The 57,671-nt window shown below is 42.9% G+C and carries 35 protein-coding genes (2 of these 35 running past the window's edge); 12 read left to right on the forward strand and 23 right to left on the reverse strand.

The annotated features are described in order from the left end of the window. The 6 genes from ABTV71_RS21040 to ABTV71_RS21065 all read right to left on the reverse strand — a co-directional run. A protein-coding gene (locus ABTV71_RS21040) for an SGNH/GDSL hydrolase family protein (RefSeq protein WP_433900937.1) crosses the window boundary here: on the reverse strand, window positions 1-520 show its 5' portion. The gene continues 446 nt to the left of window position 1, outside the view; 520 of the gene's 966 nt are visible here — the first part of the coding sequence; its start codon is at window positions 518-520; its stop codon lies beyond the left edge, outside the window. 29 nt (window positions 521-549) lie between these two features. Next, window positions 550-3,192 (reverse strand): alpha-L-fucosidase, encoded by a 2,643-nt coding sequence (locus ABTV71_RS21045; RefSeq protein ID WP_433900938.1) that lies wholly within the window; start codon window positions 3,190-3,192, stop codon window positions 550-552. Window positions 3,193-3,264: 72 nt separating this feature from the next. Beyond that, window positions 3,265-5,022 (reverse strand): RagB/SusD family nutrient uptake outer membrane protein, encoded by a 1,758-nt coding sequence (locus ABTV71_RS21050; RefSeq protein WP_433900939.1) that lies wholly within the window; start codon window positions 5,020-5,022, stop codon window positions 3,265-3,267. A gap of 23 nt (window positions 5,023-5,045) precedes the next feature. Further along, window positions 5,046-8,582, reverse strand: a complete 3,537-nt coding sequence (locus ABTV71_RS21055; protein ID WP_433900940.1) for a SusC/RagA family TonB-linked outer membrane protein — start codon at window positions 8,580-8,582, stop codon at window positions 5,046-5,048. Window positions 8,583-8,830: 248 nt separating this feature from the next. Next, window positions 8,831-10,105 (reverse strand): FecR family protein, encoded by a 1,275-nt coding sequence (locus tag ABTV71_RS21060; RefSeq protein ID WP_433900941.1) that lies wholly within the window; start codon window positions 10,103-10,105, stop codon window positions 8,831-8,833. A gap of 67 nt (window positions 10,106-10,172) precedes the next feature. Then, window positions 10,173-10,772: an RNA polymerase sigma-70 factor gene (locus ABTV71_RS21065; protein WP_121122397.1), complete on the reverse strand. Its 600-nt coding sequence runs from the start codon at window positions 10,770-10,772 to the stop codon at window positions 10,173-10,175. Window positions 10,773-10,929: 157 nt separating this feature from the next. On the opposite strand from ABTV71_RS21065, the gene ABTV71_RS21070 reads away from it, so the two are divergent. After that, entirely contained in the window at window positions 10,930-12,078 is a 1,149-nt protein-coding gene (locus tag ABTV71_RS21070) for an alginate lyase family protein (protein ID WP_433900942.1), read from the forward strand. 62 nt (window positions 12,079-12,140) lie between these two features. On the opposite strand, the gene ABTV71_RS21075 is transcribed toward ABTV71_RS21070, so the two are convergent. The 6 genes from ABTV71_RS21075 to ABTV71_RS21100 form a co-directional block, all read right to left on the reverse strand. Next, window positions 12,141-13,646, reverse strand: a complete 1,506-nt coding sequence (locus ABTV71_RS21075; RefSeq protein WP_433900943.1) for a glycoside hydrolase family 32 protein — start codon at window positions 13,644-13,646, stop codon at window positions 12,141-12,143. Window positions 13,647-13,707: 61 nt separating this feature from the next. Beyond that, complete coding sequence (locus ABTV71_RS21080; protein WP_433900944.1) at window positions 13,708-15,312, reverse strand: glycoside hydrolase domain-containing protein; 1,605 nt, start codon at window positions 15,310-15,312, stop codon at window positions 13,708-13,710. A 54-nt stretch (window positions 15,313-15,366) separates the two neighbouring features. Then, complete coding sequence (locus tag ABTV71_RS21085; RefSeq protein WP_433900945.1) at window positions 15,367-17,052, reverse strand: RagB/SusD family nutrient uptake outer membrane protein; 1,686 nt, start codon at window positions 17,050-17,052, stop codon at window positions 15,367-15,369. An 89-nt stretch (window positions 17,053-17,141) separates the two neighbouring features. Then, the gene (locus tag ABTV71_RS21090; RefSeq protein ID WP_433900946.1) at window positions 17,142-20,267 is read right to left on the reverse strand and encodes a SusC/RagA family TonB-linked outer membrane protein; all 3,126 of its coding nucleotides are present in this window, start codon (window positions 20,265-20,267) and stop codon (window positions 17,142-17,144) included. 74 nt (window positions 20,268-20,341) lie between these two features. Beyond that, window positions 20,342-21,298, reverse strand: a complete 957-nt coding sequence (locus tag ABTV71_RS21095; protein WP_121122407.1) for a carbohydrate kinase family protein — start codon at window positions 21,296-21,298, stop codon at window positions 20,342-20,344. Between the two features lie 85 nt (window positions 21,299-21,383). Next, window positions 21,384-22,706 (reverse strand): sugar porter family MFS transporter, encoded by a 1,323-nt coding sequence (locus tag ABTV71_RS21100; RefSeq protein WP_433900947.1) that lies wholly within the window; start codon window positions 22,704-22,706, stop codon window positions 21,384-21,386. Window positions 22,707-22,997: 291 nt separating this feature from the next. Here ABTV71_RS21100 and ABTV71_RS21105 point away from each other — a divergent pair, with 291 nt between their 5' ends. Further along, window positions 22,998-25,748, forward strand: a complete 2,751-nt coding sequence (locus ABTV71_RS21105) for a substrate-binding domain-containing protein (RefSeq protein WP_433900948.1) — start codon at window positions 22,998-23,000, stop codon at window positions 25,746-25,748. Between the two features lie 110 nt (window positions 25,749-25,858). Here the strand turns inward: ABTV71_RS21105 and ABTV71_RS21110 are convergent, their stop codons facing one another. The 3 genes from ABTV71_RS21110 to ABTV71_RS21120 all read right to left on the reverse strand — a co-directional run bounded on the left by ABTV71_RS21110 (window position 25,859) and on the right by ABTV71_RS21120 (window position 33,274). Further along, window positions 25,859-27,475, reverse strand: a complete 1,617-nt coding sequence (locus tag ABTV71_RS21110) for a RagB/SusD family nutrient uptake outer membrane protein (RefSeq protein ID WP_433900949.1) — start codon at window positions 27,473-27,475, stop codon at window positions 25,859-25,861. 9 nt (window positions 27,476-27,484) lie between these two features. Next, on the reverse strand, window positions 27,485-30,601 hold the full coding sequence (locus ABTV71_RS21115) for a SusC/RagA family TonB-linked outer membrane protein (protein ID WP_433900950.1): 3,117 nt from the start codon (window positions 30,599-30,601) through the stop codon (window positions 27,485-27,487). A 417-nt stretch (window positions 30,602-31,018) separates the two neighbouring features. After that, window positions 31,019-33,274 carry a GH92 family glycosyl hydrolase gene (locus ABTV71_RS21120; protein WP_433900951.1) on the reverse strand — a complete coding sequence of 752 codons (2,256 nt, stop codon included), beginning with the start codon at window positions 33,272-33,274 and terminating at the stop codon, window positions 31,019-31,021. Window positions 33,275-33,490: 216 nt separating this feature from the next. Between ABTV71_RS21120 and ABTV71_RS21125 the strand changes: the two genes are divergently transcribed. Continuing rightward, window positions 33,491-34,636: an MBL fold metallo-hydrolase gene (locus ABTV71_RS21125; protein WP_433900952.1), complete on the forward strand. Its 1,146-nt coding sequence runs from the start codon at window positions 33,491-33,493 to the stop codon at window positions 34,634-34,636. Here ABTV71_RS21125 and ABTV71_RS21130 read toward each other — a convergent pair. The 4 genes from ABTV71_RS21130 to ABTV71_RS21145 all read right to left on the reverse strand — a co-directional run bounded on the left by ABTV71_RS21130 (window position 34,620) and on the right by ABTV71_RS21145 (window position 38,288). Then, a complete protein-coding gene (locus tag ABTV71_RS21130; RefSeq protein WP_433900953.1) occupies window positions 34,620-35,429 on the reverse strand; it encodes a helix-turn-helix domain-containing protein in 810 nt (269 codons plus the stop codon). The genes ABTV71_RS21125 and ABTV71_RS21130 overlap by 17 nt on opposite strands. A 154-nt stretch (window positions 35,430-35,583) precedes the next feature. Further along, window positions 35,584-36,198, reverse strand: a complete 615-nt coding sequence (locus ABTV71_RS21135; protein ID WP_245971270.1) for a Crp/Fnr family transcriptional regulator — start codon at window positions 36,196-36,198, stop codon at window positions 35,584-35,586. Then, window positions 36,185-36,901 carry a response regulator transcription factor gene (locus ABTV71_RS21140; RefSeq protein ID WP_121122444.1) on the reverse strand — a complete coding sequence of 239 codons (717 nt, stop codon included), beginning with the start codon at window positions 36,899-36,901 and terminating at the stop codon, window positions 36,185-36,187. The genes ABTV71_RS21135 and ABTV71_RS21140 overlap by 14 nt, the downstream gene beginning before the upstream one ends. Further along, window positions 36,870-38,288, reverse strand: coding sequence for a sensor histidine kinase (locus ABTV71_RS21145; RefSeq protein WP_433900954.1), 1,419 nt, complete (start codon window positions 38,286-38,288; stop codon window positions 36,870-36,872). The genes ABTV71_RS21140 and ABTV71_RS21145 overlap by 32 nt, the downstream gene beginning before the upstream one ends. Before the next feature lie 130 nt (window positions 38,289-38,418). Between ABTV71_RS21145 and ABTV71_RS21150 the strand changes: the two genes are divergently transcribed. After that, window positions 38,419-39,828, forward strand: coding sequence for an alpha-L-fucosidase (locus ABTV71_RS21150; protein ID WP_121122448.1), 1,410 nt, complete (start codon window positions 38,419-38,421; stop codon window positions 39,826-39,828). Between the two features lie 90 nt (window positions 39,829-39,918). Here ABTV71_RS21150 and ABTV71_RS21155 read toward each other — a convergent pair whose 3' ends face one another. From ABTV71_RS21155 to ABTV71_RS21170, 4 genes are all read right to left on the reverse strand, one after another. Continuing rightward, the gene (locus ABTV71_RS21155; protein ID WP_433900955.1) at window positions 39,919-41,529 is read right to left on the reverse strand and encodes a RagB/SusD family nutrient uptake outer membrane protein; all 1,611 of its coding nucleotides are present in this window, start codon (window positions 41,527-41,529) and stop codon (window positions 39,919-39,921) included. Window positions 41,530-41,575: 46 nt separating this feature from the next. Continuing rightward, entirely contained in the window at window positions 41,576-44,689 is a 3,114-nt protein-coding gene (locus tag ABTV71_RS21160; RefSeq protein WP_433900956.1) for a SusC/RagA family TonB-linked outer membrane protein, read from the reverse strand. A 242-nt stretch (window positions 44,690-44,931) separates the two neighbouring features. Further along, on the reverse strand, window positions 44,932-46,695 hold the full coding sequence (locus tag ABTV71_RS21165) for a RagB/SusD family nutrient uptake outer membrane protein (protein ID WP_121122454.1): 1,764 nt from the start codon (window positions 46,693-46,695) through the stop codon (window positions 44,932-44,934). 11 nt (window positions 46,696-46,706) lie between these two features. Next, on the reverse strand, window positions 46,707-49,943 hold the full coding sequence (locus tag ABTV71_RS21170; protein WP_433900957.1) for a SusC/RagA family TonB-linked outer membrane protein: 3,237 nt from the start codon (window positions 49,941-49,943) through the stop codon (window positions 46,707-46,709). 559 nt (window positions 49,944-50,502) lie between these two features. Between ABTV71_RS21170 and ABTV71_RS21175 the strand changes: the two genes are divergently transcribed. From ABTV71_RS21175 to ABTV71_RS21210, 8 genes are all read left to right on the forward strand, one after another. Continuing rightward, window positions 50,503-51,138: a hydrolase gene (locus ABTV71_RS21175; RefSeq protein WP_121122458.1), complete on the forward strand. Its 636-nt coding sequence runs from the start codon at window positions 50,503-50,505 to the stop codon at window positions 51,136-51,138. A gap of 37 nt (window positions 51,139-51,175) precedes the next feature. Then, window positions 51,176-52,570 carry an alginate export family protein gene (locus ABTV71_RS21180; protein WP_433900958.1) on the forward strand — a complete coding sequence of 465 codons (1,395 nt, stop codon included), beginning with the start codon at window positions 51,176-51,178 and terminating at the stop codon, window positions 52,568-52,570. A gap of 4 nt (window positions 52,571-52,574) precedes the next feature. Continuing rightward, window positions 52,575-53,336 (forward strand): M17 family peptidase N-terminal domain-containing protein, encoded by a 762-nt coding sequence (locus tag ABTV71_RS21185; RefSeq protein ID WP_433900959.1) that lies wholly within the window; start codon window positions 52,575-52,577, stop codon window positions 53,334-53,336. 11 nt (window positions 53,337-53,347) lie between these two features. Continuing rightward, a complete protein-coding gene (locus ABTV71_RS21190; protein WP_433900960.1) occupies window positions 53,348-55,231 on the forward strand; it encodes an amidohydrolase in 1,884 nt (627 codons plus the stop codon). Window positions 55,232-55,242: 11 nt separating this feature from the next. Next, complete coding sequence (locus tag ABTV71_RS21195) at window positions 55,243-55,686, forward strand: DoxX family protein (protein WP_121122772.1); 444 nt, start codon at window positions 55,243-55,245, stop codon at window positions 55,684-55,686. Between the two features lie 4 nt (window positions 55,687-55,690). Continuing rightward, the gene (locus ABTV71_RS21200) at window positions 55,691-56,164 is read left to right on the forward strand and encodes a Dps family protein (protein WP_121122467.1); all 474 of its coding nucleotides are present in this window, start codon (window positions 55,691-55,693) and stop codon (window positions 56,162-56,164) included. Between the two features lie 4 nt (window positions 56,165-56,168). Beyond that, window positions 56,169-56,834, forward strand: coding sequence for a YoaK family protein (locus ABTV71_RS21205; protein WP_121122469.1), 666 nt, complete (start codon window positions 56,169-56,171; stop codon window positions 56,832-56,834). 77 nt (window positions 56,835-56,911) lie between these two features. Next, window positions 56,912-57,671, forward strand: partial view of a tetratricopeptide repeat-containing sensor histidine kinase gene (locus ABTV71_RS21210; protein WP_121122471.1) — the beginning only. Its footprint extends 1,466 nt past the window's final position; the window shows 760 of its 2,226 coding nt (coding positions 1-760); its start codon is at window positions 56,912-56,914; its stop codon lies beyond the right edge, outside the window.

A 57,671-nucleotide genomic window follows, 5' to 3' on the forward strand; every position in this document is an offset into this window, starting at 1 on the left:
GCTGCGGATCATCATGTACTGGGGGTGTCATCCATATCATGCGTTTGACGCCCTGATCAACCAAGCATTTGTGCAAACGAATAATTCCATCTTTATAAGCTTCAAAACGGGCGGAATCAAAAGGAAGATAAATGCCGTCATTCATACCATAACAGACGAAAACAACATCAGGCTTGATTTTATCAATCACGTTGTCCAAACGATCAAATAGACAGGGGCGTGGAAATTTTCCATCAGCATGATTCGGTTCGCTGAGTCCAGAAACGGTCTCACTTGGTAGGCCCGAATTAATAAACTGAGGTTTCCCTTTCGGGCGACTGCTCAGCAGCAGACTTTCGGTCATAGCGACGTATTGCCCAGCGTAGGTAATGCTATTGCCCAAAAAGAGCACTTTTTGCCCATCGTCCCAGCTAAAAATATCCGTTTTTTTCTGCCCAATAGCTTGCCCATACCATATACTAAAGCAGAGCAAAAATGGCAAAAAGCGTATTTTTTTTGTTTTTAATAATAAATTCAACATCGTTATAATTGATAAAGCTAATAGCTGGATTAGCCTAGTTTTATTTTTAGTGCATAGCCCAAGCTGCTGTTTTGTATCTTCTTGGGTAATTTCAATTGCAGTCCATGGTTATCCTGTTGGAAATCGATTCGACCAAACCCTAAAATTTCCACGGATTTCACTTTAGCCTTATTTTGGTTCAGGGACTGTACCTTGACGATTCCATCTTTGGGTACTACAAGAGCCATGGCATAGACAAAATCTTTCTTTTGTGTAAACCAAAAATCCGAGGCAGTAAATGCTGCTTTAAATCCCTCTTTTTCCCGTTGTTCGGTGTCTGTTATCCGAATTATTGTCGGTCCCTCGTGTGCGATGGTCCAAGGCGATGTCCCATAAACAGCTTCAGCATTGAGCCGCAACCATTTCCCTAAGATAGCAAGATTTTTCTTTACTGGTGTGGCTACATTTCCTTGTGCGTCGGGACCAATATTGAGCATATAATTACCCCCTTTGCTGACAATTTCCAAGAGCCAATACCGTAATTCATCCACATCTTTCCAATCATGATCATAAGATTTATAGCCCCAGGAATGGTTGAATGTCCCGATTGCTTCCCAAGGTTTGGTAAAACGTTCCGAAGGATCGGGAATCCGATTATCGCCCGGAATGGCATAATCGCCCATCCCATTACCGATCCGTTCGGAGACAATGATATTCGGATTGAGGTCATACACTGTTTTGTAAAAGCGAAAGCTCTGTTCGGCAGTCATCAATCCGGGCATGTCGAACCAGATATATTTTAATTTTTTGAAACGCTGTAAGATTTCCTTCACCTGCGGAATTGCTTTTTTATTCAGATAGGAAGCAAAGGAATTGGTACTGGGGTCCCAAAGGTTTGCCCCAAAGGCATCAGTTTTTTTGTTGAGCATATCATGCTGTGCTTTCGTAACGGCATATTGCGCGTCACTGCCGTCTTTCCAATCAATATTATGGGAGTAATAAACACCAAAATCAAGTTTATGCCGAAGACAAGCATCATAAAGTTCCTGAATGATATCGCGTTTAAAGGGCGTAGCCTGCTCACTATTGAATGAACTAACCATTGAACCATAGAGGGCAAATCCGTCGTGATGTTTGCTCGTCACAACAAGATACTTCATCCCTGCATCCTTAGCCATTTTAACAATTTTATCGGCATCAAAAGATTGCGGGGAGAATTGATCCGCTAATTTGGCATAGGTAGACCGAGGAATTTTTGCAACCAGTTGAATCCATTCGGCAACGCTCGGGCTACCCAAATCTTCCATTTTTTGCCCATTCCATATCCCTGCCGGAATAGCATACAGCCCCCAATGGATAAATAGGCCAAATTTCTGCTGCTGAAAATCTTTTAATGCTCTTGTCTTCTGTCTATTCATCTCCTGCCATTCCTTCATCAATTGCGTAAGCCGGTGGCTTCGCTTGTTCCAACGCATCAATGCTTCTAAATAATAATAGTCTGCATATACCAAGGGTACATCGATCTCCCCTTTATGCGGAATACTGCCCACACTATGCTTCAAGACAAATAGGCCATTTGCTCCAACCTCACTGGAGTACTTTGGCGAACCCAATGAGCGCAAGATTATCTTGGCCACATCCAAATATTCCTGCTGTTGTCCAGTTTCGATATAGTCAACCAGTTCCAGCAATGCCGAAGCAGTGACCGCCGCTGCCGACGCATCCCGTGGAATAGTCTCAAAATCTGCTTTGCGATAATTCCAGTTTGGGACAAATCCAGCTTGATTTACATCGAAATCCCATTGTGGCACCTTATCTTGAGGCAGGCGCGGATGCTTTATATAAAACTCAGCCATTTTTTGTGCAGCCTGTAAAAACTTAGGATCCTTCGTTTCACGGTACATCACAACAAACCCATACAATCCCCAGGCTTGCCCTCTAGCCCAAGCGGAATTGTCCGAAAAACCTTGCGCGGTCTCTTTGCTCAATACAGCGCCTGTGTTGGGGTCATAGGCAACGACATGATAAGAGCTAAAATCTGGACGATATTGGTTTTTTAGCGTTGTCTCCGCATGCCGAATGGCAGCATTACGGTAAATGGGATCCCCGGACAATTTGGAGGCCAGAAAAAGAAGCTCCAGGTTCATCATATTGTCAATAATGACAGGAAACTCATAGGTATGTTTACCGTCCCAGGAAGGAAATACATCCCATGATTTAATAGCACCTACCTTGGGGTTAAAACGTGTCAGCAGCGATTTAGCACTCTGAATTAAAATCGCTTTGAAAGTTGTATCTCCAGTAAGCCGATAAGCATTTCCATAACTACAATTCATGACAAAACCAATATCGTGGTGATTGGTATTGAATTGATTTTGACGTAATGAATTCGTCCATTTTAATGCTACGTCCCGCCATTTATCGTCACCGGTATAGTCAAAAACATACCAGAGACAGCCCGGCCAAAAACCGCCGGTCCAATCTCGGATATCCGTAAAAGTTGTTTTCCCGTTGCGATCTGCCGAACGTGGATACTTACTCATGTCCTTATGATCTTGATACAGTAATGCATACTGTCGTTCGGCTAAATCGAATCCTTTTTTTACGATATCACTTGTATCTGCATGCAGAAGAAAAGGATAAAAAAAGGTCAAAAAATAAATAACGTATAGGTTATATTTAAAAACAATCATATTTAGGTTTATTTTACATGAAACCGGGGATAGCTCCAAATAGCCCCACTCCCCGGTTTTATTTTACAAAAACTAGTCGATCCACCCCGGATTCTGCACCAAGTTCACGTTCATCTGTATTTCGGAGGTAGGAATAGGCCATACAGGCAAGAAATCACCCTTATAGCTGTAATTCCCAACATTTGTTCCCCAAACCTGCTTACGTCCATTCCCTGCTTGAAACACCTTCTCTTTCCAGGTTCCCCAGCGCAGTTCGTCGAAGTAATTGATTCCTTCATTCGGGAACTCCACACGACGTTCATTGCGAATACGCAGCCGTAAGTCATCCTTCCCCCCAACAGCCGTTGCAGTATTTGAATTTAACAGCGCGACACCAGCCCGTTGCCGTACTTCGTTGACTTTTGCAATAGCCTCATTCAATTTCCCATCTTCATTTAATGCTTCAGCCCACATCAGCAATACGTCGGCATAGCGAAAAATCGGAAAATCAATGGGGCCATAGTTACGATCCACGATCTCATTGACTCCTTCCGCAACAAATTTTCGGTAGAAATAAAAGAAATTGATCTGTGTATCACTCTGAATATCGCCATCTGCCTGTGCCTGTCCACGAAACGGCCAGCGCATAAACTGAAGGCTTTCCACATTGGTAAAATTATAGGCGCCCCTAAAAGTCGAATAGGGTGTCACCACATTGGCCTGCAAACGAGGATCACGATTTTCATAAGCTTTTTTGATACGCTCCTCGTTACCTTGTGGCAGGTATAGGCTCATCTTTGCTCCTCTCAACGCCGCTGCAGCCTTCTCAGCCTCCGTGAGGTTGTTGCGTAGAAAAAAAACTTCCCGTTCATTTTCAGTTAAACTACTGTATCCGGGAATGATTTTATCCCATTCAAATTTAGAACCGTCAGTATTTTCATAGAGATCGACCAAATGTGGTGAAGGCATGTAATAATTCCAGCCCCTTGAATAGACTGAGGGCCAACCGCAAAACAATTGCATATTATTTCCATAGCCTGACTCACTCCGATGCTGAATGGAAAAAATCATCTCAGGACATTGCTCATTGGCTTCCTTAAACAAAGCTTTATAATCGCCGAAGAGTGTATGGCCAGCATCTTTTACTTTTTGAAAATCAGCGGCAGCCTTTGCCCAATCTTTTCGATAGAGATAAACTTTACCCCGCAAGGCATAAGCCGCTGCCTTTGTTGCATGTCCGTAATTCGCATTGCCCGCGGGATAACGATCCGGAAAATTAGTTTCCGCAATACAATCGTTCAAGTCAGCCAATATTTGATTCCAGACCTCTTCTTCAGAACTACGCCCTTTGATGGCCTCGGCCGCCGTAAAAGGCTCAAGATAAATAGGTACTCCTTTATAGAGTTGATTGAGTCGAAAGTAAAAGTAAGCGCGTAGAAATTTAGCTTCGGCTATATATTTCGCTTTTTTTTCTGCTGTTGAAGGCGACTTTATGGGAATATTTTTCAAAGCATCGTTTGCCCGCTGAATACCTTCGTATTGGATCTTCCAGACATTCATAAATAAGGGATCGCCAGCAGTGATGGTACCCGTTAATAGGGGTTCATCAAAACGTGCTTGCCCAGTATAGGAGAAACGGTCAAACTGATAGAGTTCATAAGGTGAGATCAGTCCGCTATGCCCCATTAAGAGTCGAAAGGAACTATAGATCCCCGCAACGCCCAAATCTGTTAAATTATCGGTTGTCCACATCGTTGCAGTGGAGACCGATGAATATGGAGAGGTATCCAAAAGATCTTTTTTACACCCCACTATACTTGTTAGCAATACAATCGCCAGAATTTTTTTCATCTTTTTCATTGTTCTCATTCGGATTAAAAGGTAAGATTTAGACCAAGTGAATATTGGCGCATCGTTGGGTAGTTTACAACAGAAGAGTTGATCAACGATGGATCGTTGCTTGCCGGCCCAATTTCCGGATCCAGTCCCGGGAACTTGGTCCATGTCAGCAAGTTTTCGCCAGCTAAATAAATCCGGAGTTTAGCGATCGAGAAACGGCTCGCTAAGCTTTCAGGAAGGGTGTAGCCCAACTGAAGATTTCTCAGTTTCACAAAAGAAGCATTATACAGGTAATAATCGCTGGTACGTCCATTCTGTGCGTCAGTCACGCCTTTTAAGCGTGGGTAATAACCATCTATCCGATTGTTGGGATCCGAGGGATTCGCGGCATTATAATAATAATGGTCGTTAGCGACCAATGCCGGTACGGACTTACCTTGGGCGACGATGGATGAATTGAGATAAAGTTCATTCCAATAATACGACATGCCTGAAGAAGCCGACCAGATCATTGACGCATCAAATCCTTTATAGGCCATATTGATACTAAGGCCATAATTGAATGCCGGTGTTGCCCTTTTGCCCATAAACTTTTGGTCATACACATTCCCATAAATACCATCTCCGTTCATATCGGAATAAATCAAATCACCATACCAAATCTTGGTAGGATCTATACCATCGGCAGGCTGGAATGAATAACCCGCGGCCACCATGGCCTTTAACCAGGCCATATCCTGTTCGGTACGGATCATACCATCGCGCGGTCCGCCATTTTTATCAACGGAACCATCCGTTAGAAAATGGTTTCCTGATCCTCTGTACACATTATACAAGTAGAATTCATTGATTTCGTGCCCTTCCAGAATCCGTTGGTTTACACCATTGGAAACCATGCCGATATTTGACTGATAAACCCGATTACCGGCGGCATCAGTTACATAACCCTCCGACAATGCTCCTTTATATTTTTCTACCCGATTGGTATTATAGGCAAAGTTGGCTGATACGCCATATTTAAAATCGTTAATTTTATCTTGGTATCCCAGGGTCAATTCAATTCCCCGTTTGCTGACTTCAGCAATATTCATCGTTGCTGCTGTAGCAGTCCCTGTTGTCGCTGGAATGGTCGGGACATATAAAATTCCATCCGTGTAAGCGCGATAGGCGTCAAACTCGACTGTCAATTTATTTTTCAATGCTGTCGCTGTAAAGCCAACATTTGTCGTGGTGGTCGTTTCCCAGTGTAACAGATCATTTCCTAATTTGGTCTGCGCCAAACCACGGACGGCCTGATTATTGAATGAGTAATTTACAGCACCATACGACGGAAGATGATCGTAATTACCCGGAGATGCATTATTTCCGGTTTTCCCCCAGGAGGCCCTTATCCGCAAATCATTCAGAAAAGACTTAAGTGGACGCATAAACGATTCCTCCGAAATACGCCATCCTGCGGAGAAGGCCGGAAAGAAGCCCCAGCGCTTGGCGGTTCCGAAGCGTGATGATCCATCGTACCGTAACACCGCTTCGGCCAGGTATTTATTATCGTAAGCATAATTGGCGCGACCAAAAAAGGAACGTAAACCGTAGTCTAGCTCATCACCTGTGATAGAACTCATTGTTGTTGCCGAATTAAATGTCGTCAAGTCGGGATGTACAAGTCCCAGTTTAGCCGCTCCTATATTATATTGGTTAAAATACTGTTCGTTATAGCCCAAGATACCGCCAACGTCGTGTTTACCAAAAGATCCTGAATAACGTAATACATTATCAATAATCACATTGTAGCTCTTGGTAAGGCCATATTGGGTTGTAATTTGTCCCGACGAAAGCGCTGCTGTACTCAATTTGTTGGTTGCAAAATTCCATTTTTCATAAGGCACCTGATGGGAGTTGGTTTCGGTATACGCATAATTGTAATTTACCTTAGATTCAAACTCCAACCCCTTCATTAAATTTAACTTTGCAAATATTGTGGTGTTGAATCGGTTGACCTGGTTCTTCCCTCCCATTCCATTTAGAAAAGCTAGGGCATTGTTTGCGGTTGCCGATTCTTCGGCGGCAGCCGGAAAACCATAAGCGCCATTGTAATAAGGATAAACTCCGGGCACCGTTTGGGTCAGGTAGGAATATGCAGTGACCACATCAGCCACACTCAAATTCTGCATATCGCCAAAGGTCTGGGTGCCTACAGTCAAAAACTTGGCAACTTTCGACTGTAAGTTTATACGCATCCGGATCTTGTCCGCACCAGTTTCGGGCATCGTCCCGGGATTGTTGAAATAGCCTACTGAAAAGAGGTATTGTGTATGCTCATTGCCACCATTTAAGGAAAGATTGTGGTTTTGTAAAAGTTTGCGTTGTCCAAAAAGCACATCGCCCCAATTGGTATTCGGATAAGCAACTTCATTGGGAATACCAAATTCGGTTAACCCCGTCGGATTTCTCTTCGCTTCTTCCCAGAGATTGATCGTTGCATCGGTATAAACAGCAGCCTGTCCCAAATTCTTGAAACCTTCATTGACAAGGCGCATATGCTGCGCATAATCGGTAATAAATTCGGGCACATTATTGGGTCGAAGCATCGAAATCATGCCCGTATAGGACACATTATTTTTCCCTTTGGCACCTTTTTTTGTCGTAATTAAAATAACGCCATTCGAACCCAAGGATCCATAAATTGCTGCCGTCGCCGCGTCTTTTAAAATCGAAATCGATTCCACATCGTTGGGATTGACAGCATCCATGGAACCTACGATACCATCGATCACCACCAAGGGTGACGTATTGTTTAGTGTTCCCTTTCCACGAATAAGGATATTAGCGCCGTCTGCCCCCGGTTTTCCTGTTGTGGTCTGTACATTCACGCCGGCCGCGAGTCCAGCCAAGGAAGACGTGAGCGTGGACGTTGACCGGTTTTCCACTGAACTTCCACTCACGGTTGATACAGCGCCAATCACATTTGCGCGTTTCTGGCTTCCGTACCCCACAACCACAACCTCGTCCAGACCGTTCACCTCCTCCTGAAGCACAATACTTAATTCGTCATTTCCAGTGACACTTTTTTCCAAACGCTGGTAGCCCACATTCGAAAATACTAAGATGTCATTCGTCGCAGGCAACTGAATGGTGAACCTTCCCTCTTGGTCCGTGATCGTGGAAATATTGGTTCCTTTCACCATAATAGTGGCTCCTACGACAGCCTGTCCCTTACCATTCACGACTTTACCGCCAATGCTCCGCTGTAGAATTTCTTTGCGGTCGGTATTTAGTAGCTTTCTTTTGGGTTTTATCACGATTACCTCGTCTTTTTTGACCCACTCTAGATTCAGTGGTGTTACAATGGCATTTAGCGCATCTTCCAATTTGGCATGTTGTATATTGACAGATAAACGAGTCTGGGCCAAGGACTTGCCATTTAAGAAAAAATTAAACCCGCTTTGTTTTTGGATATCGCGCATTACCTGATTTAAGGTCACATGCTTAGCGGTTAAGTTTATGGTCTGCGCATTTCCCTCAGCAAACAGTTGCATGGTGGTCAGCAAGGAAATGAGTACGATCAATTTCATAATCAGTATACTTCGTAAAGTTAAACTCCACGGGTGTAGCCTAACAAATGGATAAAAAATCATATGTTTGTACGGTTTGTATTTATTTATAAATGGTTATCAAAAATTTGCCCTCGGGCAACACTTGTAAGTATATGCATCCAATTTAAGGCAGTGCCCCCCAGCACTGCCCTTTTTGAGTTGCTTATACCTTTCCCCAGCTCAAGAGGAGTCTATAGTCATTTCTTTTTTCATCAATATTTAAGGTTTTATTGCAATGGTGTCACCAATAAGATATTTTTTTCCTGACTTTTGCTCAACTCAAAATGTACCCCACCTTCTTCCAATACTTCGAGTACTTCCCGGAGTGGCTTGCTTCGTTTTATACGACCATAGAAATGCGTTTGCGGCACTTCGGCTTTGTAACTCACTTCTACATTATACCAGCGCCCAATCTGCTGCAATGCATCCGACAGCGGTGTTTCGTCAAAATAAAACAAGCCATCTTTCCAGGCTGTGAACGGCGCCGTATCTACATTTGCAACTTGTATATTTCCACTATTAGTATTAATCGATTGCTGACCGGGTTGAAGGTATATCGCCTGTGAAGCGCGATTATCGTTTGATAATTTGACCTTACCTGTGATTAAGGTTGTTTTAATCGCCGTATTTTCCGGATAAGCATTTACATTAAACGCAGTCCCAAGCACCTCAATTTCCTGTCCTTTACTCAGCACTTTGAAAGGTCGTGAACTATCTTTGGTCACCTCAAAAAAAGCTTCGCCCAGCAGGATAACTCTTCGTTCATTTTTGGCAAAGCTCATCGGGTATTTTAAAGAAGAGGCCGCATTGAGCCACACTTTTGTACCGTCAGGTAAAGTAATCTGGTACATCCCGCCCAGCGGTGTGGTTAACTCCAACATAACCTTGCTCGGATCTACTGTCATCCCCTGTTTACCTAATGTGGCGGCAGCAATAGATTTCCCATTTTCGTAAGTAATACTTTCGCCCATAACAATCCCAGATGCATGTTTATCGAGCTCCAGAAGTGTACCGTCCGCCAAACGAAGTGTTGCACGGTTTCCGCCAGGCTGTACGATATCCTTCCTTGTATCCTGTATCCCAGCCAGGTTGCTATCCACGTGAACAGGACTCGTCTGCTGCCGCTGGAATACCATTGAAAAAACAAAGAGCAGTAGACAAGCCGCAGCAGTCCAGTAGGGCCATCGTATAGAAAATATGGTTTTCTTTTGCATCGGCGACATACTTTCTGCATCCATATCCGATATCTCATCGCTATCTTCGGTCCCCCGCTGAATTTGCTCTTTGATGTTTTCAAGCATTATTTTCTGCCTGGATTGGCTCATTTTCTCTACAGAAGAAGGCTGCAGTAAATTAGCGACTATGGCTTGGTCGATGGCATCCTGATCATGGATATCAGCAGTAGAAAGCGCGTGCTGTAGCCATTCGATCTCCTCAAGCGAACAGTTCCCTTCTTTATATTTTTGAAGTAATTGGTCTATTTTAGATTTATTGGTCTCCACGCTATGTGTATTTTTAAAGTAAATACACACAGCGTGGAATAAAGGTCTGCTCTAGAAAAATTTTTTTTTACTGCGCAGAATGGAGAAGCAGAAGCAGTAACAAAGCTGAGAAACCATTGTCCTGCATTGCACCGCTTCGGATAAACTTATTTGCCTTGACAATATGGTCACGAACAGTAGCAATAGAAATACCCATTTCTTCTGCAATCTCCTGATAGCTTTTACCTTCCAGCTTAGATAGCCTGAATATTTTTTGGCGTTGTTTGGGCAATCTGCTCAACAAGTCTTCTACCAAGGCCATGGCCTCCTTTGAATCCAGCACTTTATCAATGGTATTCTCGGATTCCGATGCCCCATAGGCGAGCTGGATCTCAGATTCCATCTCCAATTTCAGCCTTCGTTTGAAATTAAAAGTAATATTACGCGAACAGGTAAACAGAAATGCTGCGAAAGATTGCTCAGGATCTATCTTTGACCTATTTTCCCAAATACGTAGAAAAACATCCTGAAGTAAATCTTCAGCGCTAGTTTCATCTTTTAGAAACTTAAGAATATTGGCGTAAATAATCTGGCTATAGCGATGATACAAAATATCAAAGGCCTGCATATCTCCATGATGGAGTTGGCACAAGAGTTCCTTCTCAAGCAGATTTTCATCGATGTCCATAATTGATTATTCTAGGCATGAAGTTAATTACTTCGCTGCAATAATTCAAATCAAATTTCTGAATCCCAGTAAACTTGTGGTATTTTTTTCTTAATTTGCAGCAGCTAATCCCCCCCATAGCTGCGTAATCAATCCATAAACGTATCGATTTAAAACCATGCAAAATTTCATCTATTTATTTTCTGGCCTCTATGTCCGAACTGCCCAATTTTTAAAAATGGGATTGACTTTGTTCCTAGCGGGCCTGTTTATCTCACCTTCACATGGGCATGCCCAATCCTTAATGCATCCAATTCCCCAGATCAATGATGTCAAATCCCAAATCAGCAAAAAGTCCGAACCGGTGTATACTGCATACAAGCAGTTGATTATGCTGGCCGACTCCCTTTTATTGACCGACCATCATGCTGTCGAAGATTTTAGCGTACCGGGCTTCTACAGCGATAAAGAAGGCCAGCGTGCCATGGCAAAAAAACTCCATGCGGATGCTTTTGCGGCCTATTGTACCGCCTTAGCCTATACAATAAACGGTGAGCAGAAATATGCATCCAAGGCCCTATATTTCATCAACTCCTGGGCCACAATCAATAAAAAATATTCTGATTTTGACGGACCCGTTGTACTTTCTTATGCTGGTGCCGGATTAATGATCGCGGCTGAATTACTTAAAAACGATCCTCTTTGGACGAAGGACGACCATGATCATTTCAAAACCTGGACTGTCAAGGTCTATCAAAAAGCGACACATTTCTTGCGCGAAAGACCAAATAATATTGCGGATTGGGCAAGATTTGCTAATCTACTTTCGGCAAATTTTCTTGATGACCAAAAAGAGCTTTCTTTTACAGTAGCCTTAATCAAGGCTGATCTTTTTGAAAAGATCGCAGCGGATGGCCATCTTATTGAAGAAGTAAAACGGGGCGAGAAAGGTTTATGGTATACGTACTTTTCTTTGGCTCCATTGACAGCCTCCATGTGGTGCATATACAACGCCACCGGAGAAAACCTTTTTGCAGCAACGAAGGATGGAAAATCAATCAAGCGGGCTATAGACTACTTATTTTATTACAATCAACATCCAACAGCATGGCCCTGGTTTAAGAATCCTGATGTTGACACTCCGGACAGGACAGCAGGAGTCTGGCCTTCCAATCTATTTGAAGCCATGAAGGATATTTATCATACACCTGAATTTGATTCGTACCTCTCGATTTATCGTCCAATGGTCTACAAAAAAAATCATTTTGCGTGGACCTTCCCGACACTAATGCCAGCACACTTGCATCCGGACAATACGATCAAGTAAAGCATGGAATAAAGCGATCCTTGTCATGACAAAGGATCGCTTTAATCGCACAAAACCAGCGCTTATTTTTTAAACTCAGCAATGCTTAACTCTTGAAATTCCAGCTTTTTATCCCCGACGATACGAATCTTCGTTATTGGCTTATTCGGAAAAAATAAGCTGGTCATTACCGTCAGTCCGCCATCTGCAAAAAGCTCCACAGAGCTCACATCAACATACAAGCTAAAAGACAAAGTTCCATTATTCAGTAGGCGTTGCGCCAAAGCCGTTTTAGCGAATTCCGAATTGAAAGACACTTTGCCGGACTTAGCACGATCGATGTAATATGCATTTTGGTCTTCACGATAACCAATGACCACTTCGTCACCAGATTCATTCGATAAGATCACTTTAAAAGCCTGCTGCTTCAAGGTCTTGAGGTCCAAACGATACGCTTGTGGGAGGTGTTCCTCGAATGAAACTTCTTTCGCCCCGACGTCATGGTATTTTTTTAAAGGCCGAAATGCAGTTTCAATTTCTTTGGGCACAGTACTCGCGACGTAGAAAGACTGTCCAACTTTTTCCAAGGATAAAACACGGGGTATGGTTGTTGAGGAACGCCATCCTGTCGTAGGCACCTCATTAGCATATTGCCAATTGCTCATCCAACCAATCATCAGAGGTCTATCGCCTATATTGCTCCAGGTTACACCAGCATAGTTATCCGGTCCCCAGTCTAACCATTTAATTGCTGTATCGTCAGCTTTGAATTGCTTTCCATCAAAATCACCGACAAAATATTGCGTTACCGACCCCCCATTGGGTCCTCCAGGATTTATGCTCACCAATAGAGCCCATTTCGTCTCGCCTTTGTATTTCATTGAGATAAGGTCAGGACATTCCCAGACTCCGCCATGTGCACCCACCTCCTTACCAAATTCGCTTTCCTTATTCCATTCCTTTAAGTTTTTAGATGAATAGAAAGTAATGCAATCCTTGGTTGCTAAAGTCATGATCCAACGCTGACTATGCGCATGCCACATTACTTTTGGATCTCTGAAATCCCATATTCCCGGATTAGGCAGCACTGGATTCCCCTTATACTTTGTCCAGGTAGCACCCTCATCCAGACTATACGCCAAACTTTGATTTTCATGTAATCCTGTTTTCCGATCCTCTTCCTGATGATTATGATGGGTAAAAATAGCGACCATCGCACCTTTTCCAAAACCGGCTGTATTATCCTGATCAATTACAGCACTTCCCGAGAAAATAGTTCCTAAACTATCCGGATATAAGGCAATCTTTTTTTCATCCCAATGAAGCAGATCTTTGCTGGTCGCATGCCCCCAATGCATAGGCCCCCAGACTGGTTTCTCGGGGTTATGCTGAAAAAAGAGGTGATAATTCCCGTTGATATATACCATGCCATTCGGGTCGTTCATCCAGCCCTGCTTGGGCGCAAAATGGTAGATCGGGCGGTATTTTTCCTCTGTATCTTTTATTTCTTTCGAACCAACTTGCGCGAATGCTGTACTCGTTATACCTGCAAGAAGCAGCATAGTTCCATATTTCTTTATTCTATTCATAGCTCATTTAGTTTATATCATTTTAGGTTATTTATGTCTGTCCATAAAATAGTGATAATTCTTATGATTTCTCGACTTTCATCGTATTGACTTTAATGGTACCCTGATCAGCATAAATCGTCCATGGATTATGCTCCATTTTATAAATACGATTGGTAAAAGCGACATTATTATTAACATAGACCACACAGATAGATTTTTCGATGACAATTTTTACGTCAAAACGTTTATCGGCAGGTATGATCAACGGCGTAAAGTTAAGTTCTGTTTTTCCAGCTGTTCCCACAAGACTGAGTTCCCGATGCATAAAGAGCGAAGGCATGCCCCAGCGATTTGCAGAAGTTAGGTCGAAGGCAATACTATACAACTCAGAAGGATTGTCACAAGCACCAAAAGTGAATCCAAAGTGTTCAGATTGCGAAGCATCTATCGTCATTGATATTTTAACAGCGGTTTTGTTCCGGTTGAATTGTGCATAGCTCCTCCGATTGGACTGCGCTGTTATACGATATGTTTTATTATTTTCTGAAACATTTCCAACGGCATTCAGTTTTTCAAACAACAGCTCCTTATTAAACTTATTGTCCACAGCATCGGGAATAACCGGATATAACCTCCCTGTCGGCCCCTGCAGCAGCCTGTGCGTAATTAAACTTCCAGACCAGGGCAGTTCATTATTACTATTGATGGTCTGCCCTGTAGAGCACCAACCCGATAGGTAGCGCGCTGTTCCATCACTGGCTGTCTTGCCAGCATAGAGGTATAAGCCATCAAAAGTTTCATGATGGCCGTTGTCATCTCTACATATTTTCCAGGGGCCATCGGGTGAATCAGCAATGCGGTAAAAAGTCTTGCGATGCGCGTCCCGGTTGATCCGGGAGAATGTTAAATACCATTTGTCACCCATTTTAAATAGATCTGGACACTCCAGTATTTCTGCATCCGTTTCAATCTGATACATCCCTACAGCTTGTGCATCTGTCGCTACAATGGGTGTTATACTAGACCAATTATTCAGATCTGCAGATATATATCGTGCAATAGCACCCTTGCCATCCTTACGCGTCGTCACCAACATCACATAACTGCCGCGAGTTTCGTCCCAATAGACATGAGGATCCCGAAAATTGTTTTGGTCATAACCCGGAGCGGCCTGTATTGTCCAGGCGGACTGCTTTGTCCAGTTCAGTAAATCTGTCGAAGTCGCGATCATCACTTTTTCGGCCGGATTCAGGTTGCCATTATGCCCCGTATAAAAACAAAAATAGGTCTGATCCTTTTTAATAAAGCTGCCTGTTCCTATCCATTCATCCTGACTTCCCATAACCCCAGCAGGCAATACTTCTGTAAAACCATCAAATGTGGCGTAATCGCTGGTTTTGGTCACCTGAATCGGATGGCGATTGGCATTTTCGTAGAGATAAAACAAATAATAATTTTTATCATCGGCATTGTAATACGGCATGGGATCTCCGACAAATCCTTCTTGTGGCTTATAAAAAGTCTGAAACAGACCGGCTTCCTGTACCGAAGTACAGGAAGTAGACCGATCTACTGCTATTGGATCACTCGGCTTATCGAGAGACAAGCTTTGATCAACACTTTTACAATTTGTCAGCAACGCCATCAAGCATAGCACCGGAATTAAATATAATTTTGTTCTCATTTAGGATCTCAATAATACCATTATACATATTGTTCTGCCCATTCCTACAGTGTTTTAATATCCTGGGTTTTGTTTATAGAGGTACTTGCTCAATCTGATCTGTGCTTCGGGAATAGGCAAATACTCATTCTTATCTGCCGTAAAATGAGCTACAGCATAATAAGAACGCCGTGACTTCTCCGTTTCATAATACGCATTCATGGTTTGATCCGCAATTCCCCAGCGTACCAGATCGAAGAATCGGCCATTTTCCATCGCCAATTCCAAACGGCGTTCCCAACGTAAAGCCTTCCGTGCATTTTCCTCATTCCATATGATATTTTCACCATTTTTATACGTTTCGATCAGCATTTTATCTGTAGCATACCCCGTCATTGTGGCACTATTTTTTGCACGCAGACGTACTTGGTTGATCAGAGGTAAGGCTTCGGCCGAACGATGCGATTCTATAAGTGCTTCGGCACGCATTAGCAAGACATCGGCCACACGCAGCACAATACGATTTTTCGTATTCGCAAAAAAGGGAGCCATTGGTACAAAACAATCACAATCAGGATCAACATTCTCTTTCAGCGAAGCATAGACCGAATAGTCCGCCGGATTACGATTCCAGCTCTCTTGATAGGTGCGTTTGGTATTGTATTTATAAGGCAGTCCCGGAATCGCTACGGTGTGAAATAACCTGGGATCATATTTTTCTGAAGCGTTGAACGTATTTAAAGTATTATAGTTATCAAGGGGTACCCCCTTTCCTGTCGTGCGAAATGCATTCACCAAGCTCTGACTAGGTTTATTAAAATCGCAGCAGCCCACACCCATTGGCACAGAGAGCACATCCGAGAAATTCACACGGCCAAACTTAGTTCCATCATCTTTTGAAAATTGAACTGAAAAAATTGCTTCTGTACCGTTCTCATATTTCCCGGGCAAAAAGTTGAAAGCGAAGTCCGCTTCAAGTACATGATTTGAGGAAAGTACAATGTCTGTATTTTCCAACACTTTATTCAGATCGTCCGAACTAATTCCTGTTACGGCGTGTCGCTCGGCATTGTCCTGACGATAAGCTTTATACAAGTATGTTTTCGCAAGATAGGCAGCAGCTGCAATTCGGTTGGCACGACCAATTTCCGTTTGCGCGGTCGGCAAATGATCTACCGCGTACTGAAAGTCATCGACAATTTTTTGCCAGAGTGCATCGTTGCTCAACGCTCGATTTGATACCGTTTCATAATTGTCTATTGGCACATTTTCATCGATATAGGGTACATACTTAAAGAGCGTCTTAAGCATAAAATAGAAGTGCCCCCGCAGGAACCTTGCTTCGGCCAATTTTCCCTCCTTCCCTTCAAAACCATTCATTTCCTGAATCGTTTTGATCGTCGTATTGGCACGTGAAATGGCGACATACAGCTGAAACCATAGTTTATCCAACTCCGCAAAATTGGTCGTAATATTGCTGGATACCTCCAAAAAATGGAACGTTTGAATATCCTGCGGCCCCGAACCACCTTTGTACGCGTCATCAGACCTTACTGTACCATAAGGCCAGAGGCTAAAAGGTACATCATAATGGTCATTGCCCAAAGCGGCATATGTAGCCGTCAGTAATCTTTCAGGTTCCTTTACCTGGTCGGAGCTGAGTACAGCATTGGGGGTCTGCTCCAGAAACTTGGTACATCCGGACAGTAGACCGGTTGACAGCATCATTATTATCGCTAGTTTATTGGTTATTTTTTTCATTGGAATTCTATTTATTAACATGCTCCATATGGATGGATGATTCTTTTGGTTATTTTGTCCATTATTTAAGGATTCCCGGTTTCTTTTTGCTAAAAGCCAATATTTACTCCCGCAGTCCATGTCGTAGGGATAGGATAGCCCCAGCCTACATTCTCCGGATCTACACCTGTAAAATTCTTCGATTTGACAGTAAACAGATTCTGTCCCGTAAGGTAGACGCGTAACCGGTTCATCCGCAAACGAGAAGCGGTTGCTGCGGGTAACGTGTATCCAATAGACAGGTTTCGAAGTTTCATATAGGATCCGTTTTCAATAAAGTAATTGGACAGTCGGCCTTCATCATTATTGTTTGTCGTCTGCAATGCTGGAATTGTCGAAGTTGGATTCTGCGGTGTCCAAGCATTGAGCAGGCGCACGCCCTTGTTGGAATTTACATCATCTACACTCCAAAAATCAGTCTGTTTTTTCAGCCAATTTTCAACATCTATCCCCTGTACCCCCTGAAAATAGGCTGAAAGGTCGAAGCCCTTATATTTCAGTGCGATATTCAAACTATAGGAAAAATCAGGGTGTGGGTTTCCGATCCAAGTACGGTCCATGTCTGTAATTTGCTGATCTGCATCGTATACATTTACGTAGCGCAATCGCCCAATCCCTTTCCCCGTTTGGTTGACATGATTGTCAACATCCATCTGATTTTGAAAGATTCCATCGGTTAAATAACCATAAAACGAACCCAACGGTCTACCAATAATATTATCCCCCTGGCGTCCACCGTAGGAGTTTTCCACGGCTACAGGCAAGTGAGTTACCTTGTTTTTATACGACGATAAGACAGCAGTCACATCATAATCCAAACCAAAAGCGGTCTTATTGCGGTACCCCACAGTAAAATCCAGGCCTTTGTTTTCCATCGAGGCCCCATTGGCCCAGCGATAACCACCCTCACCTACAACACCAATATAGGCGGGATTAATCAGCATATCTTTCGTTGCTTTGACATACCAATCAACCGACCCGTAAAGACTTTGGCCAAACAGCGTGAAGTCCAAACCGATATTGGTTTGTGTCGTAGTTTCCCACTTTAGGTCGTTGTTTTCTGTCTGAATTTTCCGGTATCCCGAAGGTAAGATTCCGGTTCCCGAACCCGAAAGATCATAAGCAGTACCGTCGATGATATTCCATGTTGGGTCACCTATCCCATACTCAGGCACAAAAAGTGCATAAGTCGCTAGATTGCCAATCCCCTGATTACCAGTCTGCCCCCAGCCCACACGTAATTTAAGATCAGAAATGTAATCTTTGGTATTCGCCATAAAACGTTCGGATGAAATCCGCCAGCCCGCTGTTACGGCCGGAAAAGTTGCAAAGCGGTTATTTTTGCCAAAACGGGAAGAGCCGTCATGTCTCACTGTAAAGGAAGCCAAATAACGGTCATCAAAAGAATAGTTTGCCTTTCCGAAATAAGAGAGGAGCGAAAAGCCTGTCGAGGTACCACCGACGGCAGCAATTCCAGTGCTCACGCCAGGCCACATATACTCAGGCGTTTCTATAGAAAAAGCCCCATCGCCACCGGTATATGCGTTAAAACTAATATCATTCTGACGATTCATTTCAACACCAGCCAATAGGTCTATCGTATGATTAGCAATCTCTTTTCGGTAGGTTGCCGTATTCGACCAAGTCCATTTCATTCCATGTGACTGTTCCATATTGACAGCACTTCTATCGCTGTTCATAAAACCCGAACGGTAGGAAACTTGCAGGTTACGTTTATAATAATTACCATAATCTATCCCATAGCTTGTCCGGAGATGCAAGTCTTTAATAAGCCGCAAATCGGCATAGACATTCCCAAATAACCGCCAATAGTTGTATTTATTATTTCTGTTGTCATGCAGCAGGCGTACCGGATTATGGCGATCGTTCATTCCCAGCGCTGGACCGCCCCAACCAATGCCGTCAACAGTATGTACCGGTATGATAGGCAATGCTTTCAGGGATAGATCAAGCACATCTCCGGGTACCTGTACTTCACCTGTATTGTTCACCGTAAAATTCTCCCCAACAACCAGTTTACCATCAAAAAGTTTGTAATCGGCATTCATCCGAGCTGATATGCGCTGGAAATCCGTATAACGAAGAGTACCATCATTCCGCAGATAACCCAAGGAGAAGTATGAACTCGACTTATCCGTCGCCGAACTCAAAGTGGCATTATAGGATTGGAGCAGACCTGGTTTGGAAACTTCATCGAACCAATCGGTATCCGCGGCATACATAGTATGCTCACGGTCGATATATTGTGGTATAACGACCTTGTTCAGCTGTGGCAGACCATTGGCGTCATTGTTCCACTCAAACTGATAGCCAATATTATTGCTGTTTGGATTACCACCGCTATTAATCGTAGCCTGCCATAGCGCCTGTCCATACTGCTGGGCATTAAGGACTTTCATGCGGTTGTTAAAATGTGTGCTGGTTGCATAGACATCAACCGTAAGTTTTGTTGCGCCAGGTTTTCCTCTTTTGGTTGTAATCACGATAACGCCATTTGCTGCGCGTGATCCATAGATACTTGCTGATGAGGCATCTTTCAGGACTTGAATGCTCTCGATGTCGTTAGCATTAAGCTCATGCATTCCACCCTGTGTAGGTACGCCATCGATGACATAGAGTGGATCTTGGCTACTGTTGATCGAACTGATACCGCGCATCCGTACCGTGGCAGCTCCGCTGGGACTACCGTCAGAGGTTACCGTCATACCTGCTACGCGTCCCTGAAGTGCTTTCATTGGATTATTTTCAGGCGCTTTCATCATTTCTGTCACATTGACGACGCTTACCGCCCCAGTCAGGTCCTTCTTGCGCTCGGTCTGGTAGCCTGTAACAACCACTTCGTCAAGTCCCTTTTCGGTGCTGATCAATCGGATATCCAGAAATTTCCGATCACCCAATTGCATAGTCTGAGGTTCATAGCCTACATAGGTTATTTCCAAAGTACCTTTGTTACCCGATACCTGCAACACAAATTCCCCTTTTTCATTCGATTTGGTTGCCTGAGTGGTGCCCTTGACCACTAATGACGCTCCAGCGATAGGAGCTGCTGTTCCGCTGTCCGAAATCCGCCCCCGAATTTCTGTCTGCTGCGCGAAAGCAGCTACCGAAAAGAGCGCCAAAGACGGGAGCAACATCACTTGCTGTCTTGTAAACATAATTGGTTATTATAAGTAGATTATTAATTAGATTATTTGTCTTGTTGTTGGTTATTTTATTTTGTCATAAACAGCTATTGTTTCAGCTTTAGGTCGCTATCGCGAAAGATTGGATTCAGCCAATGGAAGCGGTTGATATCTTCAGGACTGTAGGCGGGGCATGCACCGCTGCTCTGCGTCACAAAACCACTGAGCGTAGCAGCAAATTCCAGTACTTCCTCAAGTTGAACACCATCCTGCATCTGAAACCTCTTGGCCAGAAAAGCTGCCAAAAAGGAATCCCCGCTTCCAATCGTATCTTCTACCTGAACCTTCAATGCCGGAAAATGGTAACTTATATTGTCTCTTTTAAAATGATACACTGCTCCGTCTGCACCATACGTTACTATAGCTTCCTGAATTGCAAAACGTTCCATGATTAGATCTACACGCTGCTGATCAGTAGAGGTAGCTGTAGCACCATTCCAGTCCGAAATAATGTGCAGTTCCTCCGCATTCATTTTCACAAAATCAGCATATTTTAAAAGGCTATGTATTTTTTCGGGACCGAAATATGGAGCGCGCAAATTGACATCCATCACGCGGAAACGTGCTTTTTCCAGTAACAACAACAAGCTTTGAAAACTTACCTCATCCCGACAGGCTAAACTGCCGTATACCAAAAAGTCTACGGCCGCAACCGCTTCCAGCACAACAGTATCCACCGCTATTCTATCCCAAGCAACAGGATAAACGATTTCGTATTGTACATTGCGTTCCGCATCAATCGTAACCTCGACCGTTGAGGTGGGTAAACTGTCGTCAAACTGAAAAAATGTTGTCGGAACTCCCAGTTGCTCACACGCAGAAAGCAGTTCATCTCCATTTTCATCACGCCCTATGCGTGTCAGCATACGCGTCACAACACCTAGTTTATTCAGGTGATACGCTACATTCAAAGGAGCGCCACCCAGTTTTTTGCCTGTAGGTAGATTGTCCCAAAGAACCTCTCCAAAACAAATACCCTGTATTGATTTATCTCCGTTTCTCATATTTACTCTTTTTTATACGCGCTTTGGCTGAGTGCCAGAACGGTGTACCGAATTGATTATTTTAATTTCCCTTACAAATACCTCCTTAATGCAGATTCATAGTATGCCCCATATCTTCTAAAGACCTTCCTTTTGTCTCGGGCATAAATTTCACTACATAAATAAGCTGCAATACCATAAATAGGGCAAACATCAGAAAGGTGCCACCACCGCCAAGAATCTCCGTCAGTGCCGGAAAGCAAAAAGTTATAATTGCTGCCATCACCCAATGCGTCAGGCTACCAAATGTCTGCCCTTTGGCCCGTACATCATTTGGAAAAATTTCGGAAATAAACACCCAGATCACCGCTCCCTGTGAGAAGGCGAAAAAAGCGATAAAACTCATCAGGTAGATGGTGATGGCAAATCCTGTTGTCTGTCCGGTGTAGAAAGCCTGCGAAACCAGTGCTAGCGATACGATCAGCCCTAGAGACCCCACTAGCATCAATTTTTTGCGACCTACCTTATCAATAAAATTGATCGCCACCAAAGTGAAAATAAAATTGATAACACCGATACCGACTGTGGATAGCAGCGAACTCTGCGAGCCGAGGCCAGCCATCTCAAAGACACGCGGCGCATAATAAATAATCGCATTGATACCCGAAAGCTGGTTGAATAACGCAAAACAGAAGGCTAACAGAATCGGTTTGGCATTTTCACGTATAAATAATTTACCTTCGCCCGCCATCTTATCATTGGATTCCTGAATTTTCTCGATTTCAAGCTCGTAATCTTCAGAATTTATTCTTTTCATGATCTTCGTTGCTTCGGACAAATTATTTTTATGCAATAACAGCCACCTCGGACTTTCGGGAATAAAGAAGATCAATATAAAGAACAAGAGCGACGGAAAGCATTGCACACCCAGCATCCAGCGCCAGGATTCTTCTCCCAATTGTCCGATAAAATAGTTGGATAAGTAGGCAATCAGAATTCCCAATACCACATTAAACTGAAAGAGGCCCACCAACTTGCCTCTTGAAGCTGCAGGGGAAATTTCGGAAATGTAAATTGGCGCCGTCACCGAAGACACACCGACCCCGATTCCCCCCAAAAAACGGAATAAAATAAATATAGTCCAGTCATTCGCCAATGCGCTCCCAATGGCGGAAATAAAATAAAGTGCCGCCACAGCAAATAATGTATTCTTCCGACCAAGCTTATCCGAAGGCAACGCCCCCAATGCAGCACCGACAACAGTACCTATTAAGGCAATAGCCATTGTAAGCCCATGCTGAAACTCGCTTAGATGCCAATGCTCCTGTACTGCCTTTTCAGCTCCAGAAATCACTGCTGTATCAAAGCCAAATAAGAATCCGCCTAATGCCACTACAAATGACCAGGCTAATACGGTATTTTTGTTCATGTTTTCCCTATAATTGATTAACTCAAATTTAACCCAGGATTCATGCTAACTTAAATTTGGACACAGCAAAAACATATATTTATGTAACATTTTAAAAAACACAATAAACCTTTATATATCAATAATTTACAATAAAACAATCTTTTAAAACTGTTAGTTTTTAGACATATCCTTTAGAAAATGATACATATTTATCTCAATCCACTTTAGTGTAATGAATACACTAACCATATACTGATTATCTAAAAAAAGCGAAATGATGTATATTCGGATTGTAAAGGGAAAAAAATCATGGGAAGACACACCGTTTATAGCCTATTGATCCTATTCCTTTTTTTGGGTTGTCAATCAGTAAGCCAAAAAAAGAAGCGGATCATCGCTTTTTCGCAATGCATTGGGAACGATGCCTGGAGGCAGACTATGCTCGAGGAAATGAAACGCGAACTCTCTTTTAATCCCGACATTGAATTCTTATACCGGGATGCCCATGGCAACAATGCGATGCAAATTGACCAGATACGCGAACTTGCCAAAGCAGATATAGACTTGTTGATCGTTTCACCCAATGAGGCCGAGCCGCTTACTCCCATCGTTGATTCCATATACCAGCTTCATATCCCTGTGATCGTAACCGACCGCAAAACCTCCTCGGGTCAATATAATGCATACGTAGGGGCAGACAACCTGGCCATTGGTAAACTTGCAGGTCAATATAGTCAAACTGTCCTTCCAGGCAAAGGCAAAGTCGGATTAGTGACCGGACTATCGGGGACATCGGCTTCCATCGAGCGCGAAAAGGGTTTTAAACAAAGTATTTTGGCAGCATCTGGCATGCAAATAAGCAGTATTATCCACGGGGGATGGGAAAAAAATACTGCCTATGCCGAAACGCGAAAGCACATCAGTCAGATGGCGCAATGCGATGTCATTTTTACTTTCAATGACCAAATGGCCATGGGCGTAAAAAAAGCCCTGGACGAAGCGCAGTCCAAAAAAGATATTAAAATCATCGGTGTAGATGCGCTGCCCGGACCAGGCAATGGTTTGGAACAGATTATGCAAGGCCATATGTATGCTTCCATGCTGTACCCCACAGGCGGCACTGAAGCAATCCGAATAGCGCTAGCGATTATCAACAATCAGCCTTATAAACGCGAGAACATCCTTGCTACCTCCGTTATTGACAAAACAAATGCAGAACTACTCGCACTGCAATCCCATAAGATCCAACAGCAACAAATAGATATCGACAAAAGACAGGAATTTATTACCGAACAGAACCGTATTTATCAGAATCAAAAGTCTGTACTCAATGTCCTTGTTGTCAGTCTGGTGCTCGCAGTCGTTTTTGGCGGTGTTTCAGTCATTGTCATCAAAAGCAATTGGGAGAAGAACAAACATCTCGAAATCAAAAATGGCGAAATCTTGTCCCAGCAGCAACAAATCGTTGAGATGAACAGTCAGATTCAGCAGGCAGCGGAAATTAAAAACAATTTTTTTACCAACATCTCCCACGAGTTCAAAACTCCCCTCACCCTTATCCTGGCGCCGATAGAGGATCTCGAAACACGGAAGGATCTTGCCGACGATATCAAAGATCAATTGTCACGTGTCAAACGAAGTGCGAAAAAATTGCAACGCCTGGTAAGCGATCTCATCGATATCCATCGCATCAGCAAAGCAAAGATCAAGCTTCAAGTTTCAGCAGTACAGATTGACCCTTTTATACAACAGGTAATCAACAGCTTCAAGCCGCTGCTCAAAAAAAACAGAATATCCGTCAGCTACGTTAACAAAAGTATATTAAAAGAAGTATGGATTGACGAATACCTGATGGAACAGGTGCTATCCAACCTCCTTTCCAATGCCATAAAACATACCGCAGCCAGTGGAAGAATTGAAATTTCATTGGAAGAAAATAGCTTCAAAGATTACTTCTACTTACGCGTATTGGATAATGGATTAGGAATCGCGCCTATCGATATAGAGCATATTTTTGATCCTTTCTATCAAGGGACCGGTAGCAGGAATGGCTCTGGGATTGGTCTTGCTTACGCCAAACAGATTGTCGAGCTACATCATGGCCAGATCACAGCCAGCAGCAAATTAGGCCATGGTTCGATCTTTACACTACGGATGCCCATCGGCAATGCTCATTACGAGCAGGAAGAGCTCCTGAAAGATGAATCTGGCATAAAGCCCGTATTCAAGCAGCAAGAACATCTGGAGCCTGAGGTCAAGTCCCCCCAAAAGAATCTTTCCTTTCATTCTGATAAATCAAAAAGCATTCTGATTGTCGAAGATAATGATGAAATCAGAGACTACCTCAGATCTATCTTAGAAAGCGACTACAATTTATTGTTGGCCAGAGATTCGCGTCAAGCCAATAATTTTATGAAAACGCACTTCCCGGATTTGGTACTCACCGATATAATGCTGCCTGACGGCAGTGGCCTAGATATCCTCAAAGATGTTAAAACCTTTTATCAGACCGCTCATATTCCAGTCATTCTGTTGAGTGCACTTGCCAACGAAGAGACTATCCTTGAGGGAAGCCTTTTAAAGGCAGATGACTATATTACCAAACCATTCAATGCAGCCCTCCTTAAGGTGCGGATTGCCAATATCCTACAATCGAGGCATCAGCTGAAAGAAAAATATAGCAGCACTGTGGAGCAATTTGATACTTCACAGTCTGATAGCATTAACGAGAGCGACAGACGCTTTCTCAATAGTTTTTCGACGATTGTTGAATCAAAGCTGGCTGATTCAAGGCTGAGCGTCGACGATATTGCCAGCGAACTTCACTTATCGCGCGTGCAGCTCTATCGAAAGGTTAAACAGTTGCTCGACTGTAGCATCAGCGAATATATTGTAGAAAGGAGGCTCAAAAAAGCCAAAAGCCTGATGGCAGATGGCCTCCATATCAATGAGATTTTCAGCAGTGTCGGTTTTTCATCGGCTTCCTATTTTGCTTCAGCATTTAAAAAGAGATATGGACAGTCGCCAAGCACTTTTAAAAAAGAGCTGGACCGAAAATAATAGCAACAAAAAATCAAATAAAAAAACGGTTAAGCAACTAGTGCTTAACCGTTTTCAATCAACTCATCGCCACACTCAAAAGGTATTCCCAAATCCTGTTAAATGTGCGATTAATAACCTGGATTTTGTTTCAGTGTCCCCTTACTGTTATCAATTACAGCTTGTGGGATTGGCCATAATTCATTTTTGTCAGCTTTGAATGTTCTGTTTTCGGAGAAAAAGCGGTCAGTCAGAGACGTGTAGGTCACTTTCCCTGTTTTTGGATCAACCGTTCCTTGTGACAAAGCACCATTCACCGGACCGTTCATCACATCTTTCGCAATTCCCCAGCGGATAATATCAAAACGACGGCGTCCTTCACCCGCCAGTTCGACGCGGAGTTCTCGGCGTACCAATTCACGTAATTTGCCCTGACCGGCATATACAGCTTGGTCAACTTTTGGCATTTTGGCGCGTTCGCGTACCAGATCTATATTTTCATATACGCTGTTATCAATCTTTCCCAGTTCGATTTTTGCTTCTGCATTTAATAATAGCATCTCTGCATAACGCATGACAATAATATTGGTTCCAACATTCCATATGTTAGCATAGCTGCCTGGGTTTTGGATATACTTCTTGTAGTTATAGGCAGTACTGGATGCATTATCGGGACCGGAAGGGTAATCTTCTGATTTTGGGTTCAGCGGATCAAAATATTTGCCATTGTACGAGGCTCCAGGGTAAACAATAGTTGCCCCCAGGCGCGGGTCCCTATTTTCATAAGGATTTGCAGGATTATAATTTGTCGATTCGCTAATGGTTTTTCCATCTGCCGTTTCAAATGCATCTACCAGACTTTGGGTAGGCACAATTGATCCCCATCCCCCCATGGAATTGGGTAGCATAATGCCAAGCATGGTATACCCTTGTACATTGGCTATATACTCAATGTTCATCATCACTTCACTGTTATTTTCATTTGCCTCCTCAAATAAAGTAGCATAGTCATCAAAAAGTTTATAGGTTCCTGCGGAAATGATTTCTTCGGTAGTATTGATTACCTCCTGATGTTTTTTCTGGAAGGCATAACAACGAGCCAAGAGCCCTAAGGCAGCACCTTTGGACATTCTCGCACCGCCTCTTGCGTAAGACAAATCAGCAGCAGCTTCCTTTAATTCTTTTTCCACAAATTCCAGCACTTCTTTTTGGGTATTCGCTGGAATGTAAGCATCTTCTTTAGCTAATGTTTTAGTGATGATTGGCACGGCTCCAAATAAGGTTGCCATATCGAAGTATCTGTAAGCACGGATCACCCGAACTTCGGCTATCAACTTTTTTCTTTTTTCGACAGCCATCGGTGCTTTATCAATATTCTCCAAGATATAATTTGCACGACGAATATGTTCATAGGTATACCTTGCTTCGGCATTTCCAGAATTTGTTGGTGTTGCTGTACCGTTTCCTAGACCTTGAAAGCCCTCCCATGGAAAATCGCTATTGGAATTATCTGAAGTACAGTCCATATAAAAGATTTGCGTTCCATCTTCCCAGGCAGAGCCCTCGTTCATTTTTCCGTCCCCATCACTTGTTCCACTATACAATCCAGTCACAGCAAAGTCCGCCTCCGCTTCTGTTTTCCAAAAATTATCAGCATTATAGGCATCTAAAGGTTCTTGATCCAGTTTCTGACACGAAAATAAAAGTGTCGCAACACTTAGTGCTATGGTTATATTTTTAAGTTTCATGATTTACAATTAAAAGTTTACGTTAAGACCAAAGACATTTGTTTTTACTTGCGGATAGTAATTACCGCGTGAATCAGCTGGCGCCTCCGGATCAAATCCTTTAGCAAATCCAGTGAATGTCAACAGATTTTGGCCGCTATAATAAAGTTTGGCCCCCTTGATTCCAATTCGATCCGTAAATGTTTTTGGCAGCGTATAGCCAAAAGTGATATTTTTTAGGCGTACGTAACTAGCGTTTTGAATCCAGAAGTCCGAAGGGGTACCCGAAGGGCTATTTTGTGTCCAACTCGTTAATGCGCGTGGCATCGATCCATTTGGATTGGTTTCGGCATTAAATCGATCGGCGTAGATGGTAGTTGGTTTATCCGATCCAGAGATCCCGCCAATGGCTTCGCCCCATAGATATCCCTGTACCTTTGCTGCTCCCTGGAAAAATAGACTCAAATCAAAGTTTTTATAACTCATATTTGAGGTTAAGCCAAAGATGAATTTTGGATCTGGCGATCCTAAATATACCCGATCGTTGCCATCAATCTTCTTATCCCCATTTTGATCTTTATAGATCAGATCTCCAGCACCGATCTTATCATTTACACCCTGTATTTTACTATTCGTGTATTCCTCATTAGAGCGGTAGATCCCAATACTCTCATAGCCGTAGAATGAACGAATGGGTCTACCTTGTTCATAGACATAAAACGTTCCATTCACTTGTGGTTCATCGCTTGCCCATTTTTTAATCTGATTATTGATATAGGATCCATTGGCAGCTATGCTATATTTAAAATCCCCTATACTATTTTGGTAATTGATTTGTAATTCTACCCCATTATTCTGTACTTTCCCCGCATTCTGATAAGGTGCCGGAAGACCATAAAGGTTTGAAACAGGCAATTTCAGGAGTACACCATCGGTACGACGGTCAAAATATTCAAATACAAAACCTAGGTTATTCTTCAAGTTCAGATCCAAACCAATATTGGTACTTGTGGTCGCTTCCCAACGCAGTAAAGGATTAGCCGATTGTGCTGTAGCTCCTCCAGAGCTCACTTTATCTTTTTCAAAAGGATAATTAAATCCTGGAGCAATTGTAAATATTCCTGGATAAAATGCATCTCCCGTTGGATATAAGTTGTCTGATGTTGCAGACAACTGCTGATTTCCCAATTTACCCCATCCTCCTCTTAATTTCAATTCTGATATTCCTTCAGCCAACGCGGATTCCTTGAAAAAATCTTCCTGCGAAATACGCCATCCAGCAGAGAATGAAGGGAAAGTGCTCCAGCGATTATTCCCCAAGAAACGCGAAGTTCCATCACGCCTTACATTGGCTTCTAAAAGATATTTGTCTGCAAAAGCATAGTTGATCCGGCCAAAGAATGAACGTAAAATCAGTTTTTTAGCACCGCCGTCTACTTTCATGCCATCTCTGCTACCTAAATTGAGTTCCGGAAAATCATGATTTAAAAAACCTTGCGCATAAGCGCTTGAATAGTCAGCCCTAAAAGTCTCATCCATAAAGCCACCTAAAACATTGAACTGGTGATTTCCAATCTTTTTATCGTAGGTCAATAAGGTCTGAAAAGTCAATCGTTCTGATTGGAAGTTATAGACTGTCAAGTTATTTATTCCCTGTTTAGGGCCAGGTTCGCCATTTTGATTGTAGTATTGAATATCTTTAACAAACTTAGACGACATATTATCTATGGGCTGAAATCCAATCACTTGTTTCACTTTCAATCCCTCCAAGATTTTAAATTCACCCGAGAAATTTACCTGTGTATGTTTATAGGTCATATTATCTTTAGACTCCATATCCATCCAAGCAATGGGATTACCATCGCTGCCACGGCCGTACACACCGTTGCTATATTTATAGGGAATAAAATTTGGAATCCGGTTGACTTGTCTAAAGATCTGTGCCATATCACCGGTATACGGGTTTACTGGCTCAGTAATGCGTTGATAATTGTAGGCCAATCCCAGATCAAAGCGTAATCTTTCCGATACTTTTGCCCCTACATTTGTGCGCAAGTTATATCGGTCTGAACTTGCTACTTTAATCACACCTTTTTGTCCCAAGTAACCACCAGAAGCCATGTATTGCACCTCTTCCGTGCCGCCTGTCACTTGCAAGTTGTGCGCTTGTTGGAAGCCCGAGCCCTTGTACAATAACCCTAACCAATCTGTATTGGGATGTCCATCTGGATCCGAACCGTTTTTAAAAAGCTCAAGGTCTTGCGCTGTAAAACGAGTCGTTTTTCCTTCATTCTTGAGCGCTTCATTAAGGATCACGGCATGATCATAAGAATTCATATATTCTGGAAGCCGCGTTGGGTCCTGAATACCGGCATATCCTGTATAATTTAATTGCGGTTTGCCACTACCACCTTTTTTAGTAGTAATTAAAATGACTCCGTTTGCCGCCTTTGAACCATAGATTGCCGCACTCGGACCATCTTTCAATACCGATACACTTTCAATATCATTTGGGTTGATATTATTCATCGAACTTTCGATTCCGTCCACAATCACTAAGGGATTGGCGTTGTTGATCGTACCCAGACCGCGAATCCGTATTGTGCCATTGTCTTTACCCGGCTGACCAGAATTCTGTGTAATAGTTACACCGGAAAATTTACCTTGAATAGCCGATGATACGTTCGTCACGGGGCGATCCTGTAAGTCTTTTGACGTAATTGCCTGTACGGCACCAGTTAGGTTCACTTTCTTTTGCTTAGCGAAACCGACCACGACGACTTCCTCCAATGCCGCGTTATCGCCTTCCAATTGAATAGAAATCGTACTACCAGCTACAGTCACTTCTTTGGGTTTATACCCCACACTACTTACAACCAAAATATCACCAGTCTTGGCCTTGATTGAAAATGCACCTTTTGTATCAGTCGATGTCGACATGGAGGTACCTTTCACCGAAATGGTAGCACCTGCCAGTGGTCCATTATCCGAAGTGACCTTTCCCGTAATCGGATTTTGTTCAATTAGGTTCGGTGTACTCTCAAAGACGGCAGGTCTATCGATCGCAAATGTACTTTGCGAAGATGCCACAAGAAGAGCAGCAGCAAGCAAGCTTAACTTTTGGTTACTTGTAAATTTTGAAATCATAATTAAATAGTTAGTTATTATTGCGTCAGTCAGTTTTTTCAGTTTAAGATTGACTAGTTCAGCCCCTTAAATTAGAGGGATATCCCTTGGAAAAAAAGTATTGGACAAACGAAATCGATTGCGTGAACAGCGCAATCGATTGTCTAATGCAGGAAAATGAAACTTATGTCACTCGGTCTCCTGTGTATTACCAAGATCGCACGGAGAGTTTTCGATTAACCTGACTATGTAAATGACGCCCGCCTGTGCAACGGCTTATAGCATTAAGGCAATCCATCAAATCGTGCTAAGATGCAAAAAAGGTCCGTTGATCTATTGACCAACGAACCTTTTTTGATGCAGAAAGGGATTCGAATACATTATGGTCTTAAAAACCAATGCCGTATCACCTGATTATTGAGCCAAAACCGGCTTATTTTAATTTCCCCAGTTTTTTTGAGCTTTGTCCCCCATCACAAATTCAAGCGTGCCACCTTTAAGGATATCTGCATGGCTCAGCTGCGTACTGTTTAACGGCTTTCCGTTGAGCGTGGCCGATTGGATATATTTATTTTTTGCCGAAGCATTCTTACCGATAACCACAAAAGACTTCCCGTTTGGCAGGCTTATCGTCGTTTTCCTAAAAAATGGTGATCCAATACTATAAGAAGCCAGTCCAGGTGTAACAGGATAAAAACCCATCTGTGAAAAAACGACAAAAGCTGACATTCCACCACCATCTTCATCACCCGGTACCCCCATCAGGTCGTTTCTAAACCACTCGCCTATTAGTTTATGGATACGTTTTTGTGTCATCCAGGGCTGTCCTGCATAATTATACAGATAGGGAATATGGAGCGCCGGCTCATTGGCCATAGAAAACTGTCCAACGTTGCCCGTATGATCCGGCAGCTGTGCATAGAAATCAAATTTGGAACGTCCCAGCGGTTGTTGGAACATTTCATCCAGATAGTGTACAAAAAGCTGACTTCCGCCCATTAATTTGATCAGATCCGGAATATTGTGCTGTACATCCCAACGGTAGATCCAAGCGTTGTTTTCACCATAATATTCCCTAGCTCCCTGCCCGCCCGCAAATACATAGTCAAAAGGCATGATAAAGTTACCTTTTTCATCTTTGGGATGGAAAAATTTGGTTTGCTCATTGAATAAATTTCTGTAATTGGAAGATTGCTTCATAAACAGATCATAATCCGCTTTTATACCCAATTCGTTCGCCAGTTGAGCGAGACACCACAGGTCATAAGAAGTGCCTAGCGTAACAGCTACTGGCTGACGTTTTTCAAAGCCATGCACTTCCGGATAAACTTCTTGCTCTCCAGGGTGCAAAGCAGGTATATAGCCCTTTTCTTTAAAAAATTGATCCATTTTTCCAGCGGGCTTATCCGACCATGGTGCTAAGGTTTTTTCGGTAATCGCTGCTTTTGCAGCCAAATAGGCTTTTTGAATATCAAAGCCCCGGATCCCCTTGCGGTAAGCATCCAATAAGGTCGCAACACCGTGGTTTGAATTCATCCTTCGGCTATCTCCTGTGATTTCCGGAAAAGTCGGTAACCAAGGTTTGTCCATCTGCTCCGACATCCGCACAAAGGAATGGAGAATATTCGATTCAGCAGCCGGCTCCAATAACACGCGTAGTGGGTGGTGCGCGCGGTAGGAGTCCCAAATCCAATCATCTGTAAAAAAGGGTTTGCCTTCATCCGAATGAACCTTGCCATCAAATGCACTGAAATACCGCCCATCTTCGGAGATATTGACCGGACGCTCATAGGTGCGGTACAAGGAAGTATAGAAAACATGTTTATCCGATTCACTGTCGCCTTCGACAGCAATCTTTCCAAGTGCTTGATTCCAGATTTTACGGCCATTTTCTGCCAGTTTCTTTTCATCAAAATCAACAATCTCACGGTTCAGGTTTGCTTTAGCCTGTGTGACATCAATAAATGAAACACCGTACTTCATCTTTAAATTGACCCCAGCCTGGTCAAATTGCAGCACAAGACAAGCATTTCTTCCTTTTGCGTCCATACCTTTTGCTAGCTGTTGCCCCTGGAGCGTGCTGACAGCGCTAGGTTTGATTTCCGGAACAGCATAGATATACACCCGTGTGCCGTTGCCAATTTCCTGTATTCCAGAAAGTGCCTGTCCATCCCACTTTAGTGCTCCGTCACGGGAATTGAATTGCAAATATTTTGTCCCTGCATTCGGAAAGGTAAAGGCATACATTCCCGACTGATGCGACAAAGCATATGACACCTGAATATCTTCCTGATCCAACACAACGGAATAGCCATAAGGCTTGATCTCCTCCTGATCATAGCTGTACAACTGCACTGGCTTAAGATCGGTAGGCAATTGCAGCATTGGACTCAGGTTAAAAGCGGACGATCCACGATGGCTCGTGACGATAAGCGGAAGACCATACAGGCGGTCAGAAGTAAAATCACCTCTTTCAGGGTAGACCCGTAATATACTATTTGGTAAATGAACGGTTGGATATGTTGGCACCAACAAATGGCTGATATTCCCCATATAGGGATTGACATAATCAACAAAGTTTTCTAAGTTTTTAGCCTGAGAAAAACCTTTTAGCAAAAAGATTGTCAAAAAAGAACAACAGCATATGGTCCGTAAGAAGGTTTTAGGTTTCAATTTAATTTTTTTGTTTTGCATGCTGAATGATTAAGTGATTAATGGTTTAAGGACAAAATATCCGCTTCGTCCTTAAAGTTAATTTTTTTTGCTCAAATTTACCTTAATCGGTATTGATTTAATAACCTCACGAAGGCGCACTTGCATCACCTGAGCCGTACACAACATAAACTTTGAGCTTTTTACAAAAAAATTCGTTATCCCGCCTGCCTATCTTTGTCCTATAAACAATTTAAGATGAAATCAAAGCACAAGGTTACAGGCTTCTTCCGGTTTTTGAAATGGTCCGCCCTGACACTTGTTGTTCTCATCGGATTAATCACTTTATATATGATGCATCCCCAATTTGGCAAAAGACCTTCAGGCGAAAGACTTAAGCGTATCGAACAATCTAAACAATTCAAGGATGGTAAATTTCGAAACAGTAGCCCGACACCACAGCTGACACAAAACTGGACGGTAGCGCTATCCGATTATCTTTTCAAAAAATCAGACGAGACCAGCCCCAAAGGTAGGATACCTTCGGTTCCGGTCAATTGGGATAGTCTTTTTACCAAATCCCATGGTTTGGTCTGGCTGGGGCATTCCTCCTATCTACTGCGTACAGACGGTAAAACAATCCTTGTCGATCCGGTACTAAGCGGTAGCATATCGCCCATACCGGGAAGTGGCAAAGCCTTTGCGGGAGCTGATGTAACCACAGCCGATGCCCTGCCGGCCATCGATTACCTTTTTATTTCACATGATCATTACGATCATATGGATTACAAAACGCTCAAAACACTGCAACCCCGAGTTGGCAAAATAATCGTTGGACTTGGTGTGGGTGAACATCTGGAATATTGGGGCTACCGTAACGATCAGATTATTGAAAAAGATTGGTGGGAAGAGGTCGATCTGGGAAACGGATTTCATGTAACAGTCACACCGGCACGGCATTTTTCAGGCCGCAGCATCTGGTCGGCTAATACACTCTGGGCCTCCTATGTGCTTGTGACGCCAAGCCGTAAACTATACTTTGGCGGAGACAGTGGTTATGATGTTCATTTTAAAGAAATAGGCGAAAAACTGGGCCCATTTGATCTGGCTATCCTCGAAAATGGACAATATGACCTGAGCTGGAAATACATCCACATGATGCCCGAAGAAGTGGTGCAGGCGGCAAAAGATCTACAAGCAGCGGCACTATTACCCGTTCACTCCTCTAAATTTGTCCTAGCCAACCATGCATGGTATGAACCCTTGGAGCGCATTTCAAAAGAAGCCCAGCAGCAGCAGCAAATATTGATCACCCCACGCATCGGTGAGGTTGTCGATCTTGATCATGTCGATAACGGTTCGAGCTATTGGTGGAGGAACTATCTGATTAAGCAATGGAATTGATTGTCGCCGGCGTTATCCCAAATTTCTCTTTAAAAGAAGCATAAAAATGGGAAAGGTTTTCAAAGCCAAGATCCAGGTAGATATCCGCAGGTCTTTTCCGTTTATTTTCAATCAGATAATAAGCCTCGGAAAGACGCTTTTCCTTCAACCATTTACGGGGCGAGGTGCGGAACATCTTCTCAAAATCACGCTTAAAACTAGCCAAGCTACGGCCTGATAATTTGGCAAAACTTTCTAAAGGGACATTATATTTATAGTTCTTTAGCATAAATTCCTCGAGATCTATCTTATGCGGTTCGGAGAAATCAAACAAAAGATCTTTCAGAGCGGGATATCTTTCCAACAGTAAAGTAATCAGTTCGTAGATCTTGATGGTTTCCATCTGCGGGCTGACGCGGTCCGAAGCCTCCGCATAAGGCGCCAATGATTCAAAATAACTCTTGATAAAGATATCACCCTCCAGGAGAATATTCGTGTCCGACTGCTGCTTCTTATCCGAAGACAGCTGCTGGTCCAGGGCATACTTCTTGAGCCGGTCTGCATGGAGCATGATGGAGATAGACTGATAAACAGAATTTTTCGAAGGGTGTTTGAACGCCTTTGCCAGTTGATTTCTCCGGGCGACCAATAGCTGTCCTTCCTTTGTCACCAGCTTTCCCTTTTCAAGGTCAAAATGTGTCTCACCGGACAACTGGAAAAGCACCACATGTTCAGGAATAAACTGTTCATGACCAAATGCCTTATCCACATAACAGGAATATAAAAAAGCCTTTCCAAAATCTTTTTCTTCCATATTCATCATATTCAATTTTATCAATTCATATAGCACTTTAGCTATCCCCGTACTAAAAATTGAACCTATCCCCAAGATAGCAAATATCTATTCCAATACGGGCTTAAGTGGTGCTTTCCACGCTTTTAATCTTAAAAAAGAAACCATGTGCGTATTACTTACCTGTGGCAAGTCTTTTCCTTATGATACTGACAAACTCGGGTGAAACACCGAGATAAGATGCGATATAATATTGTGGCACCCGTTGTGATATTGTCGGATATAAGTCGATAAACTCAAGATATCGTTCAGTGGCCGGTTTTGCCATGGTGTGGATCAGCCTATTTTGTAGCACAGCAAGCCTACGCTGTACCAGCATACGAAAGACGCGTTCAAACTTTGGAATAGTATCCAGCAGTTTTTCTTTAGTCTCGGGAGTCAGCATAAGGAGTTCACATTCTTCCAATGTTTCCATATACAGACTCGAAGGTATATGGTAATGAAAGGAGGCGATATCACTGATCCACCAATCTTCGACCGCAAAGGCCAAGGTGACCTCAAAACCATTTTCATCAAGATAATAGATCCGAACGCAGCCTTTCTGGAGATATCCTTCAAACTGGCAGATCTCCCCCTCCTGCAACAACATGGTTTTCTTGGGGACTTTGCGTGTAGTCAACAAATCAGTAAACTGTGTTATCTCTTCTTCTGTAAGTATTATACACTTGGATACATTTTTGAGAATATTTGCGTACATCATATTATTATTGTCAAAGCTACTTATTTTCATATAAAATATAACCGGCACCGTAGATACTCTCGATATGTAGCATCTTATCGACCTGCAGCAATTTACGAATACGCGAAATAAAAACTTCCAGGCTTTTGCCATTAAAAAAATCTGTATTCCCCCAGAATAACAAAAGAAGATCCTTTTTGTTGACCAACAGATTTTTATGTAAGATCAGATGGCGCAGCAGTTCTGCTTCGCGGATGGTCAGCTTTTGTGCCTTTCCTTCGCTATCCGTCAAGCTATAACGTTCCATATCAAGCCACAGCTGACCTATCCGAAGTCCGGTCTCAGACACAGCATCCGGTACAGGAGCCGCAGCTACCGCCAATAAATTGCGAATTTTAAGCAATATTTCATCCATATCAAAGGGTTTAGCAATATAATCCACCGCCCCTAGCGACAGCCCTTGGAGACGTGAAGTTCGTTCGTGCAGCGCTGTCAAAAAGAAAATCGGCTGTCCTTTCTTCAGTTGCACAATATCCTGAGCGAGATCAAAACCATTTCCGTCCGGGAGCTGCACATCTATAATTAGCAATTTAGCCACGTGCTCCCCAAAAGCCTCCAATCCAGCTTTCATCGTGCAAGCCCACACCACGCTAAATCCCTTGTAGCGGAGATAGCGTGAGAAAACCTCGCCCAGATCAGGTTCGTCCTCGATCAGCAGGATATCAATCCTTTTTTTTGCTATTGAAATACCCATTGTCAATGTAAATATAAAAAATAGTACCGCCCCCGGAACTATTTCCCAAACAGATTGCCCAACCTAGGCGATCCAAACAAGATTTTACATAGTATAATCCTAATCCAAGTCCGGGTTTCCCACCCGAAGACTGTCCGCGATAGAAAGCGGTAAATAGCGCGTTCCTATCCGATGGAGCAATTCCCCGCCCATTGTCTTCAATCTTGAGGCAATATTGTTCAACTTTCCTCTCCCAGCTCAATCGAATGGTCTTGGTGGAATGGTCGTTAAATTTGATGGCGTTTGAGATCAGATTGTCAAGTATTGAAAAATAATACCCCTCATCCAGTTGCAATAGCAGCTCCTCCCCTAGTGGTGTATAATCTATTTCAATCTCTCCTTGGTAACGCAGTTGCAGTTCGTGTAGGATCTCCATTGTAAATAAGTCAAGGGGAACCTGTACAATTTTTGCCTGCTGCTCCTGCAAAGCGACGGATCCCATCACTTGTTCAAAATAGTCCTTGAGCCGCTTTGCCTGCCTTTCGACCACACGCCCCAACTGAGCTACCTCTTTATTGTCCGGGTCAGTTTCCCGATCGATCAGGCTATGTGCGCTGACCAAGATTGTTGTCAATGGTGTATTGAATTCATGCCGCATATGATTCAAGAAACTTGTTTTCAGATCGACAAGTTTACGCTGATTGACCCAATTTCTGTAGGTTCTGTAGCTCAGCAGCACAATAAGAGCTATACAGGCCAAGGAAAGTAAAAATACAGGCGCCATTTGTTGTATGATCCGCCAGTTGCGATTTTCATAATCCACATAGAGACTATAAGTAAAACGGTAAGGAATCGGTGCTCTGTCGCTGACGGCCAACTGGAACACCCGATTGTTGAGCGATCCCTGTTTGAGTGAGCCACTGATGGCCGACATATGATTGGCATTCGTACTTTTATAAAACACCTTCCAGGTACTGTCTGTTGGATTGTAGAGTTCCAGCTCATCAAAATGAAACAAATAGACCAGTGTTGTATCGAGCCGCTGCTGCCGGACGATCCGATAAAAGATGCTGTCCAGCGACTGTTTTTTACGCATGCTTGCGAGAAACTGTTCCATCCGTTGCTTGCCATACTGTTGCGCATCTGGGGAATGCTCCATGACTTTCCTAAACCAGGTCTGCAGATACGGAACCAGTTCCGCCTGAAATACGGCATCGCCCCCGGGAAAAATCTTATCATCCATAATGGCTGTACCATATTCATTTTGGATCAGATTGAGCTGTCCGATCTGATAGTTTTTATCTTCAAGTTGATAGGTATTGAAAATCAAAAAGCCTATTAGGGCCGTTAAAATCAAGAAACTTGTCCCAAATGCCCAGGGATATATATTTCTATTGAAGCTATTCATAGTTTAAAAATAGCATCTATTTACCGATTCAAGATACCCATTAGGTTTTTATTAGGCTTTCATTAAGCTTTTGTTAAGCCGATGATACCCCGATTAACTGTACTTTTATAGTATAACAAATTAGCAAATTATGTCCAAAATTTCACAAACACTACTTTACAGCCTATTTTACCTTTTGTTGGGTAATACACTATTCGCACAGTCCAGTTTTTCAAAGAAAGTTCTTGAGCAGAGCCAGCTCGATTTTGTTAACTTAGGATTTGGAATGTTTATTCACTATGGTATGCCTACCTTTATGGAACAGGACTGGTCTGATCCCAATGCTCCTTTGGAGCTGTTCAAATCACCGAAACTCAATGTGGATCAATGGGCCAAGGCAGCTAAGTCGGCCAATATGACCTATGGCTGTCTCACCACCAAACATCATAGCGGTTTCCCGATCTGGGACACCAAAACCACGGACTATAACGTTATGAATACCCCTTTACACCGTGATGTGGTGAAGGAGTTTACCGATGCCTTCCGTAAAAATGGTCTGCGCGTGATGCTTTATTATTCCATTCTGGACATGCATCAGGGAATACGCCCTCATACGATCACCAAAGCCCATATCCAGTTGATTAAGGATCAGCTCACAGAATTATTGACACAATACGGCGAGATCGATGCTCTGGTTATCGATGGTTGGGATGCCCCTTGGTCGCGCATTTCGTACGATGATATTCCTTTCGATGATATTTATTATTTAGTCAAATCATTACAACCCAAATGCCTGTTGATGGATCTCAATTCGGCTAAATATCCGGGCGATGCATTATTTTATACCGACATCAAATCCTATGAACAGGGTGCGGGACAATTTATCTCCAAAGAACATAATAAGCTGCCAGCCATGGCCTGTTTGCCCCTACAGCAAAATTGGTTTTGGAAAACATCATTTCCAACTACTCCGGTAAAGGATGTGAAGGAACTTGTGGAGAAATTCGTTATACCCTACAACAATGCCTATTGCAACTTTATGCTCAATGTAGCTCCCAATAGTGATGGTTTAATGGATCAAAACGCACTTGAAGCCTTAAAAACCCTCGGTACATTATACAAAAACAAACCTAATTACAGCACATTACCAAGCTATCAGGCTCCAATTGTCGATCACAATATTGCCAAACAAGTCGCTTCTTACAGCAGCTGGGGTGAGGATATGAATATTATGGATTTTGCCAATGATGATAATTTTGGTAGCGCCTGGGTATCCAATCCACAGGCTAAAAAAGAAGTATGGTATGAATTGGATTTTGAGCGTAGCAAAGCTTTCAATAGCGTGGTTATCACTGAAGGTAAAGACAACCCATCACACTATAGTTTATCTTACCTCAAAGGTGGAAAATGGCATTCCATTTCAGCCACACCGGTGCAACAAGGCCGAATTAAGATCTTTCGTTTTGACGAAGTTCTTGGAGAAAAATTACGCTTCAATATCCATCCCGAGAAGGATAATGCGGTAGTAAATGAGATCGGTGTTTACCAAGAAAGAAGGTAGAAATAGACTATTCACCGTTATATAAAACAGTAAGAATTCCTGAGCGCAAAGCGTCTCGGGAATTCTTATTTTCACCTGTTACCATTACCTTTATTTCCATAACGGATTCTGAACCAATACCCCTTTAGAAGCATCAATTGCAGATTGAGGTATCGGCCAGACGTAAAATTTTGGATTATTAAAATACCGTGTATCAACTACAGTTTTCAAATATTTATTTTTATGGCCATTTTCTGTACTTATAGAGGCAATGCCATCCGGAGCATGAACTGTATATATAGGTCCCTGCAGAACCTGTTCTCCTAGTTTCCAGCGCAGTATATCAAAATACCGAAGCCCCTCCCCTGCTAATTCTATCCTTCGTTCATGTCTGATAAAAGTACGTAAACCAGATTGATTCATTGCCCAGCCATTCAACGCAAAAGTCTGCTCGACAGATGGCATATTTGCTCTCGTCCGAATTTGGTTTAAGACAGCGATAACCTCATTTGAAGGTCCTGATATCTCATTTTGTGCTTCAGCAAAATTCAATAAAACCTCGGCATAGCGAAAAGCTTTCCAATTGTTTGTTCCGGATCGGACATAATCATATCGGTCTACATTTTTGGCCCATGAAAAACCTGCTCGCGAACCAAGGTCACCACCGATTCTGTCACCAGCATTATTAAATGGGTCATACTGATTTATATTGGAAAAAAAAGGGTAAGGGAAAATGTCCCCCGGACACAATATCGTCCCCCTTAGCCTTGGATCTCTATTGCCAAAGGGGTCTGTTGACTTATAAGCAGGATCCTTCGTGAAAGGATAATATCCATTTTTACTTTCATAATCATCTACCAATTCGGCCGTCGGCCCAAGAATATTGCGCCCGTTCATCAAGGCCTGAGACCCCAGAATATCTCTCAGGCTGTTCTGCTTAACGGACAAGGTATAGCCAAAAGACCAAATATCCTCCGCCGAATAATCACCGTCCTTTTGAAAAAAATTATAATAATTCGGATAAAGGCTATAAGTCTTCATCGCCATCAGTTCCCTGGCAGTAGTTGCTGCTTGACTAAACTGTTCATTATAAAGACATACCCTAATTTTAAGGGCCATTACCGCACCTTTGGTCGCCCTCCCCAAGTCTGCACCTGTATAAGACTGTGGTAAATCTGCCGCGGCCTCGTCCAGCCATTGAATAACATTTTTTATAATCTCCGATTTAGCAGTTTTTGGTAGATCTGCTTCATTTGGATCCTTAATCAGACTATTGACAAAAGGAATATCCCCATAGAGCGTAGTCATAATAAAATAGCGGTATGCTAAGACAAATTTGACTTCTGCAATCAATCTTTTTTTCAGATTGACGTCCATGCCCGGAACTTGGTCTACGTGTTCAAAAAAACTGAACGCCTGTCGCATAGGTGAATAATTCCATTCTTTTCCACTGATGGTCGGATCTTGGGTGCTATTGCCAAAACGTTTTGTTGTCGGATCATTGCTAATACCGTTATCGCTCATTCCCTCATAATATACAAAATTATCCTGGGGCATAAAAGTATACATTCGAGTTGCAAACATCACTGCATCCTCCGAAGACTGCCAGTACGTTTCATCTGTGATCTGATTCAGGGGAACATGATCCAACATATTTTTGTTACAAGCTCCTGTCATGATACAGAGCGCCATGACACCTAATAATTGTGTTAACTTTATCATTTGATTGCTCATTATTTATATTTCTAAAAATCAACTTTCCCTTCTTTTAAAACGATAGATTTAGACCCAGACTCAGATTTCTAACCTGTGGATAATTGGATCCATCACCATAATTTGAGATTTCAGGATCCAAACTTTTTGGAAAATCTTTATTTGTAAAAACGAATAGATTGTCCGCCGATGCAAAAAAACGCAAAGAGGAAAGACCGAGCTTGTTTACGATTTTACTATTCATGGTATAGCCCAATTGAATATTTTTAACACGCAGATAAGAAGCATTAAATAACCACCAACTCGAAAACTGACTGTTATTAATGGACTGATCTGTACGCAATATGGGGTAACGTGCATCCGGATTAGTCGGTGACCAATAATCTAACTGCGATTCCAGAATATTTCCATCACCATTATAAAAAAAAGGCACTTGAGCTCCACCGCTAACACGGGCAAGGTTGCTCATAACCCCTTGCAATAATATTCCGATATCAAATCCACGGTAGGATCCACCCAAATTAATTCCATAACGATACTGAGGAGTTGCCTGTCCCAAAATCACGCGATCATCAGGCGTAATCTTGCCGTCCCCATTGACATCCCTGAATTTGATATCCCCGGGGATATTTCTTGGGGTCTGGGTTGCATGATTCGCTATCTCGTCTACTGATTGAAAAAGTCCCTCCGCTTTCAGGCCATACCAAATCCATCGCGATTGTCCCACGATAAGCGGATTATCGCCGTAACTGGGTCCGGTCCCACCTAAATCAAGGATTTTGTTACGATTATCAGAGAAATTAACAGAAGCATGATAATGAAAATCATTGACATGGTTCTTGTAGGCGATATTTACCTCAAACCCCTGGTTCTGTAGCTTTCCGACATTTTGCTGAGGTGCTCCGATCCCATAAGTACTTGGCACAACGGGCGATCGTAAAATTCCTGATGTTCGTTCTCTGAATAAGTCCACGTTCACATCAATATGATTTAGAATTGTAAAATCCAACCCAACATTTGCAGTTGTTTTGACCTCCCAGGTCAAATCTGGATTAGGCGAATTATTATAATAGGTGGTCGTGGTGCTATTTTTATTCAGAATATATCGATCCTGTCCAATGGTATTCGCCCACGGGTATAATCCGCTTGCATTTTGGTTGCCGACCTGGCCATAAGATGCCCTGAATTTAACGAAATTTAAAACATTCGTGATAGGTTTTAAAAAGCTCTCATCTGAAATAATCCAGCCAGCAGAAACCGATGGGAAAAAGCCATATTTTTTATTCTGAAAAACCGAGGTGCCGTCATATCTGGCATTCGCCTCCAATAAGTAACGTCCTTTATAATCATAGTTTACCCGGCCAAACCAAGATCTGACAGCATAAGAGGTTGCGTTTCCGGACACATTGGTCAAGGTTGGATCGGATGATCCTGCATCGATCTGATCTAGGGAATTGTTTAAGAAATCATAACGTGTAATGGCGTTGTAATCATAGCGATCGGATTCCTGAGAATAACCCAGTAAAGCTTTTAACGCGTGGTCACCAAAAATCTTATTATAATTTAATGTAATTATTCCAGTGGGATGGCTTTGCGCATAATTTACTTTACTCGCACTATTGGGATCATTCACATACACCACGATCTGTTCATCATCATTATAAAGCGGATGTCTGCTAAAAAATGCGGAAGTAAAACTATTGGTGTAGTTATAACTATATGTTCCGTTCAGTACCAAATTATCCAGAATTTTAAATTCAGCAAGAAAATTCGTATTTATGGTGTTAAGATTTTCATTACTGACCCCGCCCTTTGTCATGATATCATTAGGCTGAGCACCCCCACGGTAACTTCTGTCATTTCCTCCTTTTGTATACGGATATTCGGTTACAGGAACAATATAGGACCATTGTAGCGCATTGCCTATACCATAAGCAGGCTGTTGCTTATCTTCCTTGGTCAGCACTGTATTAACACCAAGTTTCAATCTTTTCGATACCTGAACATTTACATTACCCCGCGTATTGTATCTTTTATACTCCACATTTTTAATTAATCCGCCCTGGTTTAGGTAGCCTCCCGAAACGAAATAATCTACATTTTCACTTCCACCGGACACACTTAAATTATGCTGGTTTTGCATTGCCCGATTGTCAAGTATATAAGGAATCCAGTTTGTACTAGGCAAGGCTCCAGATTTGTACTTTTCAGCTAATTCGGGGTTGAATTTTACCTGAGCATTTGGATTGTCGTTCAGCTGGGCCTGATTGTACAGATCTACAAATTGCGGCGCATCAACAAATTTAGGGAGTCTCACCGGGCGTTGTGCCCCAAACATCGCACTATATTGTACATTTGGTTTACTATTTTTTTTACCCTTCTTAGTTGTTACCAAAAGTACCCCACCCGAAGCTCGGGCACCATAAATAGCCGTCGCCGAAGCATCTTTCAAAATACTGACTGACGCGATATCATTCGGATTGAGGTAATTAATATTGTTCACAGCAATACCGTCAACAATATAAAGAACCGGATTATTCGACAAAGTGCTATTACCACGAATATCCACCGAAGTTGAACCATAGCCGGGATTGCCATCCGTCTGCTGGATATTTAAACCACCGGCTTGGCCCTGGAGAATATTGATCACAGAGGGAACAGCACGATTTTCAAGGTCCTCACTCGAAACCGTAGCAACAGAACTCGTCAAACTCGCTTTCTTCTGTGTGCCGTAGCCAACCACGACAACCTCATTTAGACTGGTTTGCGAAAGCTGCAAAGTTACATTTAACATTTTTCGACCTTGTACCGGAATAACCTGTGTTTGATGGCCCACATAGGAAAATACAAGTGAGCCATTTTTCGGCACGCGAATACTGAACATCCCTTTGCTATCAGTTTGGCTTTGTTCTTTACTTTCTTTCACAGCTACTGTAGCACCAGAAATACCCATTAATCCTTGTTGTACACCTGTTACTTGCCCAGTCACTAAAATCAACGAATCCTGTAGACTGAGGTGATTTAATAATATGGGTTTGGTAATTTTCATTTCAGCCGATCTGGCTGGCGAATAACATGCTACCGAAGTCAATAGCAAAATTGACCAATGACAATTTGCTTTCCAACGAAGCATATATTGAGTCTTTGGTTGAATAAAAAAATGATTCATAACATAAAAAGTTTATTAGTTACTTGAATAGGTATAAGGTTTTTAGTACTCGTAAAGATACTATACACAGCTGGGCACTATGCTTAATGGAAACCTAATGAAAGCCTAATAAAAACTTAATGGTTAATTCAATTTTTATCCCCTAAAATATTTAAGGAGAAAGCAGATAAAGGATCCGATATATACAAAAAGCACCGCCACATTTGTGACGGTGCTTTTTGTATACTGTAGAAACAAAGCCCTTATTTTTCCCAGCCTTGATTTTGTCCCAATTGATTGTTCAGCACAAGCGCCGAAGAAGGGATCGGGTACAGGTATTGTTTACCATCATCGTACCACTTTCTATTCATTGTCATCCCCCATTGCAAATGGTTATCTGCAGTCATTGTCTGGGAATTTTTAGCGCCCCCCAGTTTCACCTTGGTCACCCCTTCCACGGTTGGCTCCGGTCTGCTTGCATCATAAAACAGTACATCGGGAGTACCGTCGCGATCCAGGTCCATTGGTTTTTCCAAAGCAGGAATATAGATACCTGTCCACTGTAATTTAGCCATCAATTCACCAGTTTTCCATCGTTTCAGATCATTAAAACGGAATCCTTCCAATGCTAACTCCACCTGTCTTTCGCGACGGATCTCCAGCAGAACAGGATTAGAGATACCCGGAAAGAATGTATTTTTCAAATAGGTATCCACTTTGGCCGGCAGCACATTAGCTCCGCCGGAAATTCCGGCACGAGCACGTAGTGCACCAACGGTCTTTGACCAATCCCCATCGTTAAATGTTCCTAGTTCCTGCTTCGCTTCCGCATAATTCAGCAACACCTCTGCATACCGCATCAAGGGCAATGCATTTGTATTGAATCCACCATTGTCATAGTAGGGATCATCCAGTGCATATTTAATGGGTTGGTAGCCCGTATAGGTATAACTTGCGAAATTGGGCGGAGCAGCCTTACCGCCGCGCTTATAGCCCGGTGTGCGGATCAGCTGTGCTAAACGGAGGTCCCGATTTTGGCATTCATCATAAAACTCTTCTTTTTCGTAGTTTGGACGATCAGTATAAGGGGATCCGTCTGCGTTCAAAATCGTATTTATAAATGGGCGTACTAGGCTCAGCCGCGGGCCATAAGTGGCCGAAGTCCACCACCAGTTCGCATCATTCATCAAGGCCTGATTTTTACTAAATGCAACAGCCAGCATCACCTCGTCTTTCATTGGTTGTTCGCTAATGAAAAGCTCACGCTGTGAAATTTTAGGATCGGCGGCAATATGAAGGCGATAAGGCCCCGTTTCCATCAGGATCTTACCAGCGTCCACAGCGTATTGAAAAAAAGTTTCGGGCTTTGTCGGCAGATTCAGTTGATGGTATTTACGAAAAGTACCTTCAAATAATGCGATCCGTGTTTTCAGTCCCAGTGCAGTCCATTTATTTACTGTAGTTCCGTCTCCCGGCGCATCCGTTATATTCTCATAAGCAAAATCAAGATCTTCCATGATATGTTTCATGACTACTTCTCTCGAATCGCGGGGTGCTTTTAAAATGTCTGTTTCATCAACTGTTAAAGGGTGGTCCACCCAAGGCACATCACCAAAACGAACCACTTTCTCGTAATAAAACCAAGCCCTGAAAAAACGAGCTAAACCAATGTAATTATTCTTAACCTTATCGCTTAAATTGGGGCTTGTACATTTGGCGATCATCTGATTGATATTACGCAGTGCTGTCCAGGTCCAGAGTCCCTTTAATTCCTCCACCTCTTTGCTATATGCTCCTTCGACCATAAAATCATTCACCCGATTGACAGCCGCATAATCGGCCATAGCATCTCCTTTATAGGCATCGCTACCTGACGTAATATTGCGATAAAAAGAATTGCTATAGTTTTTCAGGCCCTTTTCGCTTCCGAAAATGTCCTCTTCTGTTGCCTCCGATTTTGGTAATTCCTTCAATTCACAGGAAGCGAACAACAAGACTAAAACCGGTAAATAAAATATTTTTTTCATTATACTAAATATTAAAAACCAATGGATAAGTTAAAACTTACGCTTTTCATGATCGGATAGTTAAATCCATCGCGTGTACCTGTTTCTACAGTAGGATCTGATTTCCCCACATTACCGACATCCAAGTCTCTGGTATGTTTATAAAAAGGGGACCATGTCAGCAGATTTTCACCAGAAAGGCCTGCACGTAGATTTTGAATTTTCAGTTTAGAGATTAGAGATTTTGGAAAATTATAGCCGATCTGAATATTTTTCATCCGTAGATAACCGATATTCTGTAAGAAACGGGTCTGTGGTGTAACTTTTAGTGACTCATTGTAACCAGCGTAGCGCGGGAAATAAGCATCGGGGTTATCTTCTGTCCAATAGTTGTTCAGGTGCCATTCCGGTAGGTTGTTATAAGGTCTATTATATTGTCCCCAAAATAGAGATTCATTATTCGGATACCAATTTTGCTTTCCTACTCCCTGAAAGAAAGTTGAAAAATATACATTTTTCCAATCCAGGTTAATATTAAAACTATAAATATAACGGGGTTCGGAATTCCCGATAATTGTTCGGTCACCGTGGCTATAAACGGTATTGTTACCATAATCTATAACCCCGTCGCCATTGAGATCTGCAAAACGTATGTCTCCCGGATAAATCGTTCCGTTATTGGACGATTTGATCAACTTTTGTTTCGCCGCACCATCGATCTCCGCCTGATTATGAAACAATCCCTGTGTCACATAGCCCCAAATATCTCCGATTTGCTGACCTTCATAATAGTATCCATCCTTAATAATCCCTTCCTTGTTATCGTAACGATCTATTTTCGATTTATAATCTGCTAATGTCGCTTTGACAGACCAGTTGAAAGAACTTCCATCGAGTTCAAAATAATCTTTATAGGCCAAGCTGACTTCAAAACCTTTGGTTGTCATATCAGCATAGTTCCCTTTTGGAGATTCAGCACCAAATATTTCAGGCAATGCCATCCCCAATGTATACATATCCAATGTCTTCCGCTGATACATATCGCCAGTAAAGGTAAGTTTTCCGTTGAGCGATGAAAAATCAATTCCAACATTTGCGGTACGTGCGGTTTCCCAAGTCAGATTGTCAGGGATAACTTTAGGCACCGAAGTGTAGGTCGATTTTTCTCCATTTAATAAACGGTCCATGACTTTGATCTCGTAAAGATCAAGATACGAATAAGGGTCTACGTTACCATTTCCCAAAGAACCATAAGAAGCACGTAATTTCAGGTCAGACAGAAACTTTTTGTCCAATTGAAAGAAAGGTTCTTCCGATACACGCCACCCCACCGATGCAGACGGAAAAAATCCCCATTGCTGATCAATCGGAAACTTTGAAGAACCGTCATAACGTCCATTGAATTCAAATAGATAACGGTCTTTAAAAATATAGTTGCCCCGCATAAACACCCCTACATTTCTATATTTATTGTATTTGGCGGTTGCGGTGGTACTTTGCCCCACTGCAAGATTGATATTCTCCACGTTATCATTGAGCAGGCCGTTTTTGGTGATATAACTCGCATTATAAGCGCGTTGCTCATAGTTATAACCCAGCAAACCTTTGAAATAATGATCTCCTATCGTCCTTTCATACTCACCGTAGATATTTCCGAACAAATAGCGCCAGTTTTCGTTGACCTGATAGAGGTTATCGTTCATATTTGTCGTCAGTTTGACGATTTCCCCTTGCTTTGTACTGTAAGGTACTGGCACCCTAACACGCAGCGAATTAAGATCACGGCTTCTAAAGGTGAGATCTCCCTTTACGCGAAACGTATTATTAAAAAACTTAGATTCAAAAGAGGTTGTATTCCGCAGATCCTGATTGCCACTTCTGGTTCCATTTTTGCCATATATAAAATCACCTACGGTATACGCAGCGGAAAAACTTAGTGAGCCATCTGGGTTAAAAATTGGAGACGAGGGGTGTCCTTCATCCGCGATATTCCGCCATATATTGCCGCCTTCACCTGCAGTAGAAGGATCCCAATATTTGGCATAACTAAAATCAATATTATTAGCAATCCGCAACCAATCTGTCACTTGCAATCCGGCCTTAGCCCGCGTATTGTAATTTTGATATTTGTCCGTATTATAACGGTACATACCTTTGTAATCATAAGCACGCCCCGAGATATAATAATCTAACTTTTCGTTGTTTCCGCTGATCGAAAGATTATGGTCCTGCACAAAAGTATTGTCTTTTATTAAGGTACCATAATAATCTTCATTACCATAATAAACATAGTTACCATCCTTATCGACAGTAATGTCTTCTGTTATGCCCTGTTCTTTACGACGTTTAAATTCGTCCAACCACTCTTTGGTGAAAATCTGGGTTTTATTCAGTTTACTAGGTGTTAAGGTATAGTTGTTCCAGGCGTTGTAAGCCTCAAAGAAATGAGAAGCATATTCATAACCATCTGTTACGAACTTTGGTATAGTAACTGGTTTTTGGAAAGATCCACTTCCAGAATAGTTCACCGAGGTCTTTCCTGATTTGGCCCGTTTTGTTGTGATCAACACCACACCAAAAGTACCTCTTGAACCATAAATTGCTGCTGATGACGCATCTTTGAGTACCGACACACTTTCGATATCATTTGGATTGATCGAACCGGGATCGCCCTCGACACCATCTATTAAAATCAGGGCGCTTCCTCCCTGCCCAATCGAGGTTGTTCCCCGAATATTAAAACTGGGAGATCGATTTGGTTTACCATCGGCAGGGATGATATTCAGGTTAGGAACAACCCCTTGGAGCATTTGGCTCGCATTGCCAAGGACACGTCCCTCAAACACTTCTGACCCTACCTGATCCACAGCACCTGTCAAATTTGCCTTCTTCTGGGTTCCATAGCCCACTACGACAACTTCTTCTAACTCGGTATCTTTAGACTCGATCACAAGTTGTAATTGGGTTGCGTTTACTGTCACCACCTGTTCGCTATACCCTACAAGGGTCAGCTTCAGTTTTTGGCCAATAACAGCCTCGATGGTAAACGCTCCGGATGCATTAGTAGATGTCGTTTTTTGACTCGATAGATTGGTGATGGTGACACCGGCCATAGCTGCACCGCTTCTGTCTTTTACCACACCATTTACGGTAGACTGAATCGCAATAGCTTGCGTTTTCTCATTCAATTTGACATAATTACGCTCCATATTCGCCCATGTGGGATATGAGAGACCCAATGCCATACTGATTAGTAATGTTTTCTGCATTTTTATCCTGGTTTAGAAGTCAGCACCAAAATTGATACTTTCGTTTGGTTTATAATTTACCTTAATATTAAGAAATATTTAATTAATAATCATACAAATCCCTACTAAATAGGTTTAGCACCATATCACTTAATGAAAAATTAACTTATAAACAGCTTAGACATCACAATAGCCTTTACAAGAATAATATTTATCGTTAGCATTTCCCGATAATGAGGTAACCAAGAGCGATATCCCAATATTGAGCTAGCCTAGGTATGCGCATCGCCATTCTTCGTGTTATTAATTTCTCCTTCCCCTTTTTCTTAAACTAGTTCAATGAACAGCAAATTACGGCCGCTTAATTTTGAGTGTATCCGCTGAAAAAAACGGATAACAGTCAAACATTAGGAAATCATTTTAAATAGATATATCTGAAGAAAAGGTCATTTAACGAAATATCGTCAAATTTAAAACCAAGACAAAACACCTAACACACTATAAAATAAGCAACTAAAACAATGGGCAGAAAAATTGAATTTCTCAAGAAACATAAAACAACATTTAAAACACATAATTTATGAAACCATCAGCAGAACTATTATCGCCAAGCAACCATGCGCTTGTATTAATCGATTTTGAAGGACAAATGGCCTTTGCCACCAAAAGCATTACCATGGAAGAATTGAGAAACAATGTCGCAGTTATCTGTGGCGCTTCCAAAATATTTAATGTCCCAACAATCGTCACTACTGTCGCCGAAGAGAGTTTTTCAGGGCCGGTTTTTCCGGAAATTGAGACCTATTACCCGCAAGCTAGCAGCGGATACATTGATAGGACAAGCATGAACACATGGGAAGATGAAGCGGCGTATCAAGCCATCACTGGCGCCGGAAAACAAAAACTTGTTCTTGCAGGACTATGGACAGGTGTCTGTATCGTCGGTCCTGCACTTTCCGCTTTGGCTGAAAATTATGAAGTCTACGTCATTGCTGACGCCTGTGGCGACGTGAGCCATGAAGCGCATGAACGTGCCATGCAACGTATGATCCATAGGGGTGTCAAACCGATTACTTCAGTTCAGTACCTCTTAGAATTGCAAAGAGACTGGGCTCGTCATGAAACTTATGTTGCCGTAACAGACTTGATGAAAAAACATGGTGGTAGCTATGGATTAGGTATCCATTACGCCCACAATATGGTCAAACATTCCTAACATCATCCAAACAAGTATAATTAATAATCCAGACGCCGTGTATCCACAACAGCCCATAGCCCCTTATGTCCGTCGAGCGACCCTCCTGTTGTTCTTGTTTGGCCTGTTACCAGAACTCTTCGCTCAAAGCTACAAATTGATGCGTTTTGAGGAAGATTATCGTAACCTTGCCGATTCAGCACGTCGGGGTTATGAGCGGCTCAAATATATGCCACTTGCATCTGACGACAAAATTTGGCTCTCTCTTGGGGGGGAAGCGCGAGCAGAATACGTGGATTTTAACAATGAAGACTGGGGGCGCTTACAGCTTGGAAACAACAACTTTCTACTGCAGCGCTACAACCTCCATGCAGACCTCCATTTTGGTGAGCGCTTCCGGTTATTCACACAATTGCGATCAGCTTTGCAACATGGACGCAAAAACGGCTCCCGGCAGATTGACGAGGACCAATTGAATGTCCAGAATTTATTTATCGATTGGACAATCCTCGAACGAAATAATCGCTCGCTCCTCATACGCATAGGCAGACAGGAACTTGACTACGGTTCTGGCCGTCTGATCTCCGTAGGTGAAGGCCCCAACGCAAGGCGATATTTTACAGGTGCAAAAATTGCTTATAATTCCGGCAACGTCAAGCTCGAAACTTTTGCGATGATGGCCGATACCATTAAAGCGGGAGTTTTTGACAACAAACCTTCCAAACAGATCAACCTTTGGGGTGCCTATGGCAAAATCATCATGCCTCGACAAGCCAACATCGATCTTTACTACATTGGAATATTCCGTGATCGGTCAACGTTTGAAGAAGATGTCGCCAAAGAAACCAGACACAGCATTGGTACCCGTATATGGAAATATGGCGGTGGTTTTATTTACAATCTTGAGGGAGCCTATCAATTCGGATCCTTTGGCAAAGGAAAGATATCCGCATGGACTGCCTCGGTCGATATCGGCTACCTCTTCGAAGACAGCTATTTAAAACCTTCGATCAATCTTCGCAACGACTATATCTCAGGCGACAAAAAGGCTGGAGATGGCAACCTACAGACTTTCAATCCCATCTATCCCAAGGGTGGATATTTTGGGTTTAGTCCGCAGATCGGTCCGGTCAACCTGATCGATATCCATCCCTATGCCACATTAGATCTGCCTGCAAACTTAAAGTTGCAGGTTGACCTGGTATTTAATTGGCGCCAATCGCTTCAGGACGGCGTTTATAGACCCAGCGGATCATTTAATCTTGCCGGTTCGATGTCCCGAAAACGCTACATTGGCACAGCCTATCTAGCCAACCTTACCTGGGCTGCCAACAAACAACTTTCGCTTGTGTCAGGGATCCAGTATTTTAAAACAGGTGCATTCATTGAAGACATCATTACGACACCTAAAAATGGAATTTTCTTCAATAGCAGGATAGCCCTTAAATTTTAATCATATGAAAATAGCAAATAGACTTTTTCAAAACAAAACACCGCAATGGACACTGGTTGCTTTATTTGCTGCGCTGGCAATTGTGCCTGTACAAAGCAATGCCCAAGCGGCCGCCGGTATACCCAAAGCGACAGCAATAGGAACAAGCACAATATGGGGCAACGTCGATGGACTTGCCATTGAAGGATTGGTGCAAGGCCCTTCGGCAGCAATTAGCGAATTGCAAATAGCCTGTATTTTTGAATACACCGAGGGTGATATCTTTATCTCACCGCCTGCATTGCCCGCAGCGCTAAATGGTCTTGTCCATTTGGATGAGGCATTGCATGGTACCCTTACCGAAATGCGTAAATCGGGCAAATTCAAGGGACACGCACGCGAAACCATTCTGCTGACTCCAACCCAAGGAGGTGCACTCGCAAGCAAAAAGCTGTTGTTGATCGGCTTGGGCAACCGTCAAGATTTCAATGCCGAACAAATGAAAGATATTGCCCACGTCGCCATGCGTGAAGCGCTTAGGCTAGGGGTTGAGGATTTCAGTTTCGCAAGCGACCTCAAAGATGCCGGCGTAGACTCGCCGACAGCATTAATTGCAGAAAATATCGTACTTGGCAGCATTGATGCTTTTAGAACCCAGAAATGGTTGGGAGCAAAAAACATGGATCAATCGCCAAAATTAAAAAAGATCACTTTATTGGCCGGCCCTGCATTTTTCGAAACCGCAGGTGAAGGTATAAAAAAAGCGATTTCATCCTTAAACAATTAAACTCAACGACTATGAAAGCAGATCTCATTCTTCATAACGGGAAAATAACCCATTTTGGTACTGCACAGCAAGAGGTGACCGCCGTGGCGATTCAAGATGGCAAATTTATTGCGGTCGGACCTGACAAAGACGTGATGCAATTTTCCGATGCTGGCACCAAACTTATAGATCTGGGCGGAAAACGTGTAATCCCCGGGATCAACGATTCCCATATCCACCTGATCCGTGGTGGTCTCAACTATAATCTGGAGTTGCGCTGGGACGGGGTTCCCTCTTTAGCCGATGCCCTGCGTATGCTCCGAGAGCAGGTCGACCGCACCCCACACCCGCAATGGGTGCGCGTAGTTGGTGGATGGTCCGAGTTTCAATTTGCCGAACGACGGATGCCTACCTTAGCCGAGATCAATGCCATTGCTCCCGAAACACCAGTTTTTATCCTGCATCTCTACGACCGGGCACTTTTAAATGCTGCTGCACTCCGTGCCGTTGGCTATACCAAAGATACACCAGCACCTCCAGGCGGCACTATTGAACGTGATAGCCAAGGCAATCCAACAGGTTTACTCATCGCTTCCCCAAATGCCATGATACTCTATTCAACCCTGGCAAAAGGACCCACACTTCCTTATGAAGAACAAGTCAACTCGACACGTCACTTTATGAAGGAATTAAACCGTTTTGGCATCACCAGTGTCATTGACGCTGGCGGTGGTTTTCAGAATTACCCTGATGACTACAAAGTCATCAGTGACCTACACCGTGAGGGTCAGCTTACTGTCCGCATCGCCTACAACCTATTTACACAAAAGCCAAAACATGAGTACGAGGATTTTCAGCAATGGATCGATACTGTGCCACTACGTCAAGGGGACGACATGTACCGTCACAATGGTGCTGGTGAAATGCTGGTCTTTTCGGCAGCCGATTTTGAGGATTTTATACAACCAAGACCTGATCTCAACGAAAATATGGAAGCCGAACTTGAAAAAGTCGTCCGATTATTAGTCAGCAACAGATGGCCCTTTCGCCTACATGCAACTTACAATGAAAGCATCAGCCGCTTCCTAGACGTATTTGAAAAAGTCAATCGCGATATTCCATTCGATGGGCTTGCCTGGATCTTTGATCATGCCGAAACCATTGATGAGCGTAATATCGAACGCACAAAAGCACTGGGCGGGGGTATTGCCATTCAAAGCCGCATGGCTTATCAGGGTGAATATTTTGTCGATCGTTATGGGCACGAGGCGGCCGAACAAACACCGCCAGTCAAGAAAATGCTCGAAATGGGAGTTCCTGTCGGTGGTGGCTCCGATGCAACCCGTGTGAGCAGTTATAACCCATGGGTATCCCTTTATTGGCTCACCGCTGGCAAAACAGTTGGTGGACGGCAACTATATCACAGCAGTGTACTTGATCGTCTGACGGCTTTGCAGCTTTATACCAAAGGTAGTGCCTGGTTTTCACAAGAACAACAGCAAAAAGGCGATATTGCGGTGGGCATGCTGGCTGATCTGACCGTGCTCAACAGCGACTATTTTACAATCGACGAGGAAGCCATCAAATCGATAGAATCCGAACTGACGATTGTTGCCGGTAAGATTGTCTACGCTGATGGCGATTTCAGTCCATTTTCACCCCCGCCTATCCCCGTTCTACCTGACTGGTCACCTACAAAGAGTTATGGTGGCTACTATCGTGTATCAAAAACGTCCTTGCATGATCACCCCAATACTGCTTCCACAAAAAGCAATATTGTGGATACAATCCATCTTTGTAGCGGCAGCTGCCAGGTGCATGCTCACAACCACAATCATGCCCGCATGAGCAATATTGCTATCAACAATTATTCAGCATTCTGGGGGGCCTTAGGCTGTTCATGTTTTGCATTCTAATACGCAAGAAAATGATGGAAATCTTTCAAAAACTATTTTATACCGACTTGGGTACTGCAGTCAACAATACCGCTCTACTTATTTTTCGGATACTATTCGCTTGGGAATTACTTACTGTCCATGGCCTCAAAAAGATAAAGCAAAGCCAGGAAGCTGAGGCAGAGCAGATTCCCAATCCCCTGCATCTCCCTGAGAAGCTTAATGCTGCTGTTGCCCAATTTGCCGATACCATAGTACCTTTCTTCATTGCGCTCGGACTATGTGGAAGGCTAGCTATACTTCCAACCCTGGGGGTCACCGCTGTTGGCTATTTCGTAGTTCACCGTCATGATTCGCCTCAGGTCAGGGACATTCCATTTATGTATACGTTATGTCTTCTATTCCTGCTAATGACCGGCCCCGGAGCCTACTCTATCGATCATTTTATCTATCAACTATTAATAAATATACGTTAACAACATGGAACCACATATCGGAATAAAGGAAATTCATTTAGCTGATGCTGCCCATTTTCTCGCTAAATTATTAGCGGATGAATATCTGTTATACACCAAAACCCGAAATGCACACTGGAACATCGAGGGTCCAGACTTTTACAACAAGCATTTGTTTTTTGAAGCCCAGTATAACCAACTGGATGAAATCATAGACAGCCTCGCTGAGCGCATCCGAACATTGGGGCATTATGCACCAGGAACTTTAAAACAATTCCTACAACTGTCCCAACTCACTGAAGAAAGCAGACAGACCAACCAAAGCAGCGGATACATCAGTGAATTGCTTGCTGATCACCAGAGCATTATTATTTCATTGCGCGAAAACATCGATTATTTGGCCACCCAGCTTAAAGATTTTGGAACAAGTGATTTCATCACAGGATTAATGGAAACCCATGAGAAAATGGCCTGGATGTTACGCGCACATTTAAAGTAAAATTATGGAAAATCAAAACAAGGCGCACATCGCCACACTGGTTCTTACGCTTGTAGGAGGATATTGTGATACCGTCACCTTTGTGGCTGCCGACAAAATATTTTCGGCTCATGTTACGGGCAACTTCATTGTTTTTGCTTATCAGCTGATCAATGGTGGAGACATCAGTGCCTGGATCAAACTGGCCACTTTCCCCGTCTTTGTCGCCGCTGTCATGGCGGGCGGTTGGCTCACCTCACGCTCGCACAAGAAAAACACCGTTCTTTTTGTCGAAGCCCTGCTACTCGTAATTGTAGGTTTATTGGCAATTATGCTTCCGGTCGAAGAGTCCAAAACAGTCATGTATGGACTCGTGATGCTTGTTGTGTTTGCGCTGGGCATGCAAAATGCTTTCGGAAAATTATTTGCAAAAGCTACACATGGACCGACGACCATGATGACCGGCAATGTGACCCAGGCCTCACTGGACCTATGTGTGTTGATTGCCAATAAATTCAAAAATCCTGAGACCAATGTCAGTTTTGGAAAACAGCTGATTACACTTTCGGGATTTTTCATTGGATGTTTAGCTGGTGCTTATTTCGGTAAACAACTTGGACTAAGTTCTATTATATTTGCAGGCATAACAATGCTAATCTGTTATTTTCTTTCCAGAGATAGCGAGCATTAGCAGATAGCAAGCTTCAAAACAATAGAGGTGCAAGCGTCGGCTTACCGTCCGTTTGCACCCAATTAATATCCACCTTGATGAAAATCAATTTTTTACTAAGCGTATTTATCCTTTGGATCAACAGTGCTTTTTGTCAGGACAATGGCCTAATTGACCGGTATATGGACAGTTTATCCCTTGAGCATGACACCGGACGCAAAGGTCATTTTTTGTATGAGGCTGCAAAGTGTTATCTCGAAAAGCCCGGTGAATTGAAAAAAGACCTCGACAGTGCGCAATGGCTCAATAGGAGGTCCCAAAAGCTGCATTTGGCAGCTAATCTCAAAACCGAAGCCGCCATGAATATGCTTTTAGATGCGCGCATTCAGGAAGAGATGGGCAAACCATCCCTTGCTAAAGAACAAAAGGCAGCAAGCCTACGTTTTGCCAATAGCCACCGCCTCAATAAAGCTGCGGCAATGATTTACTTATCCATGGCAGGAGACATCAAGGACGTAGCCTTTGATCAAAAAGAAGCAGTCTTTAAAGAGGCATTACTGCAGGCTACCAAGACCAATGACAAGCTGCTCGAATCTAAAATTCTGATGGAACATTCCAGTTATCTTTCCGGATATGGCGATTACAAAGGGGCAGTAAATACCGCCCACCGCGCAGCCACATTAAAAAAACAGGCCGGGGATCAGAACGTCAGCAGGGAACTGGTATCCGTAGCCGGCAACCTCCGGTTACTCCTCCGTCTCAAAGAAGCACTTAAATATGCTCTTCAAGCTCGCCGTATTGTCGAAAACGAAAATATACCGACAACGCAAGATGATATGGCCGCCGTTTATAATATTG

Origin of the sequence: Sphingobacterium puteale (assembly GCF_050986225.1) — a bacterium.
Classification (GTDB): domain Bacteria; phylum Bacteroidota; class Bacteroidia; order Sphingobacteriales; family Sphingobacteriaceae; genus Sphingobacterium; species Sphingobacterium puteale.

Coding starts and splice junctions, on each gene's coding strand:
- ABTV71_RS21045 (WP_433900938.1), bottom strand. CDS start 3,192: ATGATTGTTTTTAAATATAACCTATACGTTATTTATTTTTTGACCTTT.
- ABTV71_RS21050 (WP_433900939.1), bottom strand. CDS start 5,022: ATGAAAAAAATTCTGGCGATTGTATTGCTAACAAGTATAGTGGGGTGT.
- ABTV71_RS21055 (WP_433900940.1), bottom strand. CDS start 8,582: ATGAAATTGATCGTACTCATTTCCTTGCTGACCACCATGCAACTGTTT.
- ABTV71_RS21065 (WP_121122397.1), bottom strand. CDS start 10,772: ATGGACATCGATGAAAATCTGCTTGAGAAGGAACTCTTGTGCCAACTC.
- ABTV71_RS21070 (WP_433900942.1), top strand. CDS start 10,930: ATGCAAAATTTCATCTATTTATTTTCTGGCCTCTATGTCCGAACTGCC.
- ABTV71_RS21075 (WP_433900943.1), bottom strand. CDS start 13,646: ATGAATAGAATAAAGAAATATGGAACTATGCTGCTTCTTGCAGGTATA.
- ABTV71_RS21080 (WP_433900944.1), bottom strand. CDS start 15,312: ATGAGAACAAAATTATATTTAATTCCGGTGCTATGCTTGATGGCGTTG.
- ABTV71_RS21085 (WP_433900945.1), bottom strand. CDS start 17,052: ATGAAAAAAATAACCAATAAACTAGCGATAATAATGATGCTGTCAACC.
- ABTV71_RS21090 (WP_433900946.1), bottom strand. CDS start 20,267: ATGTTTACAAGACAGCAAGTGATGTTGCTCCCGTCTTTGGCGCTCTTT.
- ABTV71_RS21095 (WP_121122407.1), bottom strand. CDS start 21,298: ATGAGAAACGGAGATAAATCAATACAGGGTATTTGTTTTGGAGAGGTT.
- ABTV71_RS21100 (WP_433900947.1), bottom strand. CDS start 22,706: ATGAACAAAAATACCGTATTAGCCTGGTCATTTGTAGTGGCATTAGGC.
- ABTV71_RS21105 (WP_433900948.1), top strand. CDS start 22,998: ATGGGAAGACACACCGTTTATAGCCTATTGATCCTATTCCTTTTTTTG.
- ABTV71_RS21110 (WP_433900949.1), bottom strand. CDS start 27,475: ATGAAACTTAAAAATATAACCATAGCACTAAGTGTTGCGACACTTTTA.
- ABTV71_RS21115 (WP_433900950.1), bottom strand. CDS start 30,601: ATGATTTCAAAATTTACAAGTAACCAAAAGTTAAGCTTGCTTGCTGCT.
- ABTV71_RS21120 (WP_433900951.1), bottom strand. CDS start 33,274: ATGCAAAACAAAAAAATTAAATTGAAACCTAAAACCTTCTTACGGACC.
- ABTV71_RS21125 (WP_433900952.1), top strand. CDS start 33,491: ATGAAATCAAAGCACAAGGTTACAGGCTTCTTCCGGTTTTTGAAATGG.
- ABTV71_RS21130 (WP_433900953.1), bottom strand. CDS start 35,429: ATGGAAGAAAAAGATTTTGGAAAGGCTTTTTTATATTCCTGTTATGTG.
- ABTV71_RS21135 (WP_245971270.1), bottom strand. CDS start 36,198: ATGAAAATAAGTAGCTTTGACAATAATAATATGATGTACGCAAATATT.
- ABTV71_RS21140 (WP_121122444.1), bottom strand. CDS start 36,901: ATGGGTATTTCAATAGCAAAAAAAAGGATTGATATCCTGCTGATCGAG.
- ABTV71_RS21145 (WP_433900954.1), bottom strand. CDS start 38,288: ATGAATAGCTTCAATAGAAATATATATCCCTGGGCATTTGGGACAAGT.
- ABTV71_RS21150 (WP_121122448.1), top strand. CDS start 38,419: ATGTCCAAAATTTCACAAACACTACTTTACAGCCTATTTTACCTTTTG.
- ABTV71_RS21155 (WP_433900955.1), bottom strand. CDS start 41,529: ATGATAAAGTTAACACAATTATTAGGTGTCATGGCGCTCTGTATCATG.
- ABTV71_RS21160 (WP_433900956.1), bottom strand. CDS start 44,689: ATGAATCATTTTTTTATTCAACCAAAGACTCAATATATGCTTCGTTGG.
- ABTV71_RS21165 (WP_121122454.1), bottom strand. CDS start 46,695: ATGAAAAAAATATTTTATTTACCGGTTTTAGTCTTGTTGTTCGCTTCC.
- ABTV71_RS21170 (WP_433900957.1), bottom strand. CDS start 49,943: ATGCAGAAAACATTACTAATCAGTATGGCATTGGGTCTCTCATATCCC.
- ABTV71_RS21175 (WP_121122458.1), top strand. CDS start 50,503: ATGAAACCATCAGCAGAACTATTATCGCCAAGCAACCATGCGCTTGTA.
- ABTV71_RS21185 (WP_433900959.1), top strand. CDS start 52,575: ATGAAAATAGCAAATAGACTTTTTCAAAACAAAACACCGCAATGGACA.
- ABTV71_RS21190 (WP_433900960.1), top strand. CDS start 53,348: ATGAAAGCAGATCTCATTCTTCATAACGGGAAAATAACCCATTTTGGT.
- ABTV71_RS21195 (WP_121122772.1), top strand. CDS start 55,243: ATGATGGAAATCTTTCAAAAACTATTTTATACCGACTTGGGTACTGCA.
- ABTV71_RS21200 (WP_121122467.1), top strand. CDS start 55,691: ATGGAACCACATATCGGAATAAAGGAAATTCATTTAGCTGATGCTGCC.
- ABTV71_RS21205 (WP_121122469.1), top strand. CDS start 56,169: ATGGAAAATCAAAACAAGGCGCACATCGCCACACTGGTTCTTACGCTT.